Origin of the sequence: Paenibacillus sp. PK4536 (assembly GCF_028594455.2) — a bacterium.
Classification (GTDB): domain Bacteria; phylum Bacillota; class Bacilli; order Paenibacillales; family Paenibacillaceae; genus Saccharibacillus; species Saccharibacillus nuruki.
In genome coordinates this window covers 919839-977509 of sequence record NZ_CP126313.1, presented here as the reverse complement: position 1 = coordinate 977509, position 57671 = coordinate 919839, and the positions used below count along the sequence as shown (strand labels likewise).

Annotated in this window: 53 protein-coding genes (2 of these 53 cut by a window edge); 34 read left to right on the top strand and 19 right to left on the bottom strand. The window is 40.1% G+C overall.

Annotated elements, in window-relative coordinates; translation table 11 throughout:
- The 8 genes from PO903_RS04570 to PO903_RS04535 all read left to right on the top strand — a co-directional run.
- Window positions 1-365, top strand: the 3' end of a protein-coding gene (locus PO903_RS04570; protein WP_273592736.1) for an S-layer homology domain-containing protein. 3697 nt of this gene lie to the left of the window's left edge; 365 of the gene's 4062 nt are visible here — the last part of the coding sequence; the start codon falls outside the window, past its left edge; it ends in the stop codon at window positions 363-365.
- 102 nt (window positions 366-467) lie between these two features.
- The gene (locus tag PO903_RS04565) at window positions 468-1502 is read left to right on the top strand and encodes a DUF4430 domain-containing protein (protein WP_273592735.1); all 1035 of its coding nucleotides are present in this window, start codon (window positions 468-470) and stop codon (window positions 1500-1502) included.
- The gene (locus PO903_RS04560; RefSeq protein ID WP_273592734.1) at window positions 1499-2377 is read left to right on the top strand and encodes an energy-coupling factor transporter transmembrane component T; all 879 of its coding nucleotides are present in this window, start codon (window positions 1499-1501) and stop codon (window positions 2375-2377) included. Before PO903_RS04565 ends, PO903_RS04560 begins: the two co-directional genes overlap by 4 nt.
- Entirely contained in the window at window positions 2359-4068 is a 1710-nt protein-coding gene (locus PO903_RS04555; RefSeq protein ID WP_285097368.1) for an ABC transporter ATP-binding protein, read from the top strand. The genes PO903_RS04560 and PO903_RS04555 overlap by 19 nt, the downstream gene beginning before the upstream one ends.
- Complete coding sequence (locus PO903_RS04550) at window positions 4044-4733, top strand: ECF transporter S component (protein WP_273592732.1); 690 nt, start codon at window positions 4044-4046, stop codon at window positions 4731-4733. Before PO903_RS04555 ends, PO903_RS04550 begins: the two co-directional genes overlap by 25 nt.
- Before the next feature lie 234 nt (window positions 4734-4967).
- Window positions 4968-5681 carry a 2,3,4,5-tetrahydropyridine-2,6-dicarboxylate N-acetyltransferase gene (dapD, locus tag PO903_RS04545; RefSeq protein WP_273592731.1) on the top strand — a complete coding sequence of 238 codons (714 nt, stop codon included), beginning with the start codon at window positions 4968-4970 and terminating at the stop codon, window positions 5679-5681.
- 104 nt (window positions 5682-5785) lie between these two features.
- Window positions 5786-6916 carry an N-acetyldiaminopimelate deacetylase gene (locus tag PO903_RS04540; protein ID WP_273592730.1) on the top strand — a complete coding sequence of 377 codons (1131 nt, stop codon included), beginning with the start codon at window positions 5786-5788 and terminating at the stop codon, window positions 6914-6916.
- 45 nt (window positions 6917-6961) lie between these two features.
- On the top strand, window positions 6962-7558 hold the full coding sequence (locus tag PO903_RS04535) for a TetR/AcrR family transcriptional regulator (protein WP_273592729.1): 597 nt from the start codon (window positions 6962-6964) through the stop codon (window positions 7556-7558).
- On the opposite strand, the gene PO903_RS04530 is transcribed toward PO903_RS04535, so the two are convergent.
- Entirely contained in the window at window positions 7555-8430 is an 876-nt protein-coding gene (locus tag PO903_RS04530; RefSeq protein ID WP_273592728.1) for an NmrA family NAD(P)-binding protein, read from the bottom strand. The two genes, PO903_RS04535 and PO903_RS04530, sit on opposite strands and share 4 nt — an antisense overlap.
- A gap of 50 nt (window positions 8431-8480) precedes the next feature.
- Complete coding sequence (locus PO903_RS04525; RefSeq protein ID WP_083243372.1) at window positions 8481-8915, bottom strand: nuclear transport factor 2 family protein; 435 nt, start codon at window positions 8913-8915, stop codon at window positions 8481-8483.
- 397 nt (window positions 8916-9312) lie between these two features.
- On the opposite strand from PO903_RS04525, the gene PO903_RS04520 reads away from it, so the two are divergent.
- On the top strand, window positions 9313-10149 hold the full coding sequence (locus PO903_RS04520; RefSeq protein WP_137223975.1) for a YitT family protein: 837 nt from the start codon (window positions 9313-9315) through the stop codon (window positions 10147-10149).
- Between the two features lie 168 nt (window positions 10150-10317).
- Here the strand turns inward: PO903_RS04520 and PO903_RS04515 are convergent, their stop codons facing one another.
- The 4 genes from PO903_RS04515 to PO903_RS04500 all read right to left on the bottom strand — a co-directional run bounded on the left by PO903_RS04515 (window position 10318) and on the right by PO903_RS04500 (window position 17121).
- Window positions 10318-12357, bottom strand: a complete 2040-nt coding sequence (locus PO903_RS04515; protein ID WP_273592727.1) for a methyl-accepting chemotaxis protein — start codon at window positions 12355-12357, stop codon at window positions 10318-10320.
- A gap of 262 nt (window positions 12358-12619) precedes the next feature.
- Complete coding sequence (locus PO903_RS04510; protein WP_273592726.1) at window positions 12620-13774, bottom strand: aminotransferase A; 1155 nt, start codon at window positions 13772-13774, stop codon at window positions 12620-12622.
- A 126-nt stretch (window positions 13775-13900) separates the two neighbouring features.
- Window positions 13901-15511 (bottom strand): prenyltransferase/squalene oxidase repeat-containing protein, encoded by a 1611-nt coding sequence (locus PO903_RS04505; protein ID WP_273592725.1) that lies wholly within the window; start codon window positions 15509-15511, stop codon window positions 13901-13903.
- Window positions 15512-15819: 308 nt separating this feature from the next.
- Window positions 15820-17121, bottom strand: a complete 1302-nt coding sequence (locus PO903_RS04500) for a right-handed parallel beta-helix repeat-containing protein (RefSeq protein WP_273592724.1) — start codon at window positions 17119-17121, stop codon at window positions 15820-15822.
- Between the two features lie 385 nt (window positions 17122-17506).
- Between PO903_RS04500 and PO903_RS04495 the strand changes: the two genes are divergently transcribed.
- The 13 genes from PO903_RS04495 to PO903_RS04435 all read left to right on the top strand — a co-directional run bounded on the left by PO903_RS04495 (window position 17507) and on the right by PO903_RS04435 (window position 30755).
- Complete coding sequence (locus tag PO903_RS04495) at window positions 17507-18616, top strand: ABC transporter ATP-binding protein (RefSeq protein WP_069325772.1); 1110 nt, start codon at window positions 17507-17509, stop codon at window positions 18614-18616.
- Window positions 18606-19415, top strand: a complete 810-nt coding sequence (locus tag PO903_RS04490) for an ABC transporter permease (RefSeq protein WP_273592723.1) — start codon at window positions 18606-18608, stop codon at window positions 19413-19415. Before PO903_RS04495 ends, PO903_RS04490 begins: the two co-directional genes overlap by 11 nt.
- A complete protein-coding gene (locus PO903_RS04485; RefSeq protein ID WP_069325770.1) occupies window positions 19408-20229 on the top strand; it encodes an ABC transporter permease in 822 nt (273 codons plus the stop codon). The genes PO903_RS04490 and PO903_RS04485 overlap by 8 nt, the downstream gene beginning before the upstream one ends.
- The gene (locus PO903_RS04480) at window positions 20226-21296 is read left to right on the top strand and encodes an ABC transporter substrate-binding protein (RefSeq protein ID WP_273592722.1); all 1071 of its coding nucleotides are present in this window, start codon (window positions 20226-20228) and stop codon (window positions 21294-21296) included. The genes PO903_RS04485 and PO903_RS04480 overlap by 4 nt, the downstream gene beginning before the upstream one ends.
- Window positions 21297-21518: 222 nt before the next feature.
- Complete coding sequence (locus PO903_RS04475; RefSeq protein ID WP_273592721.1) at window positions 21519-21956, top strand: copper amine oxidase N-terminal domain-containing protein; 438 nt, start codon at window positions 21519-21521, stop codon at window positions 21954-21956.
- Window positions 21957-22174: 218 nt separating this feature from the next.
- Complete coding sequence (locus PO903_RS04470) at window positions 22175-23230, top strand: YrpD family protein (protein WP_273592720.1); 1056 nt, start codon at window positions 22175-22177, stop codon at window positions 23228-23230.
- Window positions 23231-23435: 205 nt separating this feature from the next.
- A complete protein-coding gene (locus PO903_RS04465; RefSeq protein WP_137223965.1) occupies window positions 23436-24755 on the top strand; it encodes a sugar ABC transporter substrate-binding protein in 1320 nt (439 codons plus the stop codon).
- Between the two features lie 123 nt (window positions 24756-24878).
- On the top strand, window positions 24879-25769 hold the full coding sequence (locus tag PO903_RS04460) for a carbohydrate ABC transporter permease (protein WP_069325767.1): 891 nt from the start codon (window positions 24879-24881) through the stop codon (window positions 25767-25769).
- Window positions 25770-25785: 16 nt separating this feature from the next.
- Window positions 25786-26610, top strand: coding sequence for a carbohydrate ABC transporter permease (locus PO903_RS04455; protein ID WP_069325766.1), 825 nt, complete (start codon window positions 25786-25788; stop codon window positions 26608-26610).
- 157 nt (window positions 26611-26767) lie between these two features.
- Window positions 26768-28642, top strand: a complete 1875-nt coding sequence (locus PO903_RS04450) for a cache domain-containing sensor histidine kinase (protein ID WP_502921663.1) — start codon at window positions 26768-26770, stop codon at window positions 28640-28642.
- A complete protein-coding gene (locus PO903_RS04445) occupies window positions 28620-29801 on the top strand; it encodes a response regulator (RefSeq protein ID WP_137223961.1) in 1182 nt (393 codons plus the stop codon). Before PO903_RS04450 ends, PO903_RS04445 begins: the two co-directional genes overlap by 23 nt.
- Before the next feature lie 52 nt (window positions 29802-29853).
- Window positions 29854-30210 carry a hypothetical protein gene (locus PO903_RS04440; RefSeq protein WP_273592719.1) on the top strand — a complete coding sequence of 119 codons (357 nt, stop codon included), beginning with the start codon at window positions 29854-29856 and terminating at the stop codon, window positions 30208-30210.
- Between the two features lie 95 nt (window positions 30211-30305).
- Window positions 30306-30755 (top strand): hypothetical protein, encoded by a 450-nt coding sequence (locus tag PO903_RS04435; protein ID WP_273592718.1) that lies wholly within the window; start codon window positions 30306-30308, stop codon window positions 30753-30755.
- A 116-nt stretch (window positions 30756-30871) separates the two neighbouring features.
- Here the strand turns inward: PO903_RS04435 and PO903_RS04430 are convergent, their stop codons facing one another.
- Together PO903_RS04430 and PO903_RS04425 are read right to left on the bottom strand one after the other, a co-directional pair.
- On the bottom strand, window positions 30872-31573 hold the full coding sequence (locus tag PO903_RS04430; protein WP_273592717.1) for an NAD(P)-dependent oxidoreductase: 702 nt from the start codon (window positions 31571-31573) through the stop codon (window positions 30872-30874).
- Entirely contained in the window at window positions 31573-31869 is a 297-nt protein-coding gene (locus tag PO903_RS04425; protein ID WP_069325761.1) for a DUF6509 family protein, read from the bottom strand. Before PO903_RS04425 ends, PO903_RS04430 begins: the two co-directional genes overlap by 1 nt.
- A gap of 271 nt (window positions 31870-32140) precedes the next feature.
- Between PO903_RS04425 and PO903_RS04420 the strand changes: the two genes are divergently transcribed.
- Complete coding sequence (locus PO903_RS04420) at window positions 32141-33067, top strand: DMT family transporter (RefSeq protein WP_069325760.1); 927 nt, start codon at window positions 32141-32143, stop codon at window positions 33065-33067.
- An 82-nt stretch (window positions 33068-33149) separates the two neighbouring features.
- On the opposite strand, the gene PO903_RS04415 is transcribed toward PO903_RS04420, so the two are convergent.
- The gene (locus tag PO903_RS04415; protein ID WP_069325759.1) at window positions 33150-33917 is read right to left on the bottom strand and encodes an ABC transporter permease; all 768 of its coding nucleotides are present in this window, start codon (window positions 33915-33917) and stop codon (window positions 33150-33152) included.
- On the bottom strand, window positions 33914-34660 hold the full coding sequence (locus PO903_RS04410) for an ABC transporter ATP-binding protein (RefSeq protein ID WP_273592716.1): 747 nt from the start codon (window positions 34658-34660) through the stop codon (window positions 33914-33916). Before PO903_RS04410 ends, PO903_RS04415 begins: the two co-directional genes overlap by 4 nt.
- A gap of 143 nt (window positions 34661-34803) precedes the next feature.
- On the opposite strand from PO903_RS04410, the gene PO903_RS04405 reads away from it, so the two are divergent.
- The gene (locus tag PO903_RS04405; protein ID WP_273592715.1) at window positions 34804-35361 is read left to right on the top strand and encodes a guanylate kinase; all 558 of its coding nucleotides are present in this window, start codon (window positions 34804-34806) and stop codon (window positions 35359-35361) included.
- Between the two features lie 68 nt (window positions 35362-35429).
- Here PO903_RS04405 and PO903_RS04400 read toward each other — a convergent pair whose 3' ends face one another.
- Window positions 35430-36248, bottom strand: coding sequence for a manganese catalase (locus tag PO903_RS04400; RefSeq protein ID WP_273592714.1), 819 nt, complete (start codon window positions 36246-36248; stop codon window positions 35430-35432).
- Between the two features lie 688 nt (window positions 36249-36936).
- A complete protein-coding gene (locus tag PO903_RS04395; RefSeq protein WP_273592713.1) occupies window positions 36937-37818 on the bottom strand; it encodes an NAD(P)-dependent oxidoreductase in 882 nt (293 codons plus the stop codon).
- 279 nt (window positions 37819-38097) lie between these two features.
- On the opposite strand from PO903_RS04395, the gene PO903_RS04390 reads away from it, so the two are divergent.
- Both PO903_RS04390 and PO903_RS04385 read left to right on the top strand, forming a co-directional pair.
- A complete protein-coding gene (locus tag PO903_RS04390; RefSeq protein WP_069325754.1) occupies window positions 38098-38739 on the top strand; it encodes an NAD(P)-dependent oxidoreductase in 642 nt (213 codons plus the stop codon).
- Between the two features lie 218 nt (window positions 38740-38957).
- Entirely contained in the window at window positions 38958-40157 is a 1200-nt protein-coding gene (locus PO903_RS04385; protein WP_069325753.1) for an ROK family protein, read from the top strand.
- A gap of 73 nt (window positions 40158-40230) precedes the next feature.
- Here PO903_RS04385 and PO903_RS04380 read toward each other — a convergent pair whose 3' ends face one another.
- The 3 genes from PO903_RS04380 to PO903_RS04370 all read right to left on the bottom strand — a co-directional run bounded on the left by PO903_RS04380 (window position 40231) and on the right by PO903_RS04370 (window position 46711).
- On the bottom strand, window positions 40231-45213 hold the full coding sequence (locus PO903_RS04380) for a DUF4132 domain-containing protein (RefSeq protein WP_273592712.1): 4983 nt from the start codon (window positions 45211-45213) through the stop codon (window positions 40231-40233).
- Window positions 45214-45231: 18 nt separating this feature from the next.
- Window positions 45232-45651 (bottom strand): hypothetical protein, encoded by a 420-nt coding sequence (locus PO903_RS04375; RefSeq protein WP_273592711.1) that lies wholly within the window; start codon window positions 45649-45651, stop codon window positions 45232-45234.
- A 256-nt stretch (window positions 45652-45907) separates the two neighbouring features.
- On the bottom strand, window positions 45908-46711 hold the full coding sequence (locus PO903_RS04370) for a VLRF1 family aeRF1-type release factor (RefSeq protein WP_069325750.1): 804 nt from the start codon (window positions 46709-46711) through the stop codon (window positions 45908-45910).
- Window positions 46712-46977: 266 nt separating this feature from the next.
- Between PO903_RS04370 and PO903_RS04365 the strand changes: the two genes are divergently transcribed.
- Window positions 46978-47937 (top strand): hypothetical protein, encoded by a 960-nt coding sequence (locus PO903_RS04365; protein ID WP_273592710.1) that lies wholly within the window; start codon window positions 46978-46980, stop codon window positions 47935-47937.
- Window positions 47938-48034: 97 nt separating this feature from the next.
- Entirely contained in the window at window positions 48035-48853 is an 819-nt protein-coding gene (locus tag PO903_RS04360) for an AAA family ATPase (protein ID WP_069325748.1), read from the top strand.
- Between the two features lie 110 nt (window positions 48854-48963).
- On the opposite strand, the gene PO903_RS04355 is transcribed toward PO903_RS04360, so the two are convergent.
- On the bottom strand, window positions 48964-49371 hold the full coding sequence (locus PO903_RS04355; protein WP_273592709.1) for a DoxX family protein: 408 nt from the start codon (window positions 49369-49371) through the stop codon (window positions 48964-48966).
- Between the two features lie 202 nt (window positions 49372-49573).
- Here PO903_RS04355 and PO903_RS04350 point away from each other — a divergent pair, with 202 nt between their 5' ends.
- Window positions 49574-50245: an NAD(P)H-dependent oxidoreductase gene (locus PO903_RS04350; RefSeq protein ID WP_273592708.1), complete on the top strand. Its 672-nt coding sequence runs from the start codon at window positions 49574-49576 to the stop codon at window positions 50243-50245.
- A 59-nt stretch (window positions 50246-50304) separates the two neighbouring features.
- Here PO903_RS04350 and PO903_RS04345 read toward each other — a convergent pair whose 3' ends face one another.
- Together PO903_RS04345 and PO903_RS04340 are read right to left on the bottom strand one after the other, a co-directional pair.
- The gene (locus PO903_RS04345; RefSeq protein ID WP_273592707.1) at window positions 50305-51159 is read right to left on the bottom strand and encodes a site-2 protease family protein; all 855 of its coding nucleotides are present in this window, start codon (window positions 51157-51159) and stop codon (window positions 50305-50307) included.
- A gap of 147 nt (window positions 51160-51306) precedes the next feature.
- Entirely contained in the window at window positions 51307-51495 is a 189-nt protein-coding gene (locus PO903_RS04340) for a CsbD family protein (RefSeq protein ID WP_273592706.1), read from the bottom strand.
- A 283-nt stretch (window positions 51496-51778) separates the two neighbouring features.
- On the opposite strand from PO903_RS04340, the gene PO903_RS04335 reads away from it, so the two are divergent.
- From PO903_RS04335 to PO903_RS04320, 4 genes are all read left to right on the top strand, one after another.
- Window positions 51779-52447: an HAD family hydrolase gene (locus PO903_RS04335; protein ID WP_273592705.1), complete on the top strand. Its 669-nt coding sequence runs from the start codon at window positions 51779-51781 to the stop codon at window positions 52445-52447.
- A 45-nt stretch (window positions 52448-52492) separates the two neighbouring features.
- Entirely contained in the window at window positions 52493-53821 is a 1329-nt protein-coding gene (locus tag PO903_RS04330; RefSeq protein WP_273592704.1) for a cryptochrome/photolyase family protein, read from the top strand.
- Window positions 53822-53993: 172 nt separating this feature from the next.
- Complete coding sequence (locus PO903_RS04325) at window positions 53994-55664, top strand: alkaline phosphatase (RefSeq protein WP_502921662.1); 1671 nt, start codon at window positions 53994-53996, stop codon at window positions 55662-55664.
- 165 nt (window positions 55665-55829) lie between these two features.
- Window positions 55830-55949, top strand: a complete 120-nt coding sequence (locus tag PO903_RS04320) for a putative holin-like toxin (RefSeq protein WP_502921661.1) — start codon at window positions 55830-55832, stop codon at window positions 55947-55949.
- Between the two features lie 234 nt (window positions 55950-56183).
- On the opposite strand, the gene PO903_RS04315 is transcribed toward PO903_RS04320, so the two are convergent.
- Window positions 56184-57035 (bottom strand): DUF72 domain-containing protein, encoded by an 852-nt coding sequence (locus PO903_RS04315; protein ID WP_273592703.1) that lies wholly within the window; start codon window positions 57033-57035, stop codon window positions 56184-56186.
- A 337-nt stretch (window positions 57036-57372) separates the two neighbouring features.
- Between PO903_RS04315 and PO903_RS04310 the strand changes: the two genes are divergently transcribed.
- A protein-coding gene (locus tag PO903_RS04310; protein ID WP_273592702.1) for an InlB B-repeat-containing protein crosses the window boundary here: on the top strand, window positions 57373-57671 show its start. It continues 3322 nt past the right edge of the window; only the first 299 of its 3621 coding nucleotides appear in the window; its start codon is at window positions 57373-57375; the stop codon falls past the right edge of the window.

The following is a 57671-nucleotide window of genomic DNA, read 5'->3' as shown; positions in this document are numbered from 1 at the left end:
CTTCAAATGGTACAGCGTTCAAAGATGTATCATCGAACCAGTGGTATTACAATGCGATTATGACAGCAAAGAGTAAAGGAATCATTACAGGTATCAACGCTACATCTTTCCAACCGAATCAACCGGTATCCCGTCAGGATATGGCAGTCATGTTGACTCGTGCATTTGCACTCAAAGGGACATCCAATACTTCTTTTGCTGATCAAGCGAAAATCGGCAACTATGCACGTCCTGCTGTTAGTGCTGTTGTGAGCAATGGAATTATGGTGGGTGCAAACAATACATTTGATCCACAGGCTAAAGTAACACGTGAAATGGCCGCAGTTGTAGCGATCAATGTACAAAAGATGGCACAAGCGAACTAATTTTACGGTAAAATAAAAGATATCACTCATTACACACATAGCGGAACGGGGATCATAGTGTCCAGCGTTCCGTTTTGTGTATTTAAGGAGGCTTAATGCAAGATGAACCAGACAGATACAGAGAAAGATACCTGTACAGAGCGCAAACAACTGAATGATAAAAATTCACGATCCCAAGCCCTTTTCAACCGATCAGGCAAAAGATATAGCTTATCGCTAACGATTACAGCTATGCTGTTGACGTTGTTATTAGTCAGCGGTTGTTCTTCTACAGCACCGACGAATTCTTCATCTGCGACCGATTCTCAGACAACCGCAACGACAGACTCTCCAGCCACTTCGGATTCAGCATCATCTCAAGAGGCTACGATAGACAAAGGTACAGACTCCCAAGATTCTTCTACAGAATCAACGCCTAAAGACAATACCTCGGCTAAAGATGCTACAGGTACTCAAGTTCCGACTGAAGCAGATACGACCCATACAGCTAACGATCAAAAAGAGAATATCGATGATTCTTCATCCAGTGCATCGACAGAACCATCAAGTCATAAGTCCAGTGTTTCAAGTTCAGCACCAACAAAAGAGTCAACCGAAAATGCTAAAGAACAGACTCCGAAGACCAACAAAGAAAGTACAACCAAAAACACGACAGATACCACCAAAGATAAAAGTACTGTTACAGATAAACCATCAAGCAAGCCAAGTACCAGTACAACCAAGCCTTCTACAACAACACCGAAAGAGTCAGGTTCATCTGCACCAGCTAAGACACCACCGGTCTCTACACCACAGCCTCAAGCATCGACAGCAACATTAACGATCACTGGAGACAGCAATATTCTAGGCGCTACAGCAGTGCCTGTAGAAGCAGGTGAGAGTGCTCTTGATTTACTCAAGCGAGTGACTCGTAGCAAAGGCATTCCGATGGAGTATCAAGGATCTAGTGGGTTCGCTTATGTAGAAGGGATCGACAATCTGTATGAATTTGACGAAGGACCTACAAGTGGATGGATGTTCAAAGTGAATGGCAATTTCCCTAATATGAGTGCAGGCGCGTATAAAGTTCAAGTCGGTGATCGAATCGACTGGTTATACACCACAGATCTTGGTAAAGATGTAGGAGCCAAAAATTGACTAGCGGATTCCGTGCTCTTCATCCAGTGACTTTGTTTTTATTTTACGGAGGACTGTTATTGTGCGGGATGCTTTTGTTTCATCCTGTATTTTTGCTGACAGGGATTGTATTGCTGGTGAGTTTGATTGTGATGCAAAAGCATGGAGGTACAATAGTCAAAATGCTTCCGTTGTATCTGTTGATCGGTATAGCGATCGTTGTTATTAATCCGTTGATTTCTCATCGAGGTCGTTATATTTTATTTTACTTTATGGATCAGCCGATCACGTTAGAATCGGTATTGTACGGAGTGACCATGTTGTTATCGCTAACACTGATTTTGTTGACCAGCTTATCGTATAACTACAATGTGACGACCGATAAATTTATGTATTTGTTTGCAAGACTTGTTCCTCAAAGTGCATTGGTGGTGATGATGGCATTACGATTTGTCCCTTTATTACGCAGACGATTAAGCCAGATTACGTTAGTGCAACGTACACGAGGGATCAGTGTCCACGAAGGTTCACTCACCAAGCGAATGAGGGATGGAATGACACTTGTCAAAGTACTGCTGGTCTGGTCGCTAGAAGAAGCTCTACAAAGCGCAGACTCGATGAAAGCACGCGGATACGGTACAACCAAGCGTACCGCTTATGTCGTGCATCGGATGGATCGTAGAGATCGCTGGCTTACTGGATGTCTATCTGTATTGATCATTGTTATCATGATCGGCAGTGCGCTCGGTTGGGGACGAGCAGTGATTTATCCACGAATGCAATCGATGGTATTCAGTATGCAGGATTGGATACTGTATATATGTTTTGGCATCTATGTGCTGATTCCTGTGATTGTAGAAGGAAAGGAATGGCTATCATGGAAATACTCCAAGTAAAACAACTTTCATTTGCCTATCCTGAAGAACAGCATCAGGTATTAAGGGATATCACGTTTACAGTGAATGAAGGCGATTTTGTCGTATTGTGCGGAGCTTCAGGTTGTGGCAAAACGACATTACTCCGACAACTCAAACCTGAATTAACACCTGTCGGGCAGAACCATGGAACCATTTATTATAACGGTAATCTATTGAACGAATTACCAGCACAGCAGTCTGCTCAAGAGATAGGCATGGTGTTCCAAAATCCAGATAACAGTATTGTGATGGATGTGGTCTGGCATGAATTATCTTTTGGTATGGAAAATCTGGGGTATTCGCTTCCTGTGATGCGTAGTCGATTAGCAGAGATTGCGCAATTTTTTGGATTAGAACCGTTATTATACAAGCCGATCCATGAATTATCCGGCGGGCAAAAGCAATTGCTCAATCTTGCTTCGGTGTTGCTATTACAACCGAAGTTGCTTCTACTTGATGAACCAACATCTCAATTAGATCCAGTCGCCGCGCGTGAATTTATTTCGATGGTCTATCGGTTAAATCGAGAATTTTCAACGACTGTGATTATCAGTGAACATCGCTTAGAAGAAGTAATTCCGCTAGCCGATCAGATGATTATGTTGGAAAAAGGGAAATTGAAATATAGCGGTTCTCCGCGTGAAGTCAGTCAGCAGATACAGACACATCGTATACATGATCTGAAGTCACATGATGATCTATCCGATGATTTCAAATACTTGCCTTCAGTGACACAGTTATTCTGGACGATGCAGACAGAAGAAGCTTATTCAGATCTACATATTCCGTTAACCGTACGAGAAGGCAAGCAGTGGCTACAGACATTGGATTGGAACGATGGGGCAGTACATGCTATAGCCAATCAGTCTAATCCTTTATCTATGCAAAAGGTGCAATCACCTGAACGATCCAAAGAATCGATATTATTAGAATGTCGTGAAGTCACTTTCCAATATGAAAAGAAAAGCGCTGAAGTATTGAAAAAGTTAGATTTGCAGATCTATAAGGGGGAAATGTTAGCGATTCTTGGAGGCAATGGAGCAGGGAAATCGACACTGCTTCAACTGCTGGCAGGGCTACTGAAACCAAGGCGAGGAATAGTCAAACAAGCTGATCATGTGAAAATCGGCTATCTAGCACAAAATCCATTACTCTATTTCAGCCATGATACGGTTGCAGAAGAATTGTCTACAGCGGCTCATTATGCAGGGGTCGCTGAACCAGAAGTGGTGATTGCCAAGCTGATCAAGCAACTGCAATTAGAAGGGCTCGAACAGAAGCATCCACATGATATTAGCGGTGGACAACAACAGAAAACGGCTTTAGCGATTGTGTTGTTGCTTAATCCAGATATTTTACTATTGGATGAACCGACCAAAGGGCTTGATCCACTTGCCAAAATCGCTTTAGCCCGGCAGTTACTGGAGCTTCGTCAGGCTGGACATACGATTGTAATTGTAACTCATGATGTAGAATTTGCAGCGAGTTATAGTAGTCGATGCGCCATGTTGTTCGATGGTATGATTACAGCCACAGATGTTCCTTCTACCTTTTTTAGCGAAAATGTATTTTATACGACAGCAGTCAATCGAGTGGTACGGGATTGGTTACCCGGTATCTTAACCGCAGAGGAGGTACTGAAGTTATGGCACGTTCCCGCCTCTGGCTGATGATCGCTGTAGGGCTGAGTATTTTAGTATTAGCATTGTCTAATGCGGTGCTGAGTGATCATTATATGTTATTAAGCTTTGTATTGTTAATGGCGGTGATGTTGCCGTTATTTGTTCGCTTTGAACGTCGGAAGTTAGAAGCGCGTGAACTGGTCTTACTTGCGATGCTGGCGGCGATTGCGGCGGTTAGCCGGATTCCTTTTGCCGCTTTGCCGAGTGTAAAGCCTGTCTCGGCGATTGTGATTTTATCTGCGCTTGTGTTCGGCTCTGAAGCAGGGTTTATTGTAGGGGCGATGGCTGCGCTTGTTTCTAATATTTATTTTGGACAAGGCCCGTGGACAACATGGCAAATGTTTGCGTGGGGAATGATGGGTGTAAGCGCAGGGTTACTTCGCAATACCTGGTGGATGCGTAAAAGACTGGGCTTGCTGACGTTCGGGCTAATCTGGGGATTCCTATTCGGCTGGATTATGAACCTATGGGTTGTGATTGATCTTGCGGTAGCGTTGGAATGGAAAGCAGTACTGGCAGTATACGCACAAAGCTTTTATTTTGATCTGGCACATGCATTGTCGAATGTCTTTTTCTTAGCGATTCTAGCAGGTGGATGGATCAAAGTCTTGGAACGTTTTCGTAAAAAATATGGATTACTTGATAGTGGTTAGATCTGGGGGAGAAGTGCGTTTGTACTTCTTCTCTATTTTTTTGTATCTTTTGCGGATTAAGGGGAACTTATAGAGTGCATATGGTATAGTTAATTCCATACGTAGTGAACATTTAACCAGATGGTGTCCATTGCGACTGCACCTTTGATTATGCTATAAAGGATGTAGTTCAAACCTTTGGGTCTGATAAATAATTTAAAAATACATGTAGTTATATAAAAGGAGCCTCTATATATGTCCACGGAAATGAATACACACGAAATTATTAACTTGATCAAAACAAGCAAAAAGAAAACACCGGTAAAAGTATACCTTAAAGGTGAATTGGACAGCATTACATTCCCTGAAGATGTGCAAACATTTATCACAGGTAATACAGGTGTTATTTTCGGCGACTGGGCAGATATTCAAGGCATTTTGACTGAAAATGCAAGCAAAATTGCAGACCAAGTGATCGAAAGCGACCGTCGTAACTCCGCGATTCCTTTGTTAGATATGAAAAATATCAATGCACGTATTGAGCCGGGCGCATTTATCCGTGAAATGGTATCCATCGGCGACAATGCTGTCATTATGATGGGTGCTGTAATCAATATCGGTGTCGTTATTGGAGCAGGTACAATGATCGATATGGGCGCTGTTCTAGGTGGACGTGTACAAGTCGGTAAAATGTGTCATATCGGAGCAGGTTCTGTACTTGCAGGCGTTATTGAGCCACCTTCTGCACAACCTGTAACGGTTGAAGATGATGTATTGATCGGTGCTAACGTTGTGGTACTTGAAGGCGTACGTATCGGTGAAGGTGCTGTTGTAGCGGCTGGTGCTGTTGTGACGCAAGACGTTCCTCCATTCTCTGTTGTAGCAGGTACTCCTGCACGTGTTATCAAGCAAGTAGACGACAAAACAAAGTCTAAAACAGAAATTTTGCAAGACCTACGTACACTATAATTTAGACTTAGGTATCACTATATATATTGATCTGGAGACCCCGCACATGCTGGGTCTTTCTTTCATCCTTCAAGCTTAGAATGAGAAATAAAAAGGAGATTCAGATGACTACTTTTACTCAGATTCGTCGTGATCTACATCGTATTCCTGAACCGGGATTTCAAGAATTCAAAACACAGCAGTATTTGCTCGATTATATCGCTACTCTTCCGCAACAACATTTGGAGATTCGTACATGGCGTACGGGTATTCTGGTCTATATCCATGGAAGCGCACCGAAGCGCCGTTTTGGTTATCGTGCCGATATGGATGGATTGCCGATTGTCGAGCAGACGTCTTATGATTTTCAAAGTGAACATGAAGGATACATGCATGCTTGCGGACATGATCTACATATGACGATCGGACTTGGGGTGGTGACTCATTTTGCGACAACACAGATGACCGATGATCTTGTAGTTATTTTCCAACCCGCAGAAGAAGGACCTGGCGGAGCGAAGCCGATGTTGGCAAGTGCAGAATTAGCGGATTGGATGCCGGATCAGATGATCGGACTCCATGTGGCTCCTGAATATCCTGTCGGTACGATTGCGACCCGTGCAGGGATTTTATTTGCCAATACGTCTGAATTATTTATTGATCTAATCGGTACTGGTGGACATGCCGCTTATCCGCACAAAGCAAATGATATGGTGGTTGCAGGCTGTCAGTTGGTGGGACAATTGCAGACGATTATTGCTCGTAATATTAATCCGTTAGACTCTGCTGTCGTCACGATTGGAAAAGTCGAAGGCGGAACGAAGCAAAATATTATCGCCGAGCGTGCACGTCTGGAAGGAACGATTCGTACATTATCAGCAGACACGATGATCGCTGTCAAATCCCGAATCGAAGCACTGGTTAAAGGAATCGAAGCAGGATTTGAATGTCAGGCAGAGATCGACTGGGGATCGAATTATTTGCAGGTATTTAACGAAGCGACTTTAACGCATGAATTTATGGGTTGGGTAGAGCAACGTTCAGATGTGAATCAAGTGGAGTGTACGGAAGCGATGACTGGCGAAGATTTTGGATATTTTCTGGATCGTATTCCGGGATTTATGTTCTGGTTGGGTGTCGATACGCCTTACGGATTGCATCATGCGAAGCTAGAGCCTAGTGAAGATGCGATTGAGGTAGCGATCACCACGATTACTGATTATTTAAGCTGGAAATCAGAGCAGAGAGCAGTGTAAAGTTAGCTTATGGTGTAGAGTGAACGATAGAGGATGTGAAATATAGTGGCACGTACCAAAGCTTTTGATACGACTGTGGTGTTGCACCGTGCAATGAAAACATTTGGTAGTCGGGGATATGAAGGCACCACTTTACCTGATCTATTGCAAGAATTGGGGATTGCCCGTCAAAGTCTGTATGATACGTATGGAACCAAGCGAGATCTATTTATTCTAGCGGTAAAGCATTATATGGATCACAAAAAAGAAGACTTACTGGCTGTACTGGAGCAACCCGGTGCAACGATTCCGTTGATCGAACAGCTTTTTCAAAAAATGATTGATGTGCTTGTCGATCCCGAATTGGCACAAGAGTGTTTTATTATTGCTAGTGCGCTTGAATATGCTCCACATGATCATGAATTGAATGTGTATTTACAGGATAATAATGCACAAATTGAAGCGGGCTTTTACCGTTTGTTAAAGCGTGCAGTGGAGCAAGAGGAGATTCAAAGTGATCTGAATCTAACTGCCATGTCGCAGTATCTAGTGCATGAACGAACAGGATTGATTTTTACAACCAAACTGGGTGCTGATCGGGCAAAGTTACAAGCGATTATCGAGATTTCATTATCGGTATTGAATACAAAAAGGCAGCGTTAAACGCTGCCTTTTGCTGTATTTACAAATAGATGTCGGTGATTCTGGATATGCTGTCTGAGTGATTTGGGCGGTTTCCCTGTGACTTTTTCTATACAGTCGCTGACTCTATCTTCTATACCTTCTACAGCGATTTGGGTATCCAAATGTGCTAAAAAGCTAGCATATTCTGAATCTAGACCTGCGTTAAGCAAATGTTGTTCTAACTGAGATTCACTGATCGGGTGATACGTCACAGGCAATCCAGTTACTTCTGTAATCAGAGTAGCGACTTCTTGATAGGTCAGCGATTGAGGACCGGTCAGGATATGTTCGGTATTATGAGGTACTACGTCAGTTAGTGCATGTACTGCTACTGAAGCGATATCATCAGCATCTACGAACCCAATCTTACCGTCACCTGTAGCACTACTTACAATACCTTGCTCCCAAATAAATTGGGCTTGCTGTGCTTCGGTAAAATTTTGCATAAAATAAGAAGGGCGTAATACAGCCCACTGCGGTACATGTTCACTGATCCAGCGGTGTAGATATCCAAAAACAGGTTGGTCGATCGAGATCGAAGCACTGGATAGTAACACGATACGTTGTATGCCTTGTGTCAACGCTTGCTCGATAAAAGGAATAACCAGAATTTCAGGATTCATCATCACAGGCACAACGATATAGACCGCATCCATATTCTGCAAAGCTTGAGCATACGTCGACGTATTATTCCAATCGAAAAAGACAGATTGAGCTTGAGGATGTTGTAGAGAATGAGTACTTCTTCCTGCTCTTCGAACGTGATAACCTTCTATCAGCAGAATTTTAGCTATTCGAGATGAGGTTTTGCCTTGTCCGCCGGTGAGTAAAATATGTTGAATAGTTTTCATAAATAGCTCCTTTATCTATAGATCGAATAGCCGTATCTAATCTAAGATGATTAACCTAACACCAATGGATTCCAATAATCTTGATAACGAGTGATTTTGCCATCACAGGTGGTGACTACAGAAATATAATCTTGCTCATAAGGAAGTCCTGTAGCAACGAAAGTGCCTACTCCTTGAAATTGAGCAATAAATGTATGGGAGTCAGTAGCGAGATGGATCATAGGCGTGCTGAAATGAGTGAACGCAATAATTCCTTGCAGCGATTCCAAATGCTGTCGTAGAGCATGGATACCCTCTAGCTGTTTGGCGTATCCTTCAGGGGCATAAGGAAATTCAAAAATCACTTGTTCTGCAAAAAGGCTGAGAAACAGTTCTATATCTTCAACCAACATTGCTTTGCTAAATGTGTTCATCATCTGTGTAGCTTGAGCATCATGAGTCTGAATATCGATAGGAGATAAACCAGTAGGAACATGATTTTGCATACGAAAAACCTGCCTTTCGAATAAGAAATTTGAAGTTGATTTATTGAATAAAAAATAAGTACTGTCTTCACTATAATCATTCCAGACTAAATAGTCAATTATATTTAGACTAATTGGTCTATAATTTTAAAATAAACACATGTACTGTATTTCACCTAGAGCGATATACAACAGATATACAAGATTTTGTTAAAAATAAACATAATATTCTCCTTTCCAGCATAAATATACACCGTCTATCCAGAAGGCAAAATTGTTCTCCTAACAACGTGCTTTTTGACGGTACTGAACTACCGAAATAGCAGAGGACAGTAACTTAAAAAAGCTTTGACTTGTCAAGGTTTTATCGCTTACAATACTCATTTGTTAGGGTTGGATAAAAGGGGAGTATAAACAGATGAAAAAAAGGATTATTGATATTGCTTTTATAGCACTTGGTGCGTTTATTTTTGCGTTAGCGATTAACTTATTTGTCATCCCGAATGAACTGGGTGAAGGTGGCGTAACCGGGGTTACGATTATCTTATTTTATGTATGGCAATTGTCTCCTGGACTAATGAACTTGGTGATTAATGCATTTTTATTGATTGTCGGGTACAAATTTCTAGATAAAACAACGACCATTTATACAATTCTGGCAGTAGCGTTCAACTCTTTTTTCTTGCATTTGACCGCAGACTGGCGAATTGATTCTAGTGAAATTATGATTAATACGATATTTGGTGGATTGTTTACCGGAGTAGGGATTGGGCTGATTATTCGTGCAGGTGGAACAACAGCAGGGACTGTCATTCTCGCGCGGATCGCCAACAAGTATCTGGACTGGAATATTAGTTATGGCTTACTCTTTTTCGATCTGATTGTAGCGTTCTCGTCTTACTTTATTATTGGTGCACAAAGTCTGATGTTAACGATTGTCATGTTGTATATTGGAACCAAAACGATGGACTTTATTATCGAAGGACTGAATCCGAAAAAAGCCGTTATGATTATATCTGCACAGCAAGATAAGATTGCAGAAAAAGTCATTACGGTGATGGATCGCGGAGTCACCGTATTATCCGGTCATGGATACTATACAAAGACACCGAAAGAAGTATTGTATATCGTGATTAGCAAGCAAGAAGTCTCTGTACTGAAAAAGATCGTCAAAGCGGCTGACCCGAATGCATTTATTACGATTCATGATGTACGTGATGTATTTGGCGAAGGGTTCCTTGAATTGTCTAAATAACCATATAGATACCGTACAGCTATCGCAAACATAAGTACAAACCAGTACATCCAAAATATAAATTAAAATTAGTAGATACCCAATAAAAAAGCCCTACCGCTCCTATGATTTCATAGACGGTAAGGCTTTTTTTGTACTTATTTTATTCAAATTAGACCATAGTAGCTTTTACTTTACACTCTCATTCTCATTGTTGACTGTAGCGTGAGTGGACGGTGAATTGGCTACAGAGTCAGTGGTTTTGAAGCGTTGAATTTCTTGTTGTAGATTTTCTGCAAGAGAAGCCAGAGCATGAGCGGAAGAAGTGATCTCTTCCATCGCTGCCAATTGTTCTTCTGCGGAAGCCGCAATCTCATGGGTAGAAGCCGTATTTACATTCGAAATTTCACTAATTTCATGAACCGATTGAGCGACTTCTACGGCATTACCATTCACTTCTTGTACCAATGAATTCATTTCGGTCAGACTTGATGAAATCTGATGTGAAGATGTTCTTAGCTGTTGGAACTGATCTGCCGCTTGTTGAACAGTCATCATCCCTTCTGCCACAGAACCATGAATATCGGTAAAGGTAGATAGTGAACGTCCAATCTCATCAGTAATCTCTTTCAACAAGTTCTCAATATGTTGGGACGAAGCGCGCGATTGATCGGCTAACTTCTGCACTTCACCTGCAACTACATTGAACCCTTTACCATGTTCGCCAGCACGTGCTGCTTCGATAGCTGCATTCAGAGACAATAGATTGGTCTGCTTCGCGATATCATTGATCGTTTGCAGAATGACTGAAATTTCTTCGGATTTGCGAGATAAGTTCGTTACCACTTCATTGGCTTGATGAACGGATTGATCGATCTGCTGAATCTGACCGACGGTTTGTTGCATTAAGCGATCTCCGCTATCTGCTAGATAATTAGACGATTCGGATAAAGAAAGCAATGAGTTCGAATTGGTCTGTACCGTTTGTAACCAATCGGCAACTTGAGTTAATTGATCTGCACTTTGGCTTACATTTTTATTTTGACGTTCATTTCCGACAGAGAATTGTTCGATCGCTGTTGTGATCTGTTCAGTAGCATGACTGGTCTGTTCAGAACTTGCATTCAATTGCTCTGAAGAAGAGACCACATCACTAACAGAATCGTTAATAGAGCCAATCAATGAGCTTAAAGAGGCATTCATATTATTAAAGACATGTGATAATCTGCCGATCTCGTCTTTGCTACGGTCTACAAGATGATGGGTAAGATCACCATCGCTAATCGCTTCTGCAACAACAACAATTTTACTGAGACGCTTGGTGATCGAACGAGTCACCAGTGCAACAACAATACCACCTATAATTAAAGATAATAGCAAAACAATGATCATTCTGTATAAAATCGGCTGAGTCGCTTCATTGATCTCATCTTGATAAAAGCTTCCTGCAATACGCCATCCAGTAAGATCACTTGTTGTATAAACTAATTGTTTTTGTTTATTTTCGTAAAGGTAGGTGTAGCTCCCTTTGGAATCTGCTCGAGCCATGAGTTCTTCAGAAGACGAATTTTTTTCACCAATAGCTGTAGGATGAGAAATAAAATTGCTGTCTTTACCTACAATAAAAGCATAGCCTTCTTTACCAATTTTAACTGTCGCTGTTGTTGCTTGTAGTGCTTCTAAATTAATATCTAATCCGATAACTCCACTTTGATCGGCTGTTTGCTTGGCAATCGTCACCGTTAATTTCTGAGTAGAAGCCGAAATATAAGGATTCGTTATAATTGCTTTTCCTGATGAAGCAACAGCTTGCTTGTACCAATCACGTTCACGAGGATCATATCCGGCAGGGCTAGGTTTATCAGAAGAAGTGAAAAACTGACCTGTCGTACTTCCCACATAAAGCGACTCTACTTTTTTAAGAGAGGTAGAATAGCTTTTGAATTCAGTAACTAAATTATCTCCATTTGCATAATTGACTTGAGATACCTGACCTGCGAAATAATCAACAATATCTATATTTTGTTGCATTTCCGTATTAACTGTAGAATTTAGCGTTTCTACACTAGATGAAGCGCTATTGATCATTTCATTACTTAATGTTTTTTGGGCTAACCAGTATGATGTGAAGCTAGAAGTACCCAAAGCAACAATCATAACGATAAAGAAAGAAATAATTAATTTGCTGCCTATCGTTTGACAGCTGAGAAAACGTATAATATTTTTCATAACTCCACTCCTATATATCTGCATATTTATTCTCCTATTAACATCGGCAAAAGAACAGAAAAGAAATAGAGTAGATTATGAAAATATTCAAAATGTTTCATGAAACAAAAATGAGTGTATCATTTTTCACATATTATTTCGGGTATCATCCTATTGAAGAATGAATTTGAAGCCATTTGATTTGTAAATACAAACATAAAAAAGCATCTCTATTAAATGATCAATAGAGATACTTTCTTCTATTTATACTTTTAACTGCATATTATAATGTGTTGATAAATTGCTCTAAACGATCCAATCCTTGGGTTAATACCTCTTGCGAATAAGCATAAGAGATTCGAATATACCCTTCTCCATACTCGGAAAAAGCATCCCCCGGAACTACAGCAACACCTGCTTCATCCAGTAAACGCAAAGCAAATTCCATGGAAGCTATATTCAAATGAGCGATCGAAGGGAATAGGTAAAAAGCACCTTCTGGCTTGGTTAATGTCAGCCCCATAGCGATCAAGCGATCATATACATAATCACGTCGTTGTTGGTACTCCTTTTTCATCGGAATGGCGTCGTCTATACCTTGGGTAAGAGCTTCTAGAGCAGCATATTGACTGACTGAACTTGCACAAGTGACATTGTATTGATGTACTTTGATCATATGCTGGGTGAGTGCAGCAGGTGCAAAAGTAAAGCCAATCCTCCAACCAGTCATCGAATGAGATTTGGATAAGCCGTTAATCACAATCGTTTTGTCACGCATACCGTCACATAAAGAAATCGATTGATGAGGGGTATCATAGATCAATTCACTGTAGATTTCATCGGAAATCACAAATACTTCACGTGCTTGCAATAAAGTAGCGATCTCCTGTAATTCGGTAGCACTCATTACCCGTCCGGTAGGGTTAGAAGGATAACCTAAAATAATCGCTTTCGTCCGTGTAGATAGATGTTTTTCGATCAAATCGGCTGTTAATTTGAAATCGGTTGAACGGGTGTCTACATAGATAGGAACACCGCCGGATAAGCGAATAAGCGGTTCATAGCCTGGATAGATGGGCCCCGGTAAAATCACTTCATCGCCCGGTGTAATTAGCGTTCGTAACGTAATATCCAATGCTTCACTAGCTCCATTGGTAACAATCACTTCATCATTAGGATTATAATCTTGTCCGTATTTCTGTCTAACAAAATCAGCTGCTGCTTGTCGTAACGCAGGTAGACCGGCATTAGGTGTATAGACTGTTTTGCCATCGTTCATAGCCACGCCAGCGGCATCAATAATATGTTGAGGGGTTGGAAAGTCAGGTTGACCGATAGTCAGTGAGATCGCATTGGGGTATTGCGCAGCGGCATTAGCAATTTTACGAATACCACTGATTTGAATATCTTTGACCGATGCATTCAATAAATGTTCCATAATAAGATTCCTTTCATCAACCATAATATGTATATCATACTCTATCTAAATCATAGACGAAAAGAGGATCAGCGAACAGCAAAAACACCTAATAGAATGTTCTATTAGGTGCTTGGCTGGGATGAGTTAATTTAAAGTATATGTGTAGTGAGTCGAATCATATTGAGGGCCTGATTTCTCATAAGTGAACCAGTACTCCACTTTTGTGCCTGTGCTAAGTCCAGTGACACTCTGTTTCCATGTGCCTGAACTGTTGGTCATACGGTAATTTTGCTGTGATCCACCATTGATTTTATAGTGGATATCGACATATTTGGCAGCCGTTACAGGCTTGATATTAATACTGATTGCTGTAGCAGACACTTTGGTCACACCTGCTGTGTAGTCTGCGGTCGTGTGATCGCCTGTCCCTGTTCCTGGATCAGGAGTCGGTGTAGTTGGGTCTGTAGGCGTTGGTGGATTGGTTGGATTACCGCCTGTTAGATATTGCCCTGTAAATGGATTGAAATGGGCAAGGGATAAGATTAACCATCCTGTACTGGATACACAGTTTTGCTGCGCCATTACCCAGTAGCTATTGCTTGTGCCTTTAAGAGAATACGGAATACCGCCAAGTGAAGCTCCGCTTGTGCCTTGTTTTTTGATAATTTCAGTGTTGATAGCGTTCGCTTTGGAGACATCGCCTTTCATATAATAAGCCAGCGACATAAAGGCTGATCCTTCAAACCACACGTCTGCTCCTGTATTACCAATCTGATTACCGTTATCGTCATAAGCAGGCTTCACTTCATCGGTCCAATCGAAATCATAACCGGTTAATGTATTGCCAGCATCATTATACGTCAATGTCTGTTTGTAACGTGGATTCGCCAGTGTACCGGGAACACCATTTGCATTTTCAACATAATCTAGACTTGCTCCATAGTTGTGAGTCCCTGTGGTTCCAAGTGCTAATACAGCCCACGGATTCACATCTAGCGGAAGCTTAGGATCGATCAGATTGGTGTCATTTTTCCAACCACCGGTAAAGCGTTTGTTGGCATCATCCCATACTTTATTATCAAGAAAGCTTTTGACTTTAGTCGCAGCTGCATTATATTTGGCTGCTTTGGTCGAATCGACAGACGCATAATATTGCAACACACGATAGATATCAATATTGTGCTCGGTAGAGCTCCACGGTTCATTGGAATTGCTCCATGCACTCCAACCGCCTGCTACACCGCCATTGGCTTGTTGATACTGTAGAGACCAATCTAGCGCTTTGATTGCCATAGGGCGATAGCGAGTATCATTATATTGTTTTTCATACGCCATTGCCGCCATTGCCATCCATACAACAGGTCCTACATGTTCGCGAATTTCTTCGCCTGCACCGTTATTATACCAATATGAATTCAGCCAGTAGCCTGTAGGATCTTGAATATCTCGCATTTTGTTGAGTACTTTCTCAGCACGAACCCGTTCCCCTTTGACGATAAAAGCTATTGCGGCTACCGCCTGATCATACGTGTATACGATCTGTTTCGGATTGTTAGGTCCCCAGAAATCTTCAAAACTATCTACTAATCCGTCAAAAGCCAGTCCTGCTGTAGCATCTTGTTGCGTTTCTAACCATGTTAATGCCCGGTTAGAAGCATCACTTGCCGCATCTGCTCTCACAATGCCTGCTGATGGTAAAGTCGCCCCTACAACCAGTACTGCTGTGAGCAACAAGTGAGTGAATTTCTTTTTCATCAATATTCCTCCTCAAGGATAGTAGATAAATGAATCATAAAATGGGAAAAGGAAGGTTTGAATAGGCTATTTGAATTTCAATAGAGTAAAGTTCCAAAACCATCACTATTTTCCAGTATGTAACATTTATCTCACTCATTTTTACTTATGGAAGCGCTTACGTCAATATGGATAATCAAGGACTTAAGAAAGAGATTCTTGAAAAAGCAAAACTCCTACTCAAATAACATTGGCGTAGGAGTAGCTTGAAAAGGATAAGGGTTATACAAGAGGGCTAGAATAGATAGAGTAGCAAATAGATACCTTTTTTAAGGCAAACGTATGATATCAGCGATCAACGTAGTGCCAACCAATTTATTTTTATACATCGTATTTTTTCCTTGAGTGGGGGAGAAGCGAATACCAAAGTCACTTTTTCCATTGGATGTGATCGTGTTATAGGTCATCTTAGTTGCTGTTACTGTATTTTCGAGATCGATTCCGCCACTGTTACCTGTCCAATCATGAAGACGACCACGAATACGATAATAGGCGTTGTGAGACAGCTGGTTATTGTGAATTCGTAGATCCGAAGAACGAAGAACAATCATACCGGAAAAGTCAGTCTGACTAATATTATTACGCTGAATCCGTGTACCACTCCCCATTTGATCAAGTTCAATCCCAAAAGAACGTGTATCTTTAATAAGGTTATGATCGATCAATAATCCTGTATACAGAGCAGTTGTAGGCACAGGATGTTCTAGATTAGCAGACGCTCTTATGCCTGATCCCAATGAACGATAGATCTGGTTATCTCGAATGATATTGTCATACGCAGGCATAGAATAATGAATCCCTACACCGGGCGAATCGTTGATGATATTGGTAGACACTTCACTATTTCTGCACATATAAAAAGCCAACACCGCATGATGAAGAATATTGTCTTGTACTAATCCATTTTTTTGTAATGAAAAGGATAATCCGTCACCTGCATAATGAGAATAGACTTCATTGCGCAAAAATTGATTACCTTGATCGAGTGTACCTGATTCGACAGCGGCAAGTGTATCTTCACCTGCTTTCACCGAAGGACCTGCAAAATACACAGCAAAAATCGTCTTGGAACCTTGAAAAAGGGAATCTTGAATCATCACTTCATTGGCATCGGCAACCACTAGTGCGGCTCCTGCATTGTTCGTATATGTATCAAGGGTAAGATTGGAAATATGAACATGATCTGCACGAATCACCAGTAGATCACGTGGGGCTTGATTCTGGCGAATAATCACACCATCTCGTGATTGTCCACGTATCGTCGTTCCGTCCAGTTCAATTTGAAGAGTCGTATTTACATTATAGATTCCGTTACGTACAAAAATATGAAGGGCTTGCGCATCAATCGCTTGTTGTAGAGATACATAATCCCCTTCTCCTGAAGCATCTACAATACTTTCATAACTTTCATTGGCAAAAGGAATAGAAGAATCCGCATAGGAGTGTGGAGCAGGTATAGATAGTAGAAATAATGTAAGCAGACAAAGGATGAATACCTTAATCCGTTGATGTATAAAAGTTGTATGCAGATGAATTCCTCCTTGTGATATTGTATAGTCGCTGTAATACATAGATGGATCCAATAAAGTGTAAGGATAGAATCAGTATGACTTAGGAGCTATTATTTCTTTTATTGTAAGGCTTTTGACTGATAATGTAATTGCAATTCTGGTGGTTTTCTTTATAATTGCATTGAACCTTTATTTTATAGGTATATGGATAGAGTATTCGGAATGGCAAATAGTACCGATCTATACGATGGTATTTGGTCTATTGGATAGCTGGTTAGGTAGAAAACGTAAATCATGAAGTATATCGTAATCCAATCTTAAGAATTGCGGATTGGATTTTATTTATGTTCAGCAGATATCTATTTAACATTGCGTATACAATACTTTAATCGTTACAACATCTATTGGTTATAATAAAGAATAGAGGTTATTAAAGGAGGCTGTTATGGGGGACAATACAATTATTCGTTTTGATGGAGTATCGAAGCGCTATGAAGATGGAACAGTAGTGCTCGAAAATATAGAATTTGAGGTAGAACGAGGTAAATTTTATACCTTACTCGGTCCTTCCGGTTGCGGGAAAACCACGATTTTGCGTATGATCGCTGGTTTTACTGAACCGACAGGAGGTTCGATTTATTTTAACGGACAGGTCATCAATAAAGTGCCTGCCAATAAACGTCAAGTGAATACGGTATTTCAAGATTATGCACTCTTCCCCCATTTGAATGTATTTGAGAATGTGGCTTTTGGATTGCGGATCAAAAAAATGAAAAAAGATGCAGTAACCGCCAAAGTGAAAGAAGCTCTTCAGTTCGTCAATCTAGAAGGATATGAGCAACGTTCGATTAGCGAAATGTCAGGTGGACAAAAGCAACGGGTAGCGATTGCGCGTGCACTGGTGAATGAACCGGAAGTTTTACTACTGGATGAGCCATTGTCTGCACTGGATCTCAAATTGCGTACTGAAATGCAGTATGAACTGCGTGAAATTCAGCAACGTTTGGGGATTACGTTTATCTTTGTTACCCATGATCAAGAAGAAGCGCTGGCGATGTCTGATGAAATTTTTGTCATGAATAAAGGGAAAATCGAACAAAGTGGAACGCCAAATGATATCTATGATGAGCCGATTAACCGATTTGTCGCTGACTTTATCGGAGAATCGAATATTGTTCCAGGACGTATGATCGAAGATTTCTTAGTGGAATTTAACGGCAAGAGATTCCATTGTGTCGATCAGGGTCTACGTGATAATGAAAGTATTGAAGTCGTGATTCGCCCTGAAGATTTGGAACTCACAACTGTGGAAAAAGGCAAGCTTAAAGTGCGTGTCGATACCCAATTATTCCGTGGCGTTCACTATGAGATTAGTTGTTATGATGATTCCGGTCATGAATGGTTAGTTCATTCAACTCGTAAAGCCGATCCGGGCAGTGAAATTGGGCTGGATTTTGAGCCGGAAGCGATTCATGTTATGCGTTTTGGAGAAAGTGAAGAAGACTTTGATCGTCGCCTTGAAGGTTATGAAGAAGGTGGGGTCTATGCAGGCTAATACACGCAGCATTTATATGCTGCCTTATTATATCTGGATCGTGTTATTTGTTATCGCACCAGTGGTGCTTGTAGGGTATTATTCTTTTTTTGATGTCGATGGTAATCTGACGCTTCAGAATTATCGGACCTTTTTTACACCAACGTATTTGCAAATGACGATTAGCTCGTTCTGGTATGCGTTTTTAGTGACGTTGTTTTCACTATTAGTAGCATATCCTGCGGCGTATCTGTTAACTCGCACCAAGCATCGGCAATTATGGATTCTGCTGATTATTTTGCCAACATGGATTAATCTATTGCTCAAAACGTATGCGTTTATCGGGATTTTTGGAACGTATGGCCCGATCAATGCATTACTCGGTACATTTGGATTTGGAGAACAGCAATTATTGTTTAATGCGTCTAGTTTTGTTTTTGTATCCGTATATATTTTTATTCCATTTATGATTTTGCCGATCTACAATGCACTGGAAGAAATGAATCCTACACTGGTATCTGCGGCACGTGATCTGGGTGCATCGGGTTGGATGACCTTTAGACGGGTGATTTTGCCGTTAACGATGGCTGGTGTGAAATCAGGCTGTATGGCGGTCTTTATTCCATCTCTATCGCTATTTATGATTACACGTCTGATTGCAGGGAATAAAGTGATTACACTCGGTACAGCGATTGAACAGCATTTCCTTGTCACACAAGACTGGGGTATGGGTTCTACTGTAGCAGTAGTCTTAATTATTGCGATGGCTGTGATTATGATTCTAAGTGGCGGCTTCGGCAAGGAGGTACGTCATGACTAATAAAAATGGTTGGGGTAATCTGTATCTTGTTTTTGTATTTGCTCTATTATATGCACCGATTCTATATCTAATGTATTACTCATTCAACAGTGCAGGTAATATGCATGAATTTGAAGGATTTACATGGGAATGGTATGCCGAAGTATTTCAAGATACACGATTGATTATTATTGTCATTAATACGCTGGTGATTGCATTGTTATCTTCAACAATTGCAACGATGATCGGAATTATCGGGGCACTAGCCATCGACCGGATTCGTCGTCGCCGTCTCAAAGATACGGTGTTGTCGCTGAATAATGTACTCATTGTGAGTCCTGATGTAATTATTGGTGCGTCTTTTCTAATCTTATTTACGATGATTGGGATCAAATTAGGATTTGCTTCAGTATTGATCTCGCATATCGCATTCAGTATTCCGATTACTGTACTGATGATTCTGCCAAGATTGCAAGAAATGAGCCCTTCTTTGATTGATGCGGCTCGTGATCTAGGAGCAAGTCGTCGTGATGTGTTAAGCAAAGTTATTTTGCCATTTATTAAGCCGGGCATTTTTGCAGGATTTTTTATGGCATTTACGTATTCGTTAGATGATTTTGCTGTGACCTTTTTTGTAACAGGGAATGGATATTCGACACTATCGGTTGAAATTTATTCTCGTGCTAGACAAGGGGTTGCGTTATCAATCAATGCGTTATCTACGCTGATCTTCTTATTTACGGTGATGTTGGTAGTTGGTTATTATATGATCAATCGCCGGGCTACCAATAAGCCACGCCGCGAAGAACCGATCGCAGTAGGAGGTCCAAGATGAAGACTCTTACACGGATGTTTCTCAGTATTATCGTGGTCGCTCTGATCTTGATGTATACCGCATCACGCTTGAATGTGAGCGAAGGCTACTCCAGTGGAAATACGCTCACGATCTACAACTGGGGCGACTATATTGATCCAGATATTTTAGATCAATTTCAAAAAGAAACAGGCATTACCGTAATCTATCAGACGTTTGATTCTAATGAAGCGATGTTGACGAAGATTGAGCAAGGCGGAACGACATTCGATGTTGCGATTCCGTCAGATTATGCGATTTCCAAAATGCGTGAAGAAAATCTATTAATTCCGCTCGATCATAGTAAATTGCCGAATTTGAAAAATATTGATCCTAAATTTATGAATCAATCGTTCGATCCTAATAACAAGTATTCTGCACCTTACTTCTGGGGAACCGTTGGAATTGTCTACAATCCCAAGTTAGCCCAAGGGATCAAGTTCGATAGCTGGGACGATCTCTGGGATACTAAGCTACGTAATAATGTGTTGCTAACGGATGGTGCTCGTGAAGTGATCGGGATGTCGCTTAACAGTCTGGGGTATTCGCTTAATGATACGAATGAGCAACATTTACAACAAGCATTAGCCAAGCTCAAAAAGTTGACCCCTAACGTCAAAGCGATTGTAGGCGATGAGATCAAAATGTTGCTGGCGAACAACGAAGCCGCGGCAGGTCTAGTCTTTTCGGGAGATGCGTCTGAGATTATGGATCAGAATGCTGATTTGGATTTTGTCGTTCCCAAAGAAGGTACAAACTTATGGTTCGATAATATGGTTATTCCCAAAACAGCCGCCAATGTCGATGCTGCACACAAATTTATCAACTTTATGCTAGATCCCAAAATCGCTGAGCAAAATACAGAGTATGTAGGCTATTCTACACCGAATGCCAAAGCACTCAAGTTATTGCCGGAAGACATTTCGAGTGACGAACGCTTTTACCCGCCACAAGAACTAACGGATAAGCTTGAAGTATATGATAATCTGGGCAAAAAAATGCTGGTGCATTATAATGAGTTGTTTTTGCAGTTTAAAATGAATAAGTAATAGAAAATGTTATTAAGAAATCGCATTAGAATTTATTCTAATGCGATTTTTTTGATGGAAATATTTCATCATTTAACTTTTTTAAATAGATACATTCTTTTATACGTTGTACAATAAAATAAAAATTTACTTTATTTACAATTAAATGAAACTTTTTGCTGAATAATACGTCTATAATGTGGATTAAAATAGCTTTTATTAAATGATGGAGGCGATTTTAGTATGAAAAAAGTTTTTATCGTTGTAACTGCTCTTTTATTATTTTTTTCAAGTAATTCTACTACCAGAGCTGATGTTTTTGATGATTCTAAAGTCAAAGTAATTTTAGATGGTTCAGAAATTAAATTTGATCCGAATGCAATTATCCAAAATGGAAATACTATGGTTCCTTTTCGCCAATTATTTGAGGCTTATGGTGCAAGCGTAAGTTGGAACCAAAACACTAAAACAATAACAGCCATAAAAGATGATAAGACGATTAAATTAACCTTAGACCGTTTTGATGCTTACATTGATAATAAAAAAATAAAATTGACACAAACTCCCTATATGGCTAAAAACACAATACTAGTCAATTTGAGATTTGTTAGCGAAGCTTTAAATGCTAAAGTAAATTTTGATAAGCCTCATTTAAGAGTAACAATAAATCGGTTGAAATGAATAAAAGAAGCTATTCTAATTTTTATCGACATAGAATAGCTTCTTTTATTTATACAAATATGTAATATAATTGAAAAAATGATAAATATATATTATGATACATTTAATTAATTTAGGGAGGTTTTAATTATAAATAATGGTTAGGTTTACATAGTATTTTAAAGTTTAGGTTGTAAATCATTAGATTGAAAATCTTAAAACTAGAGAGGATGTTTGATTTGAAAAGTAATTTTTTGAAATTAACACCAATTCTTTTTTCTATAGTTTTGTTCTCATCTTTAATTGCTCCTACATCTCCAGTTGCAATAGCAGCATCTACAACGGATGGAGTAAGTATAAGTAATGAAACTGATCAAAAAATTCAAGATTCTAAATTGGCTGAAATATTGGATACTTCGAGAAAGATAGCTAGTGAGTATAAAAAAAATAATCTACGTTCACTAAATGTTTCAGAAACGAAGCAAGTAATTGATTATTACCGTATTGAAAATGAGACTGGATATTTTTACGAGACAACTCCAGACAATAAAGAATCTCTAGTAATCATTGATTTAAATGATACTCCGCTTGATAAAAATATAGCAGAATCCACGTCTGTGGCTGCCGCAATTTCAAGTATACCTAGTGGAATAGGTGGACGTGCAGTTATCTCAAAAAACGGTTCATATTTAAATGCAACCGTGACAACAGCCACTGCAAGTCAGATGGGATCTACAAAAAGTGGGATAGGTTGGATTTACTCAGGCTTTAATGGAACGGGTAAAAGATCTAACGGAACCAACTATTCAATGGGAACAGATATGGGATTACAATACAGTAATGCTTATGGATATGTAAAATGGACTCCATATGTTTTACTCAATGATGGCGGTAAAGAGATTTTTGGAGATCCTTTGCGAGGATATGATAAACTTCAATATAAAAATGGATTTGTTGGCGGTACTGATGTGAATTTTACTGTTTATAAAAATGTGAATAATAATACTCGGTTGAGTTTAATTGGATTTGGAGTTTGTGCAGATATGGAATGTAATAATACTGAAGATACGTACTTGACTTCTATAATAGAAGTGGCAGGAACAAATATTAATACTGTAAGTACATGGAAAGTATTAGCGACTGTAGCGGGCAGCGAGAATGTCACCGGTAAAAACTACGCTCGTTTTAGTAATATTAATTTAGATGGTAACGCAGTTACTCCTGTAGTTGATGCACAAGATTATGCTACAGTGAGTGTCAGTGGGAATAATGCGACAATTAACGTTTCTAGATAAATTTTCAAATAAAAGTATGGTTCTAATTACATTAGAATCATACTTTTTATTTTGAGTGCAATGTGTGCAGGGAGTTTAAATACCTTGAAAATACAAACTATAAATCTTAATTTCACACATTGTTAAAAGTAAGCGCTAACATCATAATAAAGTCATAAACCGTACGTTTTGTACAAATTATCCAATAAGGGGGATATTAAAAGATATGAAAATGCCAAGCAAAACAGTTGCTCTGTTATTAGCAGGTGCACTGGCGTTCGGACTTGCAGGTTGTGGTAACAGCGATTCAAGTTCAAGCGGTTCAGGAGCAAGTGGAGACAGTGGGGACAAAACAAAAATCACGTTCCAAAATATTTATCCTGATCCAACCACACCAACGTACAAAATGATTCACCAGATCGTCGATCAATATGAGAAAGAACATCCAAATATTGATATCGAACTGGATACGCTAAATACAGATCAACAAAAATTAAAACTTAAAACACAAGCGGCTTCTAAAGAAATCCCTGATATCACGATTGTGAATCCAGCAGCTCAGATGAAACCGTATATCGATGCAGGCTTGCTTGCTCCATTGAATGATGTCGTTGACAAAGGCGGTCTAAAAGATACATATCAAGAAGGACTGCTTGATTATTACAGCAAAGATGGAAATGTGTATGCACTTCCAGATGGTAATAATATCGAAGTTGGTTTTTATAACAAAGCTTTATTTGCCAAAGCAGGCATCGCTGCTCCGCCAACGACATTCGATGAGCTACTTGCAGATGTGAAAAAGCTTAAAGATGCAGGTATCACGCCTATCGCAATCGGTGAGAAAGATTCATGGACAGGGTCATTCCTATTTATGAACATCTTGCTTCGTACTAACGGTGGACCTGGATTCTTGCAAGATGTAGCAGATGGCAAAAAAACATTTAATGATCCTGCATTCGTCGAAGCTGTCGATGCTTTCCAAAAATTAGTTCAAGCAGGCGCTTTCCCTGAAGGTGCAACATCGATTGATGCTACAGCAGGCGGTAACATGTTCCGTACAGGTCAAGCGGCTATGTTCTTTATCGGAACATGGGAAACAGGCGCTAACGACGGTTCAACGATCGGTAAAGACGTGAGCGTATTCAAATTCCCTACGGTTAATGGTAAAGGAAATCCAGATGAGTTCATGTTAGCTCCAGGTAGTGCATTTGCCGTATCTGCGAACAGTGAACATTTAAAAGAAACCAAAGATTTCTTAAACTACTTTGCACTGAACTTACCTAAAGTATCGTTCGAATTGAAAAATGCGGTCGGTCTGGGTCAAAAAGTAGACGGTGACTTCAAAGCCGCTGGATATTCTCCACTTGCGATTGATGTACTGGATCTGTTCAAAAATGTAAAAGGTGGCGACTTGTCATTCGATAACACGATGAACCCAGCCGTATCTCAAGTCCATTTAAGCAGTATTCAAAGTCTATTTGTACAACAAGTGGATCCAAAACAAATTGCCCAAGAGCATCAAGCTGCATTTGAAGCGAATCCTTAAACTAACCTAGAGATAGATATGTGATATGTAGCAGCGAGGGGGCGTCAACAGCGTCCCCTTCGCTATGAGTAGAATAGGCCAAAGAGAGAAAATAAACTTTAGAGTTGGAAGGAGGGAGAAGCCATGAATGTACTAAAAGTACCTGCTCGCACGATTGCTATTTTTGTACTTCCTTGTCTGATCCTTTACATAGGAACAGTGTTTATTCCTATTCTGGTTTCTTTTTACACAGCGATGTTGGACTGGAATGGTATTTCAGATGCCAAGTTTGTCGGTCTGGCGAATTTCAAAACATTACTGTTTGATGATCCTAACTTCTGGATGTCTGTGAAGCGTACGATTATGTATGCTGTCTTTTCCATTATTGAGATCCCAATTTGTTTGTTGTTCGCTATCTTGTTGAATCGTTATATTCGCAAAGGAAATCGTTTGGTGACGATCTATTTTGTTCCTGTTATTTTGTCTAACGTTATTTTGGGACAATTGTGGAAAACGATCTACAATCCGGCTTCGATGGGCGGGATGTTAAATGGCGTATTAATCAAGCTAGGTCTGGATAGCTGGACACATAGCTGGTTGACGGAGCCTGCGATTGCGATGTATGCAATCTACTTTGTATCGTTGTGGCAGTACTTTGGTTACCATCTGTTGATCCAATTTACAGGGGTACAGAATATTCCAGACGAAATCTATGAAGCTGCCAAAATTGATGGAGCCGATGGATTCAAAGCAGACCGTTATATTACATTCCCGATGGTAGTGCCTATTTTCAAAATCTCGGTGGTGCTTGCCTTTATCGGTTCACTGCAAGCTTTCGAGCTAGTCATGGTTATGACCGGTGGTGGCCCTGCACATGCGACCGATACGATAGCGACGCATATGTATAATATGTCGTTCTTATCTCAGAAGTACGGGTATGGTAGTGCGGTAGCGACATTCCTTGTTATTTTCTGTCTGGTCATCACCGTAGTGATCAATGGTGTATTTAACAAAATCGAACGTAAAGTGACGTAGAGGAGGAGAGCACGATATGAATAATGTGAAAAAATGGTTCGTGTATCTACTCTTCGCGATCCTGATCGTTACGCAATTGTATCCACTATTATGGCTAGTGATGTATTCACTCAAAACCAACGAAGAAATTCTAGGAGGTAGCTTTTTCGCTCTTCCGAATATTCCGCAGTGGCATAACTATGCAGATGCTTATACTTCAGGTAGCTATCTCAAGTATTTAGGCAACAGTGTCATCGTTACAGCGATTAGTTTGTTTGCTGTTATTATTTTCAGCTCAATGACCGCATATGCGATTACTCGCTTTAAATGGAAATATGGTCAATATGTGATGTTGCTGTTTTTGCTAGGCATGATGATTCCACTACAAGCGACATTATTACCACTAATGATTATTTTCAAAAACTTAGACCTGCTTAATACACGCTGGTCGATTATTATTCCGTACACAGCGTTTGCTTTACCGATTGCGGTATTTATTTTAAGTGGATTTATGCGATCTATTCCGACGGATATCGAAGAATCTGCTTTTATGGATGGAGCAAGTGTGTACCGGATTTTCCGTAGTATTATTTTGCCGATCTCTGTGCCACCTGTGATGACGGTATGTATTCTAACCTTTATCAATATCTGGAATGAGTATATTGTAGCGGCGACTTTTATTTCATCCGAAGAACTCAAAACGTTGCCGTTCGGGGTGTATACCTTTGTCAGTCAGTATTCAGTCAATTACGGAAATATCGGAGCATTTCTTGTCATGGGTGCGTTACCGGTTATTATTTTCTACTTTATTCTGTCTGAACGTATCACAAAAGGAATGGTTGCAGGAGCAGTAAAAGGATAATTACCAAAAGCTACACAAAACTATTTTGCCAGAAGCTACCTTTATTGGTACTATCTCTGTATAGGGACTTGGCGGTAATCATGAAGAGGAACCAATCCTTTTTATGGTTACCGCCCTTTGGCTTTTTAGCGAACCTTGTAGAAAGGAGCATTCCACCGTGTCACGAAGCTTACATTCGATTCATAATCGGTTATTTATTTTGTTTTTGTTCTGTATGGCTGGGATTGTGTTGTTAGTGAGCATCCTTTTTTATAATCGTACAACGACTCAATTTCATGAAAAGCTAGGCGAGATTGCACAGAAAAATGTATCACAAACGGTGGGATTGCTTGATCTTCTACTAGGTAGTTATGATAGCCTTTCCAAATCGATTAGTGCCAATGTAGATATTGTACGTCTGCTCGGTCAGAAGTCAGCAAGTTCGCCGCAAGTGGAGTACATTAATCAGAATTACATTACAACGATTATGGGTGCGATTTACTTTTCACGGGATGATCTAGTAGGAATTCATGTGATCGGTGAAAATGGCAAAATCTACGATTATAGCAATTCGATGAATGTGATCGATCCTGAATATACAAAATCGTCATGGTATCAGCAGATTAGCGGGTCGTCCGGTCAGATGGTATGGCTAGGTGTGTTTCCTCATTCGATTATCGATCAGGTGGAAGATCAGCCTGTGTTTGCTTTCGGTCGCCCTATTTTCAATCTCAATGAGCAACATCAGATAGGCATTGTATTGATCGAAGCACGAGCAGATACTTTTTTAACAGCAATGAATAATCTGAAATTAGGACCTCATAGTGAAGTGAATATTGTAACAGGCGATGGCAAACATATCCCAACTTCGATAGAACCGAACAGTAAGCCTGGAACGATACCACCACATATTTCACTTCCTCAGATTCCCGGTCAGGTCAATGTACAGCAGAATAATAGCCGTCTGATTGCCGCTTCCAAGCTGGGTACCACCAATTGGACAATCGTCAGCTCCACACCAGATCGTGATCTCAATGTCGAACTGACTCAGACCAAGCGTTATTTATTTATTGTGGTCACGGTGCTGATTGTGGTCTCTGCACTGATCGCTTTTATCGTTTCCCGTACGATCTCTTCGCCACTCAAGCGATTGATTCGAGAAATGAAGCAAGTGGAAAATGGGAATTTTCGTGGCATGGTGACCGTTACCTCTTACGAAGAAATCAATTCACTTGTATTATCGTTCAACCATATGGTCGCGCGTATCGAAGAACTGATCGAACGGGTCAAAGTCTCTTCGGTCAGTGAAAAGAATGCCGAGCTTCATGCGCTTCAATCACAGGTTAATCCTCACTTTCTCTATAACACACTGGATATGATCTACTGGATGCTCGATGAAAAAGGAAATGATGAGCTGGGCGATGTGGTGCTATCGTTATCGCATATGTTCCGTTATAGCAGTCATTGGGAAGACCATGCACTGGTTACGTTACGAGAAGAGATCGAACAGATCAATCATTATCTGACGATTATTCTGATCCGACTGGATGGTCGGTTAAGTGTAGAGATTGATGTCGAAGAGCAGTGGATGGATCTTCATGTGCCGAAGATGTTGCTACAACCGATTATCGAAAATGCGGTCAAACATGGCTTAGAAGCATTAGATCGACCGGGCATTTTGCGAGTGAGAGCGATACCGGATCGCAAATACCTCAATATTATTATTTCAGATAATGGTAAAGGCATGAATGAGTCTACCTTGGAGCGACTGCGAGATTCATTACTTCGTCCAACCGATCCTGTACATCGTGAACGGAAAAGTATTGGCTTGCAAAATCTACATCAGCGGTTGTCTCATATGTTCGGGATTACTCATGGTATACAGATCGAGAGTTCTCTTGGAACAGGGACAGCGGTCAAATTAGTGCTACCGTTATCTGATCAATCTTCTCTTCTATCCTTGTCTGCGCAGACGATAGAGTCTGAATATTCAGATCAACCTATTTCGATCCATAAAGGAGGTATTGTTCGTGCACATTCTGATTACAGATGATGAAAGTTATATCCGTGAAGGGATCAAGCGTACCATCGAAAGTGTTTTTCCTAATTATCATGTTCATCTAGCATCTTCTGCGGAAGAAGCGGTATTGATGATGAGCCAGCATCGGATCGATATTATTCTGACCGATATTCTGATGCCCGGTATTAACGGTCTCGAATTGATGCGTATCTCCCGTCACAGTCAGCCTCAAGCGAAATGGATTGTCATCTCGGCGCATTCCGAGTTCTCTTATGCGCAACAAGCATTACATTTAGGAGCAAGAGATTATCTACTGAAGCCGATCGGCAAAAAGAAACTGGTCGAACTTATGGAATCGCTTACGATTGAGATCCGTCAGGAAAGAGTCGTTTCCAAAGGAGAAGAAGCGCTCAAAGATGGATTGAATTACTTGCGAGAAGCAGTGTTTCAACGGTTAGCGGCAGGACTCAGTATGGGCAAAATCAGTCTGGATACTTTTATCGCCGATTATCCTGAATTTCATCTGATTCTGGTCAAAATGGAACAAGATGAGCGCAGTACTCATCTGGAACATTTTATCGTGGAAAATGTATTGAATGAATTGATCGATCAGTCAGGTCAAGGATTCGTCGTGAGCTTTGATCGCAATAGTCTACTAGGCTTAGTCACCTTGCATGCTCATGTACAGATCGAGCATTTGTTAGAGCCATTGCAAGGGCATTTGCATAAGTATTTGAAAGTTCCTTTTTCCACCCGACACTCGGGTCCTCACCATGAGATTGAACATGTGGCTGTTGAAGTCAATCGACTTCGTGAAGAGAAAATTCAGCAAATCGATGCGCCAGAAGAAGGAAGCAGTAGCGATCAGGCGATTCAAGTGGCGCTACAGTATATTCGCGCGCATTTTAACGAAGAATTGTCTTTGGAAAAGGTAGCGGCTGTTGTATTTCTCAATCCGATCTATTTCAGCCAGTTGTTCAAGCAGAAAACAGGACAAGGGTACAAAGATTATGTGATCTGTCTGCGGATGGAACAAGCCAAAGTACTATTGCACAATCCCAAGCTCAAGCTAGCTGATATTGCAGAGCAGATCGGCTACACCAATGTAGGGCATTTCACTCAAGTATTCCGCAAGAAGTTTATGGTGACCCCGACAGAGTATCGGATGCAGGAGAAAATCTTGAATACGTGAATGTGACTTGATCACTAAACAAAGATTAATTAGGATATAAAGGGGGTGAATGATGTCTACGTCAGAAAAGAATATGTTGAATATTGTTCTGTTGATTGTGTTGTTTGTAGCACTGATCTATTTTTCACAACCGTTGAATGATGTTTCGATAGGTCCTGTGATCACTATGGGGATGGTTACATTACAAGCGATGATCTATTATATACATGGTTATAAGAATCAGACAGGTATTGAACAAACATGGCTCCAAGTGTTTATGGTAGTATCGTCTTTGATTATAATTGTGTATTTATTTTGGGTGCATCAATGGCTCATTATTAAATTATTGTACTGGGTATTAGAAGGCTCTCTTTTCTATGGATATGCAAAAAAACTAATCATTAGTAAACTACACGCTAAACCTAAGTAACATGATATCCATAGTAATTTACATAAATAATCCGTTCGGTTTTGTGCTTTTAAAATTAGTTTCATTTGTATGAATATTGGAGTAGAAAGGATGCAATGATTATCAATAAATATACTATTGGTTTGGCATTTTATATGCTTTTCTCTATTTGTGTCATTATCGGTTGTAGTAACCAAGAGGATTATAATAAGGTTCCAGCGTTAAATGCACAATGGAGTGATTCTATTCAGAAAAGAAGTATCCCTGTGACAGTGGCTACATACAATTGGAATGGACAAATGACGTATGGAGGACCCTGGGAAGCTACCGAAAAGCAAGAACCTACCCTTGTCAAAGGAAATGCTACTATTCAACTTTCTTTTGATGGAAAAAGTCCTGATGAAGTTCTAATTCGTGAATATCCAAATAAAACAGAGTTTAAAAATATAGATAAAGCATCCAACCAAATTATTGTACCGAACAAACCAGGTGTATATGTATTTGGCGTAGACGGTACATGGGGAAATGATGGTGTAATATATGCTTTGAAAGTCAAAGTGAAATAACTTCGAATGATGATGAACTCAATATAGAATACATAAAACCCTAACTTCGCATAGAAGTCAGGGTTTTTATGTGCAGTTCTTATTCATTTGATAAAAATCAAGTGTTAACGCCAAGTCTAATAAGCCAATCCTACTCGATATCCAATATACCGAGGGTCGCTTAACTGCTGATACGTGAAATAGGCTGTATCTCCTGTTGAAATCGATGCTCCACCTTCAGGTAGAACATCTTGCTCATCACGATAGACACCGGTGTAATCTCCATCAGGCAAGTACGTCGGACAGACCACTGTCCAGTCTAGCCCAGAATCGCGCAAAGTCTCATACATCATCCGGTGTTCTTCCGCAGCACGGGTGCTTTTGCGCTTGGATTCAGAAGATTCATAGCGGTACTTATCGGCTTCAATGCGGCTTTGTAAAATACCTGCTGTACCGACTGTAATAATGCGCGCAATCGACTGCTTCTGCATCAGCTCAGCAATCATCGGCGTGCTGACAGATAACGTATTTGTTTTATCGGTATTCAGTGTACTGATGACAGCTTGTACCCCGTCCAACGCCGTATAAAGGTCACTACTGTTCAATACATCACCGACAATAACACGCAGACTTGGAATCTGCTCACTGATTGGTAAAGAGTGATTGATCGCTGACATATTTTTAGAAGAGTCTACCAAATCCTCTGCATATTCTGCCAATTGCACATTTAACTTATCCAGAGAACGCACTAATACGGTAACTTCATGTCCATCTTGAAGTGCATATTGCAAAACGAATCGTCCGACACGTCCGGTAGCACCAAGCAGTAATATACGCATTAGTTACTCTCAGCGTTTTTCCAGTTTTGCTCACAAAATGCTGCTAATTCTTGTTCTTCCTCTTCTTCTAGGTCGAAATCAAGTACACGTTCTGTGCCTTTTTCCATAATATCGTAGCTCACAATACCATTGCCTGTTTCTTGGACTTTATAGATTGCACGAATATATAGACCATTTACGGAGTAAATATCATCTTCTTCATCCACTTCAAAATCGATAAAAAATTCATAGCGTTTACCTACCAAAATCTCAAAAGGGTCTTTAATCATTTCTACTTGATAACTGGTAATATCCATAATTCTATTCCTCCTGCATCCTTTAGCGATGCGATTATATTATTCTAGTGATGGTATACATATAGAGTTCGCTATCATTGCTCAGTGCCGTCTTATTATAGCACGATTGCCGGAAAGTAGAGGATAGGGAAAGTGTGCTTCTTTTAGATTGAACAAATGTTTAATGTCTATTGAACAATTGTAAAAAGCATTGTATACTCAAAAGATACATGACATGTCAGCTTTTTCGCAAGTGATCGTCATCCAGATTGGCTTAGAGGAGAGAAATGGAATGAAGGCTTTATCCAAAGGGCAAACTGCTCTATTTTTAGCATTTTTGATCTTAATGTGGGGTGTGAACTGGCCCTTATCCAAGTTCGCATTAAACTATGCACCTCCTATTTTATTTTCCGGTATTCGGACATTGATTGCAGGGTTATTACTATTGGTTGTTGCTTTACCACGTTTGCGTGATTTACGTTGGAAGCAGACTTGGAAAATCTATGCGATATCTGCAATTCTAAATATTATTTTGTTTTATGGTTGTCAGACCATTGGGATCGCTTATATGCCAGCTGGATTGTTTTCAGCGATCGTCTTTTTACAACCGGTATTGGTAGGATTCCTATCCTGGTTATGGGTGGGCGAATCGATGAATCCGCTCAAAGCTGTCGGACTAATCTTAGGTTGCGCAGGCGTAGCTACGATTAGTGCAGGGGGCTTCTCAGGTTCTATTTCAGTGATCGGTATCGTATTGGCTTTGGCATCGGCAGTGAGCTGGGGTGTCGGAACTGTGTATGTGAAAAAAGTAGGCGACCGTGTCGATCCGATTTGGTTGGTGACTATTCAGTTGATTATGGGTGGAGTCGTGATGACTGCTGTCGGCACAGGAACCGAAAGCTGGGGAGACATTACGTGGAACGCTACGTTTATTGGTGTATTGCTGTTTATCTGTATTTTCGCAATCGCACTAAGCTGGTTATGCTTCTTCCGTCTTGTCGGTTCAGGTGAAGCAAGCACAGTGGGTTCATACACGTTCTTGATTCCATTAGTATCCATTATTCTTAGTGTACTCTTTATGGGTGAGTCGGTAACGGTTAACCTGATTATTGGACTGGTATTGATCGTCATTAGTATTTTACTGGTCAATCGTACACCGAAAGAAAAATCAGGTCATACACCTGTTGTGAATATCGACACCAAAGAAGTACATTCTTAATCCAATAGAAATATAAAAATAAAAAGACTCTTTGATTGAAGCTCATTCGATCAAGGAGTCTTTTTTGTATAGCCTTGTGTATTTAGCTAGAGGATTCTAAAGGTTCGGTCTGCAACTGTTGTTGCTTGTTGAACAGACTAGGAGCGATAAATAGACTAAGTAAAATACTTGTAATAATCGCTGAAGTCATCGTTGTAAAAACAATTAATAATTGAAAACGCACTGCTGTGATCGGATCTGCACCTGCGATAATCTGTCCAGTCATCATTCCCGGTAATTGGACTAATCCCAGTGTTTTCTGACCATCAATAGTAGGGATCATACTGGAACGGACTGCGCTTTTGAGTACAGGCATTATCGCTTGTCTTGGCGTTCCTCCGAGTGATAGAAGGAGAATAATTTCCCGTTGTCGTAGTGTCACTTCAGAACGAAGTCGAGTGACTAACAAGCTTCCCAGTATCATCGAATTTCCGATAATCATACCGCTGATCGGTATAATATAACGGGCAGTTGCTGGAATAATGTTGAAGCCTAACAATAATGCTTGTGTGACAATCTCGACAATCACTAATGTAATAAATACTTTGATCGTCATATACGGAACCGATTTTCCTTTTTTGGAAACATTCAGTGAAGCAACTGTAATCATCAACAATAAGAATAGACCGACGACCCATAATTGCTCTAAGCCGAAAATAAAATTCAACACATAGCCGATAATTAACAGTTGGATAGTAGCTCGTAATGTAGCGATCAGTACATCTTTTTCTAGCCCTAATTTGAAAGAACGAGATAACACAACAGCAAAAAGTACAAAACACAAAGATAGCGTCAAAGCGATAATGGTCATTGGAGTTCACCTTTGATAAATTGCCGGGCTTCTTCTGTCTGTGGATGTGCAAAAAAGTCAGCGGTTGATCGCTGTTCTAACAATTGCCCGTTCATCAAAAACCATGTTTCTTGTCCAACACGTTGTGCTTGTTCCATCTGGTGAGTCACCCAGATCAAAGTGATCCCTGATTCTCGATTGATTTCTAATAACAATTGTTCCACTTCTCGTACAGAAGAAGGATCAAGTGCAGAAGTGATCTCATCAAGCAATAAAATTTGTGGTTGATTAGCAAGTGTACGTGCGAGTGCTAAGCGCTGTTTTTGCCCGCCAGACAGGTCTTGTACGTGTTGTGTGAGTAGACTTGAAGATAACCCTACTTGTTCCATAAGAGTCTCAGGATTGCCGATATCGATCCCGTGTAAGCGCTGAGCGGTCTGCAAATTATAAAGAGCAGTACCTTGTACCATGGGAGCATCTTGAAATACAATGCCTACATTGCGACGCAGTTCAGTAATAGACCAGCTATGTATATCTTTGCCTTGAATATATAATTGTCCGGTGTCTGGAGTGATCAGTAGATTGCAAAGCGATAGCAATGTGCTTTTGCCAGAACCAGAAGGCCCTACCAGTGTAGTAATCGAGCCTTGCTTGATATCCCCATCAATACGATCTAATACAGTCACCGTATGATTAGCATGTGCAAACGATTTGGTGATATGTTGAAATTGAACCGCACAAGCAGATGGATGTGATAATGTCATTCGTCGCTCCAACATCCTTTCGTAATCTTTCTAACGTACTCTTTTATTATAAATAGTTCTGCAACAATAGAAACATCCTCAGGTGTATCTTTTGGTATACTGATTTTACAGAAAATAAGAGTAAGTGTTGAAGGAGGATTGAAATGTCATTTTCAATCGTTGTTTTTCAGGGACCTAGTGCATCAGGTAAAAGCACATTACAAGCAAGACTGGGTGTACCCAAAATTGTAACATGGACATCCCGCCAACCTAGAGCGGGTGAACAAGATGGTGTTGATTACCATTTTGCGACTAGAGAGCAGATTGAACTCATGTTTCGTCAAGGATTGATGTTAGAAATGAGTGAATATCGCAATAACCTATATGGAACATCAATTAGCTCGATTGAAGATGCAGGCAAAGATGGACAGGTACGTTCAACTGTAATGGATGCACCCGGAGCCAAGATAGTCAAAGACAAATGGGGCGACCGTGTATTGTTAATTGGTGTACTGGCCGATCGGGAGCAACTGGCAAAGCGATTATTTGATCGTAAAGTTAGTATTGCTGAACAGGAACAACGGCTACTTAGTTATGATCAAGAAAAATCAGCATTATCTGCATGTGATCTGATTATTCATAACTCGGAAGGACAATTACGTATAGCCGAAAAGGTGATTGACTTTATTCGTGAAGGCATCACTCATGCTGCACGTCCATAAGTAGATAACAGATAAACAGAAAGCCCCAAAACCATTTTTCATGATTTTGGGGCTTTCTCTCAAAAAAATTATTTAAGGTTGTCTTCAGGCAATGAGTTGTGAGATTGTGGCGGTGCCGGTTTTAGTTCTGGCTTCACGCTAAACGGTTCTGGCTTGCTGATTTTAAATTCATGACCATCCGGTGCTGGCCCGTTTATCCATTTCAGTTCTTTACTACTTTCAGAATTCGTGTAAAGAGTATGAGAAAATTCGGTTGCTTCCCATTCTGGCGGAAGCGTTCCAGGTACAATTGGACCTTCTTTTGCTTCTAGTTCTTTAATAGCCGCAAGCCACTGGTTTTGGTGCATGGTGTCGTGGGCCAATAAGAATGAAAACAGGTCTTTTACGCCTTTATCATCTGTCATGCTATAGAGACGGGCTACCTGCAAACGCCCTTGTGATTCTGCATTAACGTTGGCACGAAAATCAGCCAGCAAGTTGCCGCTTGCTACGATATATCCTGCGTTCCAAGGAACACCATTGCTATCTTTTGGAGAAGCGCCTAGACCGTGAACAATGGCGTGCTGAGGATTCATGCCGCCCATGATGGCTCCAACTATTGGATCACTTGCAGCTTTTTCCTGTTCATGAACAGGTGCCCCTTCAAGGAGTCTTGCCACCATCGTTGCGAGCATTTCAATATGCCCCAACTCCTCTGTTCCTGTATCCATCAGCAGATCTTTATATTTTTCGTTTCCTCTTGTACTCCACCCTTGGAATAAATATTGCATGGCAACTGACATTTCGCCGTATTGACCGCCGATCAGTTCCTGCACTTTTTTAGCAAAGACTGGATCTGGAGCATCCGGTTTTGCGTAATATTGAAGTTCTCCTGTGCGAAAAAACATAAATAAAACCTCCAATTTGATTTTAGTTTTTATCCTTAGAGCTCACTTGCCTTTGTTCTTTGGAATGGCATTTTTTGGATGCCTACCATCATCATTAGAGTCACTTCTACTTGCATGGAGTTATCGATTTTTAGTATTCAAATGTGCAGGAACGGATTCATTTTCTACAACATTCTGTTACTGTTTTAGAGGGTTACCCATTCGTCTCAATCATTGATAACTCTGCAATCTATTTTTACCTAAATCATTCTTTTTAAAACCCATATTCTGTATTTTTTAGCTCATCTCAGCATTCTTTTTTATTGTTAGGTATGCTCCATAGATTCTACTCATATTTAATAATTCAAATAGAGCGTTCACAGATAAAAAGAGAAATTCGTCGTGAGTAACACGGCTTTACCTTTTAGTGTTGTGCTATTAACACAGCTGTTACTTCTGGTAATAACTCATATATAAACGAAAATAAGAGCTCTTTTACTTATTACTCCTTTTGGCTCCAACAATAAGATGATGTAGCTTACATCGCTTTCGAAATTCCAATCCAGCAAGATATCCTTTGTTTCAGCTACTCGTTTATAACCGAATATTGTAGCCATAGAAAAAAAACACCTCAGCATTGATTTACTGGTATTTTCATACCTGTTTTTCAACGAAAGGTGTTTTTACATATATCATGTATAACGCAAATTTATTCCGATTTCGGATGGCGTTCTTGCAATTCAAGCCAGATAGCAGCTAGATCGAGTTCACCTTTACCATTATTATTCGCTTCACGATACGTGCGATCAGCGGCTTCTGCAAGTGGCAATTGTAGGTTTAACCGCTTCGCTTCAGTCGTGAGTAAGCCCAAGTCTTTGGAAATTAGACTTAACATAAATGCCGCAGGGAATTCGTTATGGATAAACATCTCTTTTTTACCCGCTAATAGCGGAGTTGCTACAGCAGATTCACCGAACATTTCTAATACTTGTTCGCGTTGTAATCCAGAACGTTCAGCGATTAATAACGATTCTGCAATCGCTTGTGTAGAGATACCTAGCAATAAATTGATCGATAATTTGGCAGCACTACCGTTACCCACTTCACCGAAATGGATCGTTTTCTTCCCTAAAATATCAAAAAACGGTTGGCAAGCTTCGATCTCTGCCGTCTGACCGCCTGCGAGAATAACGAGATTGCCTTGCTCTGCTGGCGCAACAGAACCAGATACTGGAGCATCGACATAGATTGCTCCTTGGGCTGATATCTGCTCGGCAAATTCTTTTGCTTCTTCCGGGCTGATTGTGCTCATATTGATCACATACGTACCTGCGCGAAGCTGACTCAGAATACCTTGTTCTCCGCTCAGCACATCGTCTATCGCTTCTTTTTTGGTCAGCATGATAAAGACGGCTTCTGCTTGAGCGATGGCTTCTACAGGGGAAGCGTATAGTGTTGCTCCTGCTTCGGCTAAAGGTTGAGCGCGCTCTATTGTGCGATTGTATACCCGTACGTTATATCCCTCTTTAAGCAAATTGTGAGCCATAGGCAAGCCCATATGACCTGTGCCGATCCACGCTATATTCTTCATTATTGCCACTCCTTTGATGAGTATAAAATGATCTAATCGTGATGCTGATTTGTTTAAAGCTATTCTTTTGATGGTACTCATGTATGAATACCCAAATGATGTTCAACTTATGCTTTATTATAAATGGTTCTTCTTTATCCGACCATAACAGTTGACATTATCGCAACCTGTAACTATAATTGTTACATGTAAGGGTTAATGCATATTACAGCTTGATAGCTACACATATAGCAAGTACGTATTTCGTCGAATCATACACATTAAATGGAGGTTTTAGATATGAAAATCGCAGTTATTGGTGCAACAGGTAAAGCAGGATCATTGATCGTTGAAGAGGCTTTGAGCAGAGGACACGAAGTAACAGCAATCGTCCGTAACGCTTCTAAAGTACAACAAGATAAAGTGAATGTAGTTGAAAAAGAAGTATTGGATCTAACAACAGAAGATATCAAAGGCTATGATGTTGTAGTGAATGCATATGGTGCTCCGCAAGGACAAGAAGAATCTCATGTGACTGTAGGTCAATCGTTGATTGAGATTTTGAAAGGTGCTCCTGATACTCGTTTAATCGTAGTTGGTGGTGCAGGTAGCTTGTATGTAGATGATGCTCAATCCGTACGCTTAATCGATACACCAGACTTCCCGGAAGCTTACAAAGCAACCGCATCTAATCAAGGCAAAAACTTGGATGATTTGAAAGCATCTAGCGGTATCCAATGGACATTTTTAAGTCCTGCTGCCTTTTTTGATGCATCAGGTCCACGTACAGGTTCATACACAGCCGGTCAAGAAAAAATGATCGTTAATAATGAAGGCAACAGCTACATTAGCTATGCTGATTATGCGATTGCGATTGTAGACGAAGCAGAGCAAGCTGCACATGTGAACCAACGCTTTAGTGTAGTAGGCGAAGCGAAGTAATATTCTTTTCAAATAAAATAGATGTATGAAAATCTATAGATAGATTCAATCATCTGTACAATCACAAAAAACCTTTTTCCTTATCATAGGGAAGAGGTTTTTTGCAATCGTATTTCTCTATATTGATGCAATAAATACATAGCATTCCCTGTAAAAACCATATATAATAAGTGAAAAAACAATTCCGATCAGAATTGTAGGGAAAACGGTGGGATATTATGGGTAAGCATATCAAAGGCGTAACCTCCATCAAAAAAGCAGTCTATGACCGAATTGCGATGCAGGACGATATATCCAAAGCAGAAATTATGAATGAATTTCAGATGACTAGCAGTAGCCTTACTCGTCTGCTTGAAGAAATGACAAATGAAGGTTGGATTATGGAGTCTGGATTCGGTCAATCGACAGGTGGAAGACGACCGATTTTGTATCGGATCAATGCGAATTTTCGCTATATTTTTGGCTTAGATATTTCACGTATTTATTCCGTATTGGGGCTTTATGATATGCGGATGCAACCGTTAGCGATGGTGCGCTGGTCTATGGATGAGAGCATGACACCTGAGCGATTAGTCCAGCATGTACAGCAACAAGTAGAACAGATGTTATCTGAGCAAGGCATAGCCCATAACTTGGTGATCGGAATGGGTGTAGGTGCAGTAGGACCTCTTAGTCGTGAGCAAGGCAAAATACTTAATCCGCTTTACTTTGCAGCACCGGGTTGGAAAGACATTCCACTACGACGCTGGTTAGAAGAAGCGACAGGCTTATCAGTTACGCTTGAAAATGGAGCGAACACCGCACTTACAGGCGAGCACTGGATGGTGCGTGATGAACATATCCAACATATGTTGTATGTGCATGTTGGTACAGGTCTACGGTCTGCGATGATGTCTAATGGACACGTGGTGCATGGAGCAGTCGATATGGAAGGTTCGATTGGACAGATGATTATCCAGACGGATGGACCACGGCTTCATGGAGCAGGTAATTATGGAGCTTTAGAAGCTTTTGCATCCGTACAAGCGTTAGAACAACAAGTCCGTGCTCGTAGCAAAATGGGGCGTTCTGTGTGGGACAGTCAGGTCGCCGTGAAGCCAGAAGCAATTAATTTCACAACATTAGTGCAGTCGTTAGAAACAGGCAATGACCATATCAAAGAAATCTTTGCTCAATCAGCGGCGTATATGGGGATTGGGTTAGCGAATCTGATCAATATTTTGCATCCGGAAAAGATTATTCTGGGTGGTGTGCTCATCAATTCACATGATCTGTTCTACAATACAGCCATTGCGGTCGCTGAGCAGAATATCTATTACTCCAATAGTTATCGACCTGTATTTTCAAAAGGATTGTTAGAAGAAAATGCAGTAGCTACTGGAGCCGCTGTTATGGTCTGGCACGAGATGGATCTGTAACAAACACAAGAACATACAAAAATAACCCCTAGCTTTCTTGGAAATATCTCAAGAAGATAGGGGTTATTGATATTTATTGCGGTTTGAGTTGTGCTAGAATCTGTGGATCTTTGATCTTGTGATCTTGAGCAAGCATAACGATCTTAGATAAAATCTCTGCTGTTCTCGGATCTTCATCCATAAATGGTAAAAATAATCGTCCACGATGCTGAGAATGGACAGGGATAATATGCAGAGCACTAGCAGCTTGTTGATACACGATCGCACTACCTAGATGCACACTGTAATTCCCTAAACTTCCCTCAATACGAGCATGGTTGCCTTCTACTTTTACATTGTCGATATGAAGTAGACGTAACGATTCTTCCACAATCACACGACGCATTTCGATTGTGGTTAAGCTACTTTCAGGATCAACACCACCTACATGAGCTACACTGACCACCAGATCCACATCACGCATGATTTCAGAGAAAATCAGTGGCGATACTTGATCAAAAGGCAACCGTTCATAGTTAGAACGATTATAAAATTGTACCGTTTCCAGTGTAGGTGCTTCTGTATCCGCAGGTGAGAACCAATCTGCTAGCGCATAGAGATTGGCAATAATATTTTCTTTGTAATAGACTTTCTGCAAGCCTTCTTCGTAACTGACAGTCCAACCTCTTCCACGTAGTAAAGCGACCGCTTTGTTCGGTTGAATCTGGTATCCAGCATAACGACGAGAAAGGTTACCACTAGCACGCTCATCTTCGTTAGGGAGATACAATTCACGGAATACTTGCTTGAACGGTTGACGTTGCTGACGCTCAAATAGATCCCGTTGATACAGACTCCATTGACCACTTTCATACAGATGGACAGGGTGAGCAATAATCACTTGATCTTCTAATTGCAAAGGATGCGCGGTACCGTCTGGACTGCGCAATAGACTAGCTTCCCCATCAAGATAACCGAGTGCTTGATCTGCCTGTAACACCAATGTATTGACCAGTGGAGCAAGAACAGGATTATGTGATAATTTGATCAATTCATCTGCTGTAAAAGTAGTGCTGTTGGTCATCGAACGTTCCAATTCTTGACGGGCACGACGATATTGATCGGTTAGTTCAGATTTTACTTCTTTCAGACGAATAATATATTCATTTTTATTCAGACGTGCTGGAACCGATTTGAGTGGTTTCTCTTGCTTGATCGCTGTTAAGCTAGTCTGCCCTTCATGATCAATCACTAGCGAGACGTTCAGACCTTCTTCAATCGCGTGTGGTTCAAAATAAGCCAGCAAATCATCCAACTTGCGTGATTCCATATCCCATTGAAGACGGGTGACATCGGTATAACCAGCATTACGAGCCAGGTTATCCAGTGCGATTGCCGAGACCGCTCCTTCACTAGCACGACGCTGTGCACCGAACGTTTTACTTTGCTTGAGGAACAATTGAATAAATTCATACCGCTGACGAATATCAGCATCACGCTTGATACCTGAAGCCAGTGGAATCAAGCTATAAGCAAGCAACTGATCTTTGTTACGCTTATCTGCTACAGACTGTTGAATCGATGCTAGATCAAGCTTACCAAGTACCGCATCGGCGAATAATTGACTGCGACGATGATTCGAGCCTGCCGAGATATATTTAGCACACTCATATAAGATATCAAATCGTTCTGTACCTAATTCATCATAGGCTTGACGGAACCAGACGATATCGAACGCACCATCATTGAACTCTTGTGGAGAAATCGGTGAATAATGCGCTACAATCGTTTCTTTTTCCGCTGAGAAAGTCTCATTAATATGGGCATGGAAATACCATGCTGCACTACGTAGACCTTTCCAACCTAGATGTTTGGCGATGATTTCAATCCATTGCGGAGCATACATCGCTGCTTCTAATAATTTCTTGTCATCTATCGGATATTGCTGAAGTAACGATTCTAATTTGTGCTCATCTTCGCCTTCTAAAGGATACGTGTTTTTGAGCAAATAACTGAATGTTTCTTTCTTCGTAATACTATTGCCATATCCGTAAATATACCCGCGTACAAACGTTTCTTTTTGCAGATTCGAGAGAATACGTACAAATACATCAGTGCCTTCTACACGTTCAATATTCATCGCCAGTGAAGTCACTTCAGTAACCAGTTCTCCACGGCTAAGTTCAATTTCCAAAATGCGAGCAAGTACAGCATCTCGAATCGGTATCATTTTAGGATATTCTTTTACATTAATATGAGTAGCATATCGAATATTCTGAGATGTTAATTCCCGAATAAACTGGCGACTGAGATCACTGCTCATAATTTTGGAATAGATTTCATTATCGCTGATTTTGCCCCACTCATAAGCACGTGCATAATCCGTTGTGCCCAGTAGACCATCCTGACCATAATAAAATTCCAATGTATAAAAGATATGGAACATTTGCATGGACGATTCTTGATCGTAGAGACGACTGCGTACTAACGAGCGCCACGGTGAAGTCAAGAATTGGAACAACCCTTGTTCCTCTTTGAGTTGATCTTCAGGGAACGTATACATCATCGTAATCAGTGCATCTCGTACCATCGCAAATGTCGCTTGTTTATCGCTATCTTCCAAATACGCTCGGATCAACTCATCCAATTGTTGACGATACGGAAGATTTTTGTAGAACGTTTGGATCGTTAAGATTTGTTCTAACGGATAAATAGACTCGATAAACGTTTGTCGCCAGCCTTCCAACAATCGATATTTCCCTAGCTCCATATAATCCATTTGATCAGAGAAATAGCTGTATAGATCACGTAAAGTCTGATCATACATTTCGGATTGCGTATACAAATACAACTGTACGATTCCTTCTACAGAAAGATCACTTTGTTGTAGATACTGTTGCCATACATCAGGTAAAGGATAGCGTTCGATCTGAGGAGTTTTGTTATCCTCTGTCTGATTGTACCAACCCCCATTGAGTCGATCACCAATTAACATCGTTTCTTTATAACCGCTATAGTATTCCACTGTATATTCATGATCTCGATGTTCATGTACCAAGTCGTTCAACCCTTGTAGAAAATGGGTGATCTGTTGAGGGTCGATCGTAAATACATCTCGATCCAATAGGAAATCTGGATGTGCTGGTTTTTCTTTTAACCATTCATCCATCATTCGAGGATCAAATAATCCAAATCCATTGTTTTCATTGTATTTATCAGTTGATCCTAATTTATCAATCAAGACTTGTTCTTTGGCAGTTGGCTTGGCTATCGTATCTAGCAATGGTAATAAACGTTCATACTGTTCAGACCGTTCAGGTTTGCTTTGTAATTCACTGATCGTTTCTAAGCCAGCCAAACGTTGCAATTCGCTTTTACTTTGTATTAAACGCTGAACTGTAGTGTCTAGTGAGTCCGCAGGTTGATTAAGAAGCAATTGAATCGCACCTTGACGCAATGAACCTGTTTTGAGTTTGAGTAGATTTTCGATATCTTGTAATTCCTTATCGTTCAATATAAGCTTATTAGCTTGTTTCAGAGCTAACTCACGATTAGACATACTTTTATCTGATAGTGAAGCAAATACAAACTGTCGTTGTTCCGGCATATCTGTATTTGAAAGATAATGTTGTAGTATGGTTCCACGTAGATCAGGGCTTAATTTATCTTTTAACTGTAAAATTTCACTGATCCATTGTTCATCCATATCATATGCCGCTAGATACAGCATTTTTTTGATAGGCAGATCAGCAGAATAGCTCACCTGTACAAAATCCAGCACACTCGACTGGAATGAAATCTCACGTCCATTCAGACTTGAAAATAGATTGCGGAAATGTTCAAAGTCTTGTCTACGTACCTGTTTATCTTCTAACAAAGGAGTGCGAGGAACTACCAGTTGAAGTGTTGCCATATCGCGTATGGTTTCCCATGAGTAGTAACATTCATAATCGTAGTTCACAAGTACCCAATAGCGGATTTCATCATCCTCTTCTGCCAGATGAGGTTGTGCAATGCGTAAGCGCAAATCTTTATTCTGACTATTACGAAGGACATAAAGCGCTACAATCTTCTGATAACGTGCTCCTGTATCCATTAGATGTTGAATCCGTTCATAGACATCTTGCTCTTCATGCACAGCAGTTGCCCACAGGCTCATATAGATATGCTTAGCATTTTCACTGCTTAACCATTCTTCTCGTACGGAGCTGTCTGTTAATGCTTCATACGCTTGTGTGATGAGTTGCTTGGATACTCGTGTATTCGTTGCTTCTAGATTGATGCCTGTCCATGTTCCTAATGCACGCACGATAGAACTATAACGAATGAGATCATTTTCAATAATAGTACGCAGTAAAGTCATTGTGGCTTCCAAAGTACCTTCGTCCAGTTGCTCGACAATACTTTGACGTAGACCTTCTTGCAGACGAGCGGCTATCAGCAATTCGCTGATCATGTTGTATGCTTCCGGTTGATGACTCATAAGCATCCCTTCAATCATTGAGCGATCGAATAGAGCGGTCTGATTGTCTCCATAAATGATCTCATGCAAAGCTTTTTTCACTTCAGGTTGATCATGATCCCATGCGTAAGCGATATGAATAGCAATCGCTTCTTTTTGTACCCGATAATCTTTGTTGAGCGGATAATCACGTTCAGTCAAATACGTATGCAGATCAAATTCATACGCATTTAGGAAAAAGAGAGAGATTAATTGAGATAAGATTGGTGCTATATGTAAAGAGATATCAGATGTACGGTAAGGACGGCGAGTATAACCAACACTATACGGGTACTCGGTTGCATGTTCTGTCACATAGCGGAAAAGATCAGCAGTAGCTTTATCGGATAAACGTTCCACAACTTCAATCAAAGGTTCAAAAGATACCGACTGAGTATCGGTTTTCACCCCTAATATCTGTTTCAGCTGATCCACTTCATCGTCACTGTTCGTGATATAAGTATGCTCATAGAGGTGTACACAATACTGAGCAATCTGCTGTTGTTGACCTGTCAGTTCAGCAGTCCTCTTCTTCAAATGTTCAAGATATTCATCATAATAATTGCGTTCACTCATGATTTGTAATCCCCTTTCTTACCATTGGCTTCCTGCAAGCATTGTAAAACGGATAAAAGCCACATCATCTCCATCAGTCAAATGAACTGCATCATCCAGATGATCGATTTCCTGTTCCCGAATAAATACTTTGTACAATCCATCTTCAAAAGCCAATAAAGCCGCTTCAATCGCCGTAGATTCATCGGGTGTACGATCATCGTGTATAACTCCAAAGCCTACTTTGCCGGCTTCTCCTTGTTCATTAACTTGATCAGGTGTTAAGTAGGAGAGTAGTGAAGAATGCTGTTGGCGCTCGGTAAATGCACGTACATTTTCTTTGACCACTTCGGTTAGAAAATCACGTAAGGTAGCCGGAGCAACAGGGATATCCAAAGGTTCGTGTGTCAGCGCATTTTTGCGTTTACCAAGACTTTTGACAGTAACATAGATACGCATAAGTGTATTTCCTCCTTACTCTGGATCGTCGTATATATACACAATAGATAAACGTTATATCTACGTTGTTAAACGATGGAGTATCTTTTAAGTGTATACGAAATCCAACTGTTAAATCCACCATACCACAAAATTTAAATTAGAACAAATGTTCCTATTTTTATTTACTAAAAAAGCCCTCTATTGACGGCTTACAAACCACCAAATAGAGGGCTGTTATTTTCACTATCACATATCTTATTAACAGATTGTTATATTAGGATTGAAGCACAGCATAAGCTTCTTGTAACACTTCACGCGACTTCATATTATTTAAGTTTTTGGGAACAATATGAATAGACGTTGTGGTATGAAGAGCTTCTTTGACATGAGAAGCAGCAGCTTTTTCACCACTTAGAATAATTTCTTGCCACTGTTTTTCCTGTGCCATACGTTCGATAATAGGAGTTAAACGTTTGACCCAACGAGCTTGATCGACTTCCCAACGTTCTTTGTAATCTTCCCGCTGTTTGTTCACCGTTGACTTCAGATCACTTGTGCTCTGACTTGGACGTTCACGCCACTCATCATTAACAATATCCCATTCAAAGTAATACTCATTGTTAATCTCACAAAGTAAGCTGTCAATAATAGTCACTGAATCACTGCTTAATTGCACGATTCCAGCAGCAGGGCATTTGGAAGTGATCGCATGCAATTCTTCCAATCGTGGTTCAGCTTCGTAATAGAACGCATTGGATAATCCAACCTGTACTTTTTCACAAAAGAATAATCCACCTGATGAATCCGCTACGATAATCAGACCTTTTTTCATATCATTCCGACTGTTTTCTACGCGTTCTTCGACTTTGGACTGTAGAGCAAGTAAGCTGTCTAAATGTCTACGTTCGTCACCGGCTTCAGTGTATTCAGCAAGCTTTTTAAAACCGTTCTTGAGGTGTAGCTTCCATTCCGGCTGGGTGTTGGCAGTTGGTTCGGTGTTCAGATAGATGGTCAAAAACCGTTCTGCTGCATGAGCAGAGTACTTCTGAAGTGCTTTCCAATTTTCCATAAATCCCATTAGTTTGTACCTCCTCAAAGAGAGTTCCTTTGTATTTACCCGTTCCCAGTTAAATTAAACACTAAATGGGAATTATGAGTCAAATTTCGCCTTCAAAATAGAGTCATATCAAGCAAATAGGAAGTATAATATGCAAGATTAGGAATAGGAAGTATTTACTAAAAGTAGAAATCATAAGGATATATTTGGAAAAATAGATTATAATGTAATCAATATTAAACATTTGTACGTAGTATAAAGTATCATCTCCCAAGGAGGTCAACGGTATGAAGGTGCAATTACTTTTCCAAAAACTTAAAAGAACGATTTCTACGCCTACAGCTATCGTGGCTTCCATATCAATTGTAGCCATTACAACGACTTCTTTTCTTCCTGTACACTCACATTCTACAGACCCACAACAGGATAATATCGCCTATGCGATGCTTAATACCGATGAATCTGGCAATCTTACAGAAGTTCAAGATGAATATAAATCAGAACCTGTTGTTACGATTCCTACAGAATCTCCTAGCGCAACCGATATTATGCCTGAAGATAAGGCAGTAGAAACTTCTCCCTATGAATCGATTGTCGCAACAATTGTATCAGAAACATTGATGCATACCGATCAAAAAGGTCATCCAGTTAGCATGCAAGTCAAACGCCAAATCAATGGAAATACCTCTATGCAAGATACAGCCAAAATCGATGTCAAAGAAGCCGCTCTGACGGTGGATATGTTGCGCCGAGATACAGGAAATACGGCGTACTTGAGTATGCCAGCTCCTCCTGAAATGCCACCTGCTGCACAGCTTGAATTAACATTTACAGCTCGTGCACAACAATTGTTTGCTAATTCACAACTGGGTATTAGTATTCAAGCCTGGCACGGTAGAATGACGATGCCTAGTACATCTTTACAATCGGACAGAGAAGATGTCACGATCAGTTTGGGTACCGACGAGAAGACAGCAGCGCCTCAAGGTGCACTTAGTAAGTCTTTGGAATTTGTCGTCTCCGAATGGGATCAATCACAAGATGTGTGGATTGTTCTTCCATTGCCGAAAGAGAAACTTTCCAAATCAGAGCTTAGTCATCTAGCAATCTATGCAGAATATCCAGATGGAACCCACAAGTATCTAAAAGGTAAAATAACGGACTATACAGCCACATCTAAAGGAATACAGTTCGCTACCAACCAATCAGGCAAATATACGATTGTAAAAACCAAAGAGATTTTGTGAAAATAAAGAAAAGACTGGTTCTTCGCACAAAAACTTGTTAAACTATTTAATAGTAATCATTACTATTAATAAAGTGGAGCAAGGAGTTGTTGATTGTATGAATAAAACAAACAAAAATAACAGCCGTCTGCCCAAAGCAAAAGGAACAGATATGGCTACCGTATATATGCCTAAAGAATGTGCTCGTAAAGTAAGACATATCGTTCTGAATGAATGCAATCAACGTATTATAGATGAGTTTATGATGATTTTGGATATGAAAGAAAAGTTTATCGAACAAGATGTACCTATGCCTAACAAATTAGTGATGTCTGGCCCACCCGGAACAGGCAAAACGCTGACTGCTTTTTACATCGCAGAACGTCTGCAATTGCCACTGGTACTGGTTCGTCTGGATACCATTATTCATAGTCATCTAGGAGAAACTGCTTCTAATATTCGCAAAATATTTGATTTTGCACGTCTTTCTCCATGCGTGCTTTTTTTAGATGAATTCGATGCGATTGCTCGTACACGCGATAATAATGATGAAGTGAAAGAGATGTCACGGGTTGTGAATACATTATTGCAATGTATGGATGAGTTTGAAGGTGAAAGTATTTTAGTAGCGGCTACCAATCTAGCCGATGAATTGGATCATGCGGTATGGCGTCGTTTTGATACGAAGATGGATTATGCTATGCCTTCCGATCAAGATCGCCAGCATTATATTCAACTGCTAATCGGTTCGTTTGCCACAATCGGTACGTTAGAACATACAGCCTCTACGATACTAAGTGGTTGTAGCTTTGCAGATATTGAACAGATTGTACTCAAAGCAAAGCGTAAAGCGATTATCGAGGACAGTGCTCTAACATTACATCAATTACAGACTGCCTATGAAGAATATAATCCTAAAGTTCATGCGTATGTATAAATAAAAAAAGCACAGGGATCATCAAGCGACCTGTGCTTTTTCTTATGGTATTTATAGAGAATATACAAGTGATAATGAATTCTAATCATACATTTCTGGGCAGCTATTTCTCAATCTGTACGCGGTTTAGGTGGGCGGGTACACCATAGAATCCACCAGATCATCAACGGTTGAAAAATCAGTCGAATCCATAAAGCGGCTGGATCGGTATACGCTTGTCCTGGTGCTGGAATCTGGTAAAAAGCAGCATAAATATTCGCAGGAAAAATAAGGACTAGATACCATGCAGTCCATATTCCTGCACGTCTGCGCCAAGCTGGAATAAGAATCATAATCGCTAACGCTAATTCGATCACTCCTGTCAGGATGATCAGTGCATTTTTGAAAGGTACAAATTCAGGTAATAGCTTAGCAAATCCATCCACTTCTATAAAGTGAGCCACACAAGCTCCAATAAAAAAGAGTGCAAAGATATAGCGTGCACTCGTACGAGGGACGGTTGTTGGATATGTATTCATAAGTCATCTCCTTGAAGTATCATCTGACTTGTAGAATAACAAGCTTATGTATATATTAAACCAATCGTTACAAATTGAATGTGATCCAATTGACTACAACGCATATAAACGGTATACTATCTTTGGTATTTAAAAGTAAGTATGTTATATAACGTGCATATTATTATAGATAATCAATAACATCCATAGGGGAGAGATATCCATGAATAAAGAACAACGTAAACAAGAGATTCTACAAGCATATGAAGCAAGACATGCGACAAAAGCATTTGATCCTGAACAAAAAATTTCAGAAGATGATTTTGAGTTTATTTTGGAAACAGGTCGCCTATCACCAAGTTCTGTCGGTTCAGAGCCGTGGAAATTCCTTGTGATCCAAAACCAAGAATTACGTGAGCAATTGCGTGAATTTACTTGGGGTGCACAAGGTCAATTACCAACAGCAAGTCACTTTGTTGTCATTTTGGCACGTAACGATGTTCGTTATGATTCGGCTTATTTGCGTGATCAAATGATCGAAGTGAAGCAAATGCCAACAGAAATGTTCGAGACGATTCTTCCTCGTTATAAAGAGTTCCAAGAAAGAGACTTAAACTTGCTTGAAAGCGAACGTGCTTTATTTGACTGGGCTTCTAAACAAACCTATATTGCACTAGGCAATATGATGACAGCTGCGGCAGAGATCGGTATCGATTCTTGCCCGATCGAAGGCTTCCAAAAAGAAGCGGTAGAACAAATTTTGAGCAATGCAGGTCTAATGGGTAACGGCGAATACGGCGTCAGTGTAATGGCTGCTTTCGGTTACCGTACCGAAAAAGAATTGCGTCCTAAAGCAAGAAGAGGCTTAGACGAAATCGTACAATGGGTTAAATAAGAACTTCAATATAGATAGAAACAAAAAAAGACTCGGATTCCCGGGTCTTTTTTTGTTTATTAAAGTGAAGCTTTGGAAAGCGAATATAGGCTCTTCATTTCTTCTTGCCAAGGGTCGCATTGAATTTGATTCGCTTGAGCACGCTCAATTAAGTGTATACATTGCTCATATTTTTGTTGCGCTATAAGTTCTGTCGTCAGTGTAAATACAGCATGTGGAAATAGTGGATGATTAGCAGATTGCTCTTGCGATTGACCCGAGATAAATACTAATAATTGTTCATATAATGTATCAATGCATGTGTCTGTAATTGGTATCTTATTAGATTCATCCATACGTGCATAGGTAACCAGAAGTAAATCATAATAAAATCGACTCAAAGAATTATTTTTAGAAAGTATCTGTATTCCATACCCATCTGAAAACGAAGAATGTTGTCCACGAATAGGCAATATAGCCAAAATCCCCAATACAAAATGGCAAAAAGCGATACCTATAGCAAGGAATAGATTAGAGGTTATATAAACATACAAACTGATAGCAACTACTACAAAATTAGCGATACTACCGCCTGCAAGGTAAAGAATATATTGTACTCTTCCTTTTTTATAATCAGGTAGAAGCACTTGCATGACACATAATGCCCACTCGGTAGCAGAATATTGAAATCTAATTTTCACGCTGGGATTGAATTCTAAGATCAATGGTGCAACAACTAGCCTTTTCAAACGATATCCCAAACAAAGCCCTACAATTAAATGTCCTAATTCATGTATAAGTAGTGCAGAATAAAATGTACCTCCAACAATAAGCAGAATAGAGATCACGTTCAGAATAGAGATTTTGAGATAAAGGAAAGTAGCTAAACACAGAATGATCAATCCCCAGATATACATAGTTTTTGTTCTATTCATCGTTTGCTCCTTATCTCTAAAGAAGTATGTAATAATATCAATGAAAGTATAACAAAAAAACTCACCTCATATGAAATGGGGTGAGTTTTTATATAAAAATATATTTATTCATGTATATGCTATAGGGGATTGTTCTAAAAAATAATCTTAGTGGCGGTTATGATCGTCTTTTGCTTCGCCGACTTTTTGTTGTACTGCGCCTTTAGCTTTATCTACTTTACCTTTAGCTTGTAGAGAAGAGTTATTTGTAGCATTACCTACTTGATCTTTCACTTCGCCTTTAGCTTTAGATACTGCACCTTTTACTTTATCGCCCAAACCGTTATCGTTACTCATCATTAACATCTCCTGTTCAAATAGAATGAATTTGTATTTAATATAAAGGAATGATTTTTAAATGATCAACAAGTCGTCTATGCTTTAGCTCGAACTGGCTGATAGTTAACATTACCCGACAGCATTACCATTTAAACAATCGCTACAAATCGTTTGACAAAAGATTACACCAACAGACAAAATGTTTAAGAACAAAAGAGCATGCCCTTATAGCACAATTGACCAGCAAAAACGTTGTGTGTATAGATAAAAATAGATACGTATACTCAAGGAGGAAGAACAGATGATTAAAGCCGTAGTGTTTGATTTTGATGGATTGATTTTGGATACAGAAAGTGTATGGTTTGAATGTTATCAGGAGGTGCTTCGCGGCTATGAGATGGAGCTTGCGTTAGAACAATTCGCTCCAAGTATCGGCACGCATGGCACAGAGTTTCTTGATTATATCGATCTAACGTTGAAGCAACCGGGCATTTCAGTAGAAATCGACAAAGCAGTCGGTCTTTTGCATCAACAGAAGATGGAGAATTTGGAAGCTCGTGCAGGGGTAAAAGAATATTTAGAAGAAGCACAGCAATTGGGATTGAACATAGGGCTTGCTACCAGTTCCAATCGAGCATGGATCGAGCGCTTTTTGACAAGACTGGGATTGGTCGATTATTTTCAAGTGATTCGTACCAGTGATGATGTGACCCGGGTGAAGCCTGATCCTGAATTGTATACACAAGTGGTAACAGCTATGGGTATTGCACCTGCTGAAGCACTAGCTTTTGAAGATTCGTTAAATGGATTAACCGCAGCCAAAGCAGCTGGATTACGCTGTACGATTGTGCCCAATCCAGTGACTTCATTTTTACCCTTTGAACATCATGATCTACGATTGGTATCGATGACCGATATGACGTTGTCTGAAATCCTTGATCGCATGAATGAAAGTACGCCAAAAGGGTAATGCCTAATAAAGAGTAGCAGAAGTACATTATAGGAGGAATTCCTTTTGAAATTATTTATTCATCGCAAAGACCTGCGTATTCACGATTTGGTCGGATTTAATTATATTCATGAAGCTGAAGCACAAAGTGTACATCTACTCATTATTGATCCTTTTTTATTGCGAAAAGGTAGAGAAAAAGAGCATAGTGGGGTTAATTTTCTTCGTCATGTCCATCGTTTGCAGAAGTTGTATCAAAGTCAGCATAAAACACTACATATCGTTTATGGACAGCCTGAAGTGGTATTGGAGCATGTGTTGAATAAGTTCGATATTGACGAAGTGGTGACCCACCGCGATTTTACTCCGTATGCTAAAGACCGTGATCGCAAATTAAAAGCCGTCGCAGATCAAGCCAATGTTGCGTTTACTTTATTGGTGGATCATATGTTAATCGATGTCGAGCAGTTTACTGATTTTACAGGCAAAGATGGCTTTTATAAAGTATTTGCTCCTTTTCACCGCAAATGGTTAGACTTTCTCGATCAGCATCCGAATCATGCGTCGAGTATCAGTCTCAAAGACTTAATTGTCTCTCGTGCTGAACTCACATTACCGGCAGAATTTGAGTTGCCTTTTGCATTGGAAGAGTATGAGCCAGCCGAAGATCCTGAACCGATCTTGCAGACATTTATCAAAAGCAAAATGGTGAATTATGGTGAAGAACGAGATTATTATAGTATTGATCCGTCTAGTGACCTGAATCCGCATGTGACCATCGGGGCAATTTCGATTCGGCAGATGTTGGATGATGCGCTACGAGCACAAGGGCATGAAGAATGGGTACGCCAGATTTCGTTCCGTGATTTCTATTTGTATCAGGCAATCTATGATGAGCATTATTTCAAATATGAACACAAGTATGATCTATCTGAATTAACGGATCAGCACTTTGAAGCATGGTACAAAGGAGAGACGGGTATTCCAGTTATTGATGCTTCGATGAGACAGTTAAATGAAACAGGTCGGATACACAACCGTTTGCGAATTTTATCAGGTATGTTTTTGACCAAAAATCTACAATGTCCGTTTACACTGGGAGAGCAATATTTCCGTCGTAAATTATTGGATTATGATAATGTGATTAATCGAGGGAACTGGATGTGGTGTGCTTCATTAGGAATTAATTCGGCTCCTTATTTCCGTGTCGTGAATCCAGTGACTCAGTCGACCAAATATGATCCAGAAGGCGATTATATTCGAGAGTGGATGCCAGAGTTAAATGACTTATCTGCGAAAGAAATTCATCAACCTCAAAAAAATGCGATTGTAGATCTTAAAATATCTCGTGCGAGTGCTATCGAAACGTACAAAAAAATCGTGAATAATGTGTAAATAGTGTCTGTATAAAAGGTTTTATAAGGTATATTTGAATAATGACATATGATTTAAAAGATTTAATATAGAGCGAATGATTGAGTCTGATTTTAACACAAATCGCACGTAATAAAGCTTTACTGTTGATAATCGATTGCTACAATCATCCTGTTGACCAAGAAAAAAGGGGATGATTGTTATTTTTAAGATGATCAAAAAACATCAATGGAACCACCTTCAAGTTACAATTACAGCAGGTACACTGGCTGTTTCATTATTGCTAGGTCTTTCGGGAGGAACTGTCAGTGCAGCAACCAAAGAACAGCCAGAGATTCGTGCCAAAAATGTAATCATGCTGATTCCAGATGGTATGAGTATGGATGGTACTACGTTAACTCGCTGGTATAACGGAGGCAAAGCATTAGCACTGGATGAAATGGCAAGTGGACTTGTGCGTACATATTCTGCGGATGCGGCGATTGCCGATTCAGCTCCAGCAGGAACTGCTTTTGCAACAGGATTCAAATCACATACCGGTTATGTAGGCGTATTGCCTGATCAAAATACAATGCCAGGGCTTCCCAAATTAGCACCTGGTGATGCTAAAAAGCCTGTTGCTAATATTGTAGAAGCCGCACGATTGGCAGGGAAATCCACAGGTATTATCGCCACTTCTGAGATTATGCATGCGACTCCAGCAGACTTCAGTGCTCACTATCCAGATCGTAGCAATTATGATGCACTGAGCGAACAGCAAGTGTATGCAGGTATGGATGTGGTGCTTGGTGGTGGAGCGACGTACTTTACACCAGCAGGTCGTGAAGATGGTGAGGATTTGACTAAAGTGATTGCGAATTCTGGCTACAATATCGTTAAAAATACAGCAGAATTGAAAGCTTCCACGTCAGGCAAATTATGGGGCATGTTCGCAGACAAAGCGATGGCGAACGATATGGATCGTGATCCTGTGAAGCAACCGAGTATTGCTGAAATGACAGACAAAGCGATTCAAGTACTTTCCCAAAATGAAGAAGGATTCTTCTTGATGGTAGAAGGTAGTAAAGTCGATTGGGCCGCTCATGCGAATGATCCGATCGGGATTATTAGTGAAGTCAATGCGTTTGATGATGCGGTTGCCAAAGCACTTGCATTTGCCAAAGCCGATCAGAATACACTCGTGATTGCAGCGACCGATCATGGTAACGGCGGAATTACGATTGGTGATGCAGGCACAACAGGAACGTATGACGAAGAACCTTTGTCTACTTTTATCGCTCCTTTGAAAAAAGCGAAAGCGACAGGAGAAGGCTTGGAATCTAAGTTCAATAGTAAACGTACCAATATCAAAGCAGTCATGAAACAATACTACGGGATCACTGATCTCACAGCAGAAGAAATCGCTACGATCAAAGCAGCAGAAAAAGGTAAAATGAATTATGCTGTAGGTCCAATGATTAGCAAACGTGCTCATATCGGCTGGACAACAGGCGGTCATACAGGTGGCGAAGTGGCTCTGTATTCGTATGCACCGGGCGGAGTACAATTAACAGGTGTTGTTGAAAATAGCGACATCGCAGGTTATATGGCTTCTGCATTGCAAGTGGATCTGGCTAACATATCGAAACAATTATTTGTTCCTGCCAAAACGGCATTTGCTGCTAAAGGCGCTACCGTCAAATGGGATGCTACGGATGCGCGTAACCCGGTTGTCGTAGTAACCAAAGGAAATGATACCTTACGCTTGCCTGTATTTAAAAATACAGCAGACTGGAACGGCAAAACGGTGAAGCTCAAAGGAAATGTAATTCATAATGGTGTACAGACATATGTACCGCAAGATGCTGTTGATTTATTTTCATAAGTGATACCCAACAAAAAGTCATATCTCTTATGAAGAGATATGACTTTTTTACGTTAATTATGATATACTCCAAATAACAACAGAATAGCAGAGATAGGCGGTCGGCTAATCTCCTTTGTAATCAGACTTTTGTAACTAATGATGTTGCAAGTTTGAAAGGAGGTGATGCTTGTGGAGGTTAAAGATACACTCACATTAATGATTCAGTTCGGTATATTTATTGTTACATTACTGGGCTTAGTTGTTAGTATAGCTATGGCAATTAACCAAAACAAAAAGAAATAGACCGCCTTCCCCAAGGTATGGGTCTATTTCTTTTGTACGTAGATCACTATGTTGGAGTTGCTGACCGCTCTTCAATGCGGGTCTGTTGCCAGATTGTGCAGGTGCTACCAACATCTGTACAATCTTTTTTTATACTTTGATTATACGCTTTGTTTGTTAGGGGTTCAAGCCATTTATTGAAAATAATACTTTTTTACGTATGCAGAATAGGGATACAAACTACATTAAAATATATTATGATGAAGAACTTCCAATATCATGCTTTTCAGACAACACGTTGTGATCAGCTAATAGTTCAATTAACTCTTTGGCATTAGGAGTCGCATCGCCAGCAGAGTTGTTGTTGAACACGACATAGACATGTTCTGACTGATTTTGAATCTCTAGCAGTCGATCCCGCCATTCGGTTAATTCTTCTGTGCTGTACTTATACAGATATCTGAGCTTGCGCCAGTTAGGATCACTGCTCTTATGCCAACCATCTACATTGCGTCCATGCATACGTACATAGGTCGCTTGCTTCGAGGTGGCTGCTGTAATGATCGGAATCGAGCCCATGCCAGCTTGCGGTTCATCGACAATCGTATGAATCCAATCTTCTTTACGCATAAAGTCCAGTGTCTTTTCTCGGAATTCGGGCATATACCAAGTCTGATTACGGAATTCTAAAGCACAAGGAATATCACCCATTAATTCCCGCGTTTCGCGTAGCGTATCTACATTTTCCCGATTACATTCAAACCACGGTGGGTATTGAAATAACGCCATCCTTAACTTCCCTGCATCAATCGCAGGTTGCAAAGACACATGGAATGCTTGGAACATTTCTTCTTTCGTATCGAAATAATTCTTTTTCCCTCGTAAATGTCCGGTCATGCCTTGATACGCTTTAAATACAAACCCAAAATGATCTGGCGTTTGTTCGACCCATTTGGTTACATTTTTGACAGGTTGAACTGCATAAAATGAACTGTCTATTTCAACGATAGGGAAATGTTCACTATACGTAGGTAATCGTTCAGGTGCTTTGATTTTGCCATAGAGTTCAGGATGATCTCCAAATCCTGTAAGTCCGATTTCAATCACAATCGTCATCCTCCTGTCTGTACGCTTGATGTTGTTCTATGTATATAAACGAATCAAAGTCGTTGTTAAACAAATAGAGACTCTAATGCTATCTATAAATAGTTAAAAAATACATAATAAGTTATATTTTTTCGTTATTTAATTAATAAAGTGAATGTTATAAATGAAAACCTATAATTATACAATTTATTTTAGATTTAGGATAAAATTTGATACTTTTTCTAGTCGATATCGTTTACACTGAGATAAAGTGAAAGGTTACGAAATGTATACATCATAAGGCAAGTAACAGGCAGTAAACACACTTTCAAATATGAGAAACGTAGGGGATGAATTAGTGGGGATAACGTTAAGTAAAAAAGTAATTATGGTGTGGATGATTATCGTTTTAGTCATCAGTAGTGTTCCAGCCCAGCTTGGAATCAATCAAAGTGCACATGCAGCTGCAACAATCCCTTATGTAGGAGAAATCCAATTATTCCCTTATGACCGGGCTCCAAAAGGTTGGGTGTATGCAGCGGGACAATCATTACCAATTAATCAAAATTCAGCTTTATTCGCTTTGCTCGGTACAACATTTGGTGGAGATGGGCGGACGACCTTCCAAGTACCCAACTTAACAGGCAAAGCACCCGT

What these genes read in the sequence shown, in the direction of transcription:
- PO903_RS04510 (WP_273592726.1), bottom strand. Translation starts at nt 13,774, where the DNA reads ATGGAACATTTATTGAATGCATCGGTCAAAGATATTCAAATCAGTGGT.
- PO903_RS04465 (WP_137223965.1), top strand. Translation starts at nt 23,436, where the DNA reads ATGAAAATGCCAAGCAAAACAGTTGCTCTGTTATTAGCAGGTGCACTG.
- PO903_RS04425 (WP_069325761.1), bottom strand. Translation starts at nt 31,869, where the DNA reads ATGGATATTACCAGTTATCAAGTAGAAATGATTAAAGACCCTTTTGAG.
- PO903_RS04430 (WP_273592717.1), bottom strand. Translation starts at nt 31,573, where the DNA reads ATGCGTATATTACTGCTTGGTGCTACCGGACGTGTCGGACGATTCGTT.
- PO903_RS04540 (WP_273592730.1), top strand. Translation starts at nt 5,786, where the DNA reads ATGACTACTTTTACTCAGATTCGTCGTGATCTACATCGTATTCCTGAA.
- PO903_RS04420 (WP_069325760.1), top strand. Translation starts at nt 32,141, where the DNA reads ATGAAGGCTTTATCCAAAGGGCAAACTGCTCTATTTTTAGCATTTTTG.
- PO903_RS04505 (WP_273592725.1), bottom strand. Translation starts at nt 15,511, where the DNA reads ATGAAAAAGAAATTCACTCACTTGTTGCTCACAGCAGTACTGGTTGTA.
- PO903_RS04565 (WP_273592735.1), top strand. Translation starts at nt 468, where the DNA reads ATGAACCAGACAGATACAGAGAAAGATACCTGTACAGAGCGCAAACAA.
- PO903_RS04415 (WP_069325759.1), bottom strand. Translation starts at nt 33,917, where the DNA reads ATGACCATTATCGCTTTGACGCTATCTTTGTGTTTTGTACTTTTTGCT.
- PO903_RS04495 (WP_069325772.1), top strand. Translation starts at nt 17,507, where the DNA reads ATGGGGGACAATACAATTATTCGTTTTGATGGAGTATCGAAGCGCTAT.
- PO903_RS04340 (WP_273592706.1), bottom strand. Translation starts at nt 51,495, where the DNA reads ATGAGTAACGATAACGGTTTGGGCGATAAAGTAAAAGGTGCAGTATCT.
- PO903_RS04365 (WP_273592710.1), top strand. Translation starts at nt 46,978, where the DNA reads ATGAAGGTGCAATTACTTTTCCAAAAACTTAAAAGAACGATTTCTACG.
- PO903_RS04325 (WP_502921662.1), top strand. Translation starts at nt 53,994, where the DNA reads ATGATTGTTATTTTTAAGATGATCAAAAAACATCAATGGAACCACCTT.
- PO903_RS04480 (WP_273592722.1), top strand. Translation starts at nt 20,226, where the DNA reads ATGAAGACTCTTACACGGATGTTTCTCAGTATTATCGTGGTCGCTCTG.
- PO903_RS04490 (WP_273592723.1), top strand. Translation starts at nt 18,606, where the DNA reads ATGCAGGCTAATACACGCAGCATTTATATGCTGCCTTATTATATCTGG.
- PO903_RS04485 (WP_069325770.1), top strand. Translation starts at nt 19,408, where the DNA reads ATGACTAATAAAAATGGTTGGGGTAATCTGTATCTTGTTTTTGTATTT.
- PO903_RS04385 (WP_069325753.1), top strand. Translation starts at nt 38,958, where the DNA reads ATGGGTAAGCATATCAAAGGCGTAACCTCCATCAAAAAAGCAGTCTAT.
- PO903_RS04345 (WP_273592707.1), bottom strand. Translation starts at nt 51,159, where the DNA reads ATGAATAGAACAAAAACTATGTATATCTGGGGATTGATCATTCTGTGT.
- PO903_RS04500 (WP_273592724.1), bottom strand. Translation starts at nt 17,121, where the DNA reads ATGTATTACAGCGACTATACAATATCACAAGGAGGAATTCATCTGCAT.
- PO903_RS04435 (WP_273592718.1), top strand. Translation starts at nt 30,306, where the DNA reads ATGATTATCAATAAATATACTATTGGTTTGGCATTTTATATGCTTTTC.
- dapD (WP_273592731.1), top strand. Translation starts at nt 4,968, where the DNA reads ATGTCCACGGAAATGAATACACACGAAATTATTAACTTGATCAAAACA.
- PO903_RS04390 (WP_069325754.1), top strand. Translation starts at nt 38,098, where the DNA reads ATGAAAATCGCAGTTATTGGTGCAACAGGTAAAGCAGGATCATTGATC.
- PO903_RS04350 (WP_273592708.1), top strand. Translation starts at nt 49,574, where the DNA reads ATGAATAAAGAACAACGTAAACAAGAGATTCTACAAGCATATGAAGCA.
- PO903_RS04460 (WP_069325767.1), top strand. Translation starts at nt 24,879, where the DNA reads ATGAATGTACTAAAAGTACCTGCTCGCACGATTGCTATTTTTGTACTT.
- PO903_RS04440 (WP_273592719.1), top strand. Translation starts at nt 29,854, where the DNA reads ATGTCTACGTCAGAAAAGAATATGTTGAATATTGTTCTGTTGATTGTG.
- PO903_RS04320 (WP_502921661.1), top strand. Translation starts at nt 55,830, where the DNA reads ATGCTTGTGGAGGTTAAAGATACACTCACATTAATGATTCAGTTCGGT.
- PO903_RS04550 (WP_273592732.1), top strand. Translation starts at nt 4,044, where the DNA reads ATGGCACGTTCCCGCCTCTGGCTGATGATCGCTGTAGGGCTGAGTATT.
- PO903_RS04380 (WP_273592712.1), bottom strand. Translation starts at nt 45,213, where the DNA reads ATGAGTGAACGCAATTATTATGATGAATATCTTGAACATTTGAAGAAG.
- PO903_RS04395 (WP_273592713.1), bottom strand. Translation starts at nt 37,818, where the DNA reads ATGAAGAATATAGCGTGGATCGGCACAGGTCATATGGGCTTGCCTATG.
- PO903_RS04525 (WP_083243372.1), bottom strand. Translation starts at nt 8,915, where the DNA reads ATGCAAAATCATGTTCCTACTGGTTTATCTCCTATCGATATTCAGACT.
- PO903_RS04530 (WP_273592728.1), bottom strand. Translation starts at nt 8,430, where the DNA reads ATGAAAACTATTCAACATATTTTACTCACCGGCGGACAAGGCAAAACC.
- PO903_RS04370 (WP_069325750.1), bottom strand. Translation starts at nt 46,711, where the DNA reads ATGGGATTTATGGAAAATTGGAAAGCACTTCAGAAGTACTCTGCTCAT.
- PO903_RS04555 (WP_285097368.1), top strand. Translation starts at nt 2,359, where the DNA reads ATGGAAATACTCCAAGTAAAACAACTTTCATTTGCCTATCCTGAAGAA.
- PO903_RS04515 (WP_273592727.1), bottom strand. Translation starts at nt 12,357, where the DNA reads ATGAAAAATATTATACGTTTTCTCAGCTGTCAAACGATAGGCAGCAAA.
- PO903_RS04400 (WP_273592714.1), bottom strand. Translation starts at nt 36,248, where the DNA reads ATGTTTTTTCGCACAGGAGAACTTCAATATTACGCAAAACCGGATGCT.
- PO903_RS04405 (WP_273592715.1), top strand. Translation starts at nt 34,804, where the DNA reads ATGTCATTTTCAATCGTTGTTTTTCAGGGACCTAGTGCATCAGGTAAA.
- PO903_RS04520 (WP_137223975.1), top strand. Translation starts at nt 9,313, where the DNA reads ATGAAAAAAAGGATTATTGATATTGCTTTTATAGCACTTGGTGCGTTT.
- PO903_RS04360 (WP_069325748.1), top strand. Translation starts at nt 48,035, where the DNA reads ATGAATAAAACAAACAAAAATAACAGCCGTCTGCCCAAAGCAAAAGGA.
- PO903_RS04455 (WP_069325766.1), top strand. Translation starts at nt 25,786, where the DNA reads ATGAATAATGTGAAAAAATGGTTCGTGTATCTACTCTTCGCGATCCTG.
- PO903_RS04335 (WP_273592705.1), top strand. Translation starts at nt 51,779, where the DNA reads ATGATTAAAGCCGTAGTGTTTGATTTTGATGGATTGATTTTGGATACA.
- PO903_RS04475 (WP_273592721.1), top strand. Translation starts at nt 21,519, where the DNA reads ATGAAAAAAGTTTTTATCGTTGTAACTGCTCTTTTATTATTTTTTTCA.
- PO903_RS04355 (WP_273592709.1), bottom strand. Translation starts at nt 49,371, where the DNA reads ATGAATACATATCCAACAACCGTCCCTCGTACGAGTGCACGCTATATC.
- PO903_RS04410 (WP_273592716.1), bottom strand. Translation starts at nt 34,660, where the DNA reads ATGACATTATCACATCCATCTGCTTGTGCGGTTCAATTTCAACATATC.
- PO903_RS04375 (WP_273592711.1), bottom strand. Translation starts at nt 45,651, where the DNA reads ATGCGTATCTATGTTACTGTCAAAAGTCTTGGTAAACGCAAAAATGCG.